This window comes from Myxococcus sp. CA056 (genome assembly GCF_013336715.1).
Taxonomy (GTDB): domain Bacteria; phylum Myxococcota; class Myxococcia; order Myxococcales; family Myxococcaceae; genus Myxococcus; species Myxococcus llanfairpwllgwyngyllgogerychwyrndrobwllllantysiliogogogochensis.
The window spans coordinates 1-57,671 of the sequence record NZ_JABUMT010000025.1; the positions used below are offsets into that span (position 1 = coordinate 1).

Annotated in this window: 50 protein-coding genes, 1 other RNA gene and 1 pseudogene (1 of these 52 running past the window's edge); 19 read left to right on the top strand and 33 right to left on the bottom strand. The window is 67.0% G+C overall.

Going from position 1 to position 57,671, the window contains the following annotated elements; genetic code table 11:
• Positions 1-395: 395 nt before the first annotated feature.
• From HUA76_RS43880 to HUA76_RS43910, 7 genes are all read right to left on the bottom strand, one after another.
• On the bottom strand, positions 396-3,572 hold the full coding sequence (locus tag HUA76_RS43880) for a hypothetical protein (protein ID WP_371823617.1): 3,177 nt from the start codon (positions 3,570-3,572) through the stop codon (positions 396-398).
• Positions 3,573-3,646: 74 nt separating this feature from the next.
• Positions 3,647-4,408, bottom strand: coding sequence for a hypothetical protein (locus HUA76_RS43885; protein ID WP_174464317.1), 762 nt, complete (start codon positions 4,406-4,408; stop codon positions 3,647-3,649).
• Between the two features lies 1 nt (position 4,409).
• On the bottom strand, positions 4,410-6,782 hold the full coding sequence (locus tag HUA76_RS43890) for a phage tail protein (RefSeq protein ID WP_174464318.1): 2,373 nt from the start codon (positions 6,780-6,782) through the stop codon (positions 4,410-4,412).
• A gap of 221 nt (positions 6,783-7,003) precedes the next feature.
• Entirely contained in the window at positions 7,004-7,357 is a 354-nt protein-coding gene (locus HUA76_RS43895; RefSeq protein WP_141644573.1) for a phage tail protein, read from the bottom strand.
• A 24-nt stretch (positions 7,358-7,381) separates the two neighbouring features.
• Positions 7,382-8,035 (bottom strand): hypothetical protein, encoded by a 654-nt coding sequence (locus HUA76_RS43900; RefSeq protein WP_174464319.1) that lies wholly within the window; start codon positions 8,033-8,035, stop codon positions 7,382-7,384.
• Entirely contained in the window at positions 8,035-8,421 is a 387-nt protein-coding gene (locus tag HUA76_RS43905; protein ID WP_371823618.1) for a phage tail tube protein, read from the bottom strand. The genes HUA76_RS43900 and HUA76_RS43905 overlap by 1 nt, the downstream gene beginning before the upstream one ends.
• Before the next feature lie 47 nt (positions 8,422-8,468).
• Entirely contained in the window at positions 8,469-8,885 is a 417-nt protein-coding gene (locus HUA76_RS43910; RefSeq protein WP_174464321.1) for a hypothetical protein, read from the bottom strand.
• 152 nt (positions 8,886-9,037) lie between these two features.
• Here HUA76_RS43910 and HUA76_RS43915 point away from each other — a divergent pair, with 152 nt between their 5' ends.
• On the top strand, positions 9,038-9,931 hold the full coding sequence (locus tag HUA76_RS43915) for a hypothetical protein (RefSeq protein WP_174464322.1): 894 nt from the start codon (positions 9,038-9,040) through the stop codon (positions 9,929-9,931).
• A gap of 21 nt (positions 9,932-9,952) precedes the next feature.
• Here the strand turns inward: HUA76_RS43915 and HUA76_RS43920 are convergent, their stop codons facing one another.
• From HUA76_RS43920 to HUA76_RS43960, 9 genes are all read right to left on the bottom strand, one after another.
• Positions 9,953-10,390, bottom strand: a complete 438-nt coding sequence (locus HUA76_RS43920; protein ID WP_174464323.1) for a minor capsid protein — start codon at positions 10,388-10,390, stop codon at positions 9,953-9,955.
• A complete protein-coding gene (locus HUA76_RS43925) occupies positions 10,390-10,713 on the bottom strand; it encodes a hypothetical protein (RefSeq protein ID WP_174464324.1) in 324 nt (107 codons plus the stop codon). Before HUA76_RS43925 ends, HUA76_RS43920 begins: the two co-directional genes overlap by 1 nt.
• On the bottom strand, positions 10,713-11,369 hold the full coding sequence (locus HUA76_RS43930; RefSeq protein WP_174464325.1) for a hypothetical protein: 657 nt from the start codon (positions 11,367-11,369) through the stop codon (positions 10,713-10,715). The genes HUA76_RS43925 and HUA76_RS43930 overlap by 1 nt, the downstream gene beginning before the upstream one ends.
• Positions 11,370-11,447: 78 nt before the next feature.
• Entirely contained in the window at positions 11,448-11,861 is a 414-nt protein-coding gene (locus HUA76_RS43935) for a hypothetical protein (RefSeq protein ID WP_174464326.1), read from the bottom strand.
• An 11-nt stretch (positions 11,862-11,872) separates the two neighbouring features.
• Complete coding sequence (locus HUA76_RS43940) at positions 11,873-12,964, bottom strand: phage major capsid protein (RefSeq protein WP_174464327.1); 1,092 nt, start codon at positions 12,962-12,964, stop codon at positions 11,873-11,875.
• Between the two features lie 4 nt (positions 12,965-12,968).
• Positions 12,969-13,742: an HK97 family phage prohead protease gene (locus HUA76_RS43945; protein WP_174464328.1), complete on the bottom strand. Its 774-nt coding sequence runs from the start codon at positions 13,740-13,742 to the stop codon at positions 12,969-12,971.
• Positions 13,743-13,777: 35 nt separating this feature from the next.
• The gene (locus HUA76_RS43950) at positions 13,778-15,124 is read right to left on the bottom strand and encodes a phage portal protein (protein ID WP_254614898.1); all 1,347 of its coding nucleotides are present in this window, start codon (positions 15,122-15,124) and stop codon (positions 13,778-13,780) included.
• 8 nt (positions 15,125-15,132) lie between these two features.
• Positions 15,133-16,545 (bottom strand): terminase large subunit domain-containing protein, encoded by a 1,413-nt coding sequence (locus tag HUA76_RS43955; protein ID WP_174464329.1) that lies wholly within the window; start codon positions 16,543-16,545, stop codon positions 15,133-15,135.
• On the bottom strand, positions 16,545-17,009 hold the full coding sequence (locus tag HUA76_RS43960) for an IS1 family transposase (protein ID WP_174464330.1): 465 nt from the start codon (positions 17,007-17,009) through the stop codon (positions 16,545-16,547). Before HUA76_RS43960 ends, HUA76_RS43955 begins: the two co-directional genes overlap by 1 nt.
• A gap of 330 nt (positions 17,010-17,339) precedes the next feature.
• On the opposite strand from HUA76_RS43960, the gene lptA reads away from it, so the two are divergent.
• Positions 17,340-17,864 carry a lipopolysaccharide transport periplasmic protein LptA gene (gene lptA, locus HUA76_RS43965; protein WP_174464331.1) on the top strand — a complete coding sequence of 175 codons (525 nt, stop codon included), beginning with the start codon at positions 17,340-17,342 and terminating at the stop codon, positions 17,862-17,864.
• A 53-nt stretch (positions 17,865-17,917) separates the two neighbouring features.
• Here the strand turns inward: lptA and HUA76_RS43970 are convergent, their stop codons facing one another.
• Positions 17,918-18,643, bottom strand: a complete 726-nt coding sequence (locus HUA76_RS43970; RefSeq protein WP_174464332.1) for a sigma-70 family RNA polymerase sigma factor — start codon at positions 18,641-18,643, stop codon at positions 17,918-17,920.
• A 528-nt stretch (positions 18,644-19,171) separates the two neighbouring features.
• Between HUA76_RS43970 and HUA76_RS43975 the strand changes: the two genes are divergently transcribed.
• From HUA76_RS43975 to HUA76_RS43990, 4 genes and pseudogenes are all read left to right on the top strand, one after another.
• Entirely contained in the window at positions 19,172-21,451 is a 2,280-nt protein-coding gene (locus tag HUA76_RS43975; protein WP_174464333.1) for a virulence-associated E family protein, read from the top strand.
• A gap of 337 nt (positions 21,452-21,788) precedes the next feature.
• A pseudogene (locus tag HUA76_RS43980) lies at positions 21,789-22,220 on the top strand (DUF2059 domain-containing protein); the annotation flags it as partial.
• A gap of 124 nt (positions 22,221-22,344) precedes the next feature.
• Complete coding sequence (locus HUA76_RS43985; RefSeq protein ID WP_371823620.1) at positions 22,345-23,598, top strand: PD-(D/E)XK nuclease family protein; 1,254 nt, start codon at positions 22,345-22,347, stop codon at positions 23,596-23,598.
• Positions 23,599-23,653: 55 nt separating this feature from the next.
• On the top strand, positions 23,654-25,570 hold the full coding sequence (locus HUA76_RS43990) for a helicase (protein WP_174464336.1): 1,917 nt from the start codon (positions 23,654-23,656) through the stop codon (positions 25,568-25,570).
• 113 nt (positions 25,571-25,683) lie between these two features.
• On the opposite strand, the gene HUA76_RS43995 is transcribed toward HUA76_RS43990, so the two are convergent.
• Positions 25,684-26,172 carry an OmpH family outer membrane protein gene (locus HUA76_RS43995; protein ID WP_371823619.1) on the bottom strand — a complete coding sequence of 163 codons (489 nt, stop codon included), beginning with the start codon at positions 26,170-26,172 and terminating at the stop codon, positions 25,684-25,686.
• 262 nt (positions 26,173-26,434) lie between these two features.
• Here HUA76_RS43995 and HUA76_RS44000 point away from each other — a divergent pair, with 262 nt between their 5' ends.
• The 5 genes from HUA76_RS44000 (at position 26,435) to HUA76_RS44020 (ending at position 31,108) form a co-directional block, all read left to right on the top strand.
• Positions 26,435-26,965, top strand: a complete 531-nt coding sequence (locus tag HUA76_RS44000; protein WP_174464338.1) for a hypothetical protein — start codon at positions 26,435-26,437, stop codon at positions 26,963-26,965.
• A 77-nt stretch (positions 26,966-27,042) separates the two neighbouring features.
• Positions 27,043-29,052, top strand: a complete 2,010-nt coding sequence (locus tag HUA76_RS44005; protein WP_174464339.1) for a DNA polymerase I — start codon at positions 27,043-27,045, stop codon at positions 29,050-29,052.
• Positions 29,053-29,286: 234 nt separating this feature from the next.
• On the top strand, positions 29,287-29,682 hold the full coding sequence (locus HUA76_RS44010; RefSeq protein ID WP_254614899.1) for a hypothetical protein: 396 nt from the start codon (positions 29,287-29,289) through the stop codon (positions 29,680-29,682).
• 5 nt (positions 29,683-29,687) lie between these two features.
• Positions 29,688-29,888, top strand: a complete 201-nt coding sequence (locus HUA76_RS44015) for a helix-turn-helix domain-containing protein (RefSeq protein ID WP_174464341.1) — start codon at positions 29,688-29,690, stop codon at positions 29,886-29,888.
• Positions 29,885-31,108, top strand: a complete 1,224-nt coding sequence (locus HUA76_RS44020; RefSeq protein ID WP_174464342.1) for a site-specific integrase — start codon at positions 29,885-29,887, stop codon at positions 31,106-31,108. Before HUA76_RS44015 ends, HUA76_RS44020 begins: the two co-directional genes overlap by 4 nt.
• Before the next feature lie 13 nt (positions 31,109-31,121).
• On the opposite strand, the gene ssrA is transcribed toward HUA76_RS44020, so the two are convergent.
• Positions 31,122-31,487, bottom strand: a transfer-messenger RNA (tmRNA) gene (gene ssrA / locus HUA76_RS44025).
• Positions 31,488-31,717: 230 nt separating this feature from the next.
• On the opposite strand from ssrA, the gene HUA76_RS44030 reads away from it, so the two are divergent.
• The 3 genes from HUA76_RS44030 to HUA76_RS44040 all read left to right on the top strand — a co-directional run bounded on the left by HUA76_RS44030 (position 31,718) and on the right by HUA76_RS44040 (position 36,766).
• The gene (locus tag HUA76_RS44030; protein ID WP_141644258.1) at positions 31,718-33,079 is read left to right on the top strand and encodes a pitrilysin family protein; all 1,362 of its coding nucleotides are present in this window, start codon (positions 31,718-31,720) and stop codon (positions 33,077-33,079) included.
• Positions 33,079-34,689: a pitrilysin family protein gene (locus HUA76_RS44035; RefSeq protein WP_174458103.1), complete on the top strand. Its 1,611-nt coding sequence runs from the start codon at positions 33,079-33,081 to the stop codon at positions 34,687-34,689. Before HUA76_RS44030 ends, HUA76_RS44035 begins: the two co-directional genes overlap by 1 nt.
• A gap of 76 nt (positions 34,690-34,765) precedes the next feature.
• On the top strand, positions 34,766-36,766 hold the full coding sequence (locus HUA76_RS44040) for an OmpA family protein (protein ID WP_254614900.1): 2,001 nt from the start codon (positions 34,766-34,768) through the stop codon (positions 36,764-36,766).
• Between the two features lie 450 nt (positions 36,767-37,216).
• Here the strand turns inward: HUA76_RS44040 and HUA76_RS44045 are convergent, their stop codons facing one another.
• Together HUA76_RS44045 and HUA76_RS44050 are read right to left on the bottom strand one after the other, a co-directional pair.
• Complete coding sequence (locus HUA76_RS44045) at positions 37,217-37,729, bottom strand: TlpA disulfide reductase family protein (protein ID WP_141644275.1); 513 nt, start codon at positions 37,727-37,729, stop codon at positions 37,217-37,219.
• 62 nt (positions 37,730-37,791) lie between these two features.
• Complete coding sequence (locus HUA76_RS44050; protein WP_174464344.1) at positions 37,792-38,868, bottom strand: CFI-box-CTERM domain-containing protein; 1,077 nt, start codon at positions 38,866-38,868, stop codon at positions 37,792-37,794.
• A gap of 95 nt (positions 38,869-38,963) precedes the next feature.
• Between HUA76_RS44050 and HUA76_RS44055 the strand changes: the two genes are divergently transcribed.
• From HUA76_RS44055 to HUA76_RS44075, 5 genes are all read left to right on the top strand, one after another.
• Positions 38,964-39,251 carry a hypothetical protein gene (locus tag HUA76_RS44055; RefSeq protein WP_174458105.1) on the top strand — a complete coding sequence of 96 codons (288 nt, stop codon included), beginning with the start codon at positions 38,964-38,966 and terminating at the stop codon, positions 39,249-39,251.
• Positions 39,252-39,337: 86 nt separating this feature from the next.
• On the top strand, positions 39,338-40,591 hold the full coding sequence (locus HUA76_RS44060; RefSeq protein ID WP_174464345.1) for a S1C family serine protease: 1,254 nt from the start codon (positions 39,338-39,340) through the stop codon (positions 40,589-40,591).
• A gap of 145 nt (positions 40,592-40,736) precedes the next feature.
• Positions 40,737-41,009 carry a vegetative protein gene (locus HUA76_RS44065; RefSeq protein ID WP_141644253.1) on the top strand — a complete coding sequence of 91 codons (273 nt, stop codon included), beginning with the start codon at positions 40,737-40,739 and terminating at the stop codon, positions 41,007-41,009.
• Between the two features lie 458 nt (positions 41,010-41,467).
• Positions 41,468-42,058 (top strand): hypothetical protein, encoded by a 591-nt coding sequence (locus tag HUA76_RS44070; protein ID WP_141644252.1) that lies wholly within the window; start codon positions 41,468-41,470, stop codon positions 42,056-42,058.
• Between the two features lie 77 nt (positions 42,059-42,135).
• Positions 42,136-43,095: a phosphoribosylaminoimidazolesuccinocarboxamide synthase gene (locus HUA76_RS44075; protein ID WP_174464346.1), complete on the top strand. Its 960-nt coding sequence runs from the start codon at positions 42,136-42,138 to the stop codon at positions 43,093-43,095.
• Between the two features lie 32 nt (positions 43,096-43,127).
• Here HUA76_RS44075 and purB read toward each other — a convergent pair whose 3' ends face one another.
• The 12 genes from purB to infB all read right to left on the bottom strand — a co-directional run.
• Positions 43,128-44,441 carry an adenylosuccinate lyase gene (gene purB / locus HUA76_RS44080; protein WP_141644250.1) on the bottom strand — a complete coding sequence of 438 codons (1,314 nt, stop codon included), beginning with the start codon at positions 44,439-44,441 and terminating at the stop codon, positions 43,128-43,130.
• Complete coding sequence (locus tag HUA76_RS44085) at positions 44,438-45,382, bottom strand: ABC transporter substrate-binding protein (RefSeq protein WP_174464347.1); 945 nt, start codon at positions 45,380-45,382, stop codon at positions 44,438-44,440. Before HUA76_RS44085 ends, purB begins: the two co-directional genes overlap by 4 nt.
• Entirely contained in the window at positions 45,379-47,940 is a 2,562-nt protein-coding gene (locus tag HUA76_RS44090; protein ID WP_174464348.1) for an SUMF1/EgtB/PvdO family nonheme iron enzyme, read from the bottom strand. Before HUA76_RS44090 ends, HUA76_RS44085 begins: the two co-directional genes overlap by 4 nt.
• A gap of 112 nt (positions 47,941-48,052) precedes the next feature.
• Complete coding sequence (gene dut / locus HUA76_RS44095) at positions 48,053-48,508, bottom strand: dUTP diphosphatase (protein WP_174464349.1); 456 nt, start codon at positions 48,506-48,508, stop codon at positions 48,053-48,055.
• A gap of 134 nt (positions 48,509-48,642) precedes the next feature.
• Positions 48,643-49,653, bottom strand: a complete 1,011-nt coding sequence (locus HUA76_RS44100; protein WP_174464350.1) for a M23 family metallopeptidase — start codon at positions 49,651-49,653, stop codon at positions 48,643-48,645.
• An 8-nt stretch (positions 49,654-49,661) separates the two neighbouring features.
• Positions 49,662-50,468 carry a hypothetical protein gene (locus tag HUA76_RS44105; RefSeq protein WP_141644246.1) on the bottom strand — a complete coding sequence of 269 codons (807 nt, stop codon included), beginning with the start codon at positions 50,466-50,468 and terminating at the stop codon, positions 49,662-49,664.
• Positions 50,469-50,631: 163 nt separating this feature from the next.
• A complete protein-coding gene (pnp, locus tag HUA76_RS44110) occupies positions 50,632-52,803 on the bottom strand; it encodes a polyribonucleotide nucleotidyltransferase (RefSeq protein WP_174458112.1) in 2,172 nt (723 codons plus the stop codon).
• 376 nt (positions 52,804-53,179) lie between these two features.
• Positions 53,180-53,449 carry a 30S ribosomal protein S15 gene (gene rpsO / locus HUA76_RS44115; protein WP_141644273.1) on the bottom strand — a complete coding sequence of 90 codons (270 nt, stop codon included), beginning with the start codon at positions 53,447-53,449 and terminating at the stop codon, positions 53,180-53,182.
• Between the two features lie 209 nt (positions 53,450-53,658).
• A complete protein-coding gene (truB, locus tag HUA76_RS44120; RefSeq protein ID WP_174464351.1) occupies positions 53,659-54,534 on the bottom strand; it encodes a tRNA pseudouridine(55) synthase TruB in 876 nt (291 codons plus the stop codon).
• A gap of 32 nt (positions 54,535-54,566) precedes the next feature.
• Positions 54,567-54,926: a 30S ribosome-binding factor RbfA gene (gene rbfA, locus HUA76_RS44125; protein ID WP_141644243.1), complete on the bottom strand. Its 360-nt coding sequence runs from the start codon at positions 54,924-54,926 to the stop codon at positions 54,567-54,569.
• On the bottom strand, positions 54,923-55,531 hold the full coding sequence (locus tag HUA76_RS44130; RefSeq protein WP_174458114.1) for a DUF503 domain-containing protein: 609 nt from the start codon (positions 55,529-55,531) through the stop codon (positions 54,923-54,925). Before HUA76_RS44130 ends, rbfA begins: the two co-directional genes overlap by 4 nt.
• Positions 55,532-55,639: 108 nt before the next feature.
• Positions 55,640-57,671, bottom strand: the 3' portion of a protein-coding gene (gene infB / locus HUA76_RS44135; RefSeq protein WP_371745746.1) for a translation initiation factor IF-2. Its footprint extends 884 nt past the window's final position; only the last 2,032 of its 2,916 coding nucleotides appear in the window; its start codon lies off the right edge, out of view; its stop codon occupies positions 55,640-55,642.

Sequence of the window (57,671 nt, forward strand, 5' to 3'; positions counted from 1 at the left end):
CATCATCCGCTTCACCATCTGCGCCTTGAATGCGTCTGTGTACGGCACTTCAACCGCCTGCACTCGCCCCCTTCGGGTGGTCAGCTCGGCAACTCAGCCGAGGCGACTTCTTCCCTGACACAGGGGGGAAGAACACATCGTCATCGTGGCGCCCGCCGAGCATGCGATTGCCGAGTGGGACATTGCCACAAGCAACGGGGCCACAATGATTGTACAGACACAAGAGCTAACGACCCACCACAGAATGGAGCGACTCCCACTCCAGGCTGACGGCAGGTATCCAACAGATCCGGAGTCAATGGCGAAGCTTGCGGAGACCATTGGGCGTGTGCGCAGGGGCTGGTAACGCCACTTCCTTGTTATTGAGCCAAGGCGGTCGCGTGCTTCCAGAATGGTCAGTCATAGTCCCTGGGCTTGAGGTTGTGCGCGAGCAACCCCTGCACAACGTAGGTCATGGCGAAGCGAACGGTAATCTGAATCACATCGCCGGCCACCGTGGGTTCGACCCTCGTCATGCGGCCCGGCGCGAAGCCGTCAATCGTCTCCCCGGGCCGCAGATCGTCCGTGCGAATCCAGCCGCGTTCCACCGTGCGCCAGCGATGGTTCGGCGTAACGACGAGCACCCGGCCATCCTCCATGACGAGTTTGCAGCGCGCGGCATGGTGCCGGCTGACGTGGGTGACCTCGAACACGCCCCCGTCCTTCCCGTCCTCATGCATCGTGAGCACCCGCATGCCGGGCTTGAGCATCTCGGCGGGCAGCTCCGTACCGTCACCGAGCAACACGTGCTCCCAGGGCGCGACACATGTCCCGTGCTCATTGCCACCGCCACCGCTTCCCCCAGAAGGCGCGGACGCAGGGCCCGACACACGGCGAACCATGTCCGTGTTGTAGGCGTTCGGAGGGAAGAACCACCGCTCGGCACTGAACCCGACCGCGTTGTGCAGGGACACCTTGAGATAGAGCAGCTTGTTAACGAGCGGGTCGTCGCGCAGGCGGTTGAACTTGTCGCCAAACATGAACGTGAAGCCCGCGCTCGTCGCGTTGGCTCCGTCACCATCCCAGGCCCCGTTTTGGTACTTGCGGTCAGCGATAGGGACTGTCGCGCTGTAGAGGAAGTTCGGAGGGTGGATGTCTCCGAATGCCCAATAGAAACCGACCTCCAAGAACCGAAGCGCGTCGAGGTTGTCGCTCGCAGACTGGGGTTGGAGCGTCGCGCGGTAGTGCGCCCAGGTGAAGAAGCCCGCTCCCCCTGTTGCCCCGGCAATGGCGTACCCCTCGACGACCTGGATGTTGAGCCGGTCGATGTTCGGCATGCCATCGTTGTTGCCCCGGTAGTAGATGCGGCTCCCCGTGTCCGCGAGAGCCTGAACGGAACGGAAGAACCCGTCGCTCAGGTAGTAGCGCCCCACCTGGACGTTGTTCGATGCGACCTTGAGCGTCGTCCCTACGTTGTCCAGCTTCGCGCCCGTCGTGGGGATGCCGTTGCCATCCTCCGCGTAGTTCGACGTCTTGAGCGTGTTCGCCGCGAGCAGGTCGAAGGTGACCATCTTCCGGAGCGAGACGGCATCGAAGTAGAGCCGCTTCCCCACATCGGCAGCCAAAACTTCCGCCTCCCAGAAGAGCTGAACCCCCGTGCAACCGGCCGGGCACGTCCCCGTCAGCGGCACGCGACGATAGGCGGTCCCCACGTGCCCCAGCGCCACCGCCGACGACTGCCCCGAGTAGGTGCCGCTCGCGTCCTCCCAAAGTAGATAGAGCGTGCCCATGCTCCCCACGGTGGCCGACGACGCCTTGACGTAGACCTCGGCGAAGAACTGGTCCCCGGGCGAGCACTTGAGCCGACCGCCCGGAGCTGCGGAACCGTAGCCGCCCGTCCAGCTCAGCCCCACCCAGGCCCCAGCGCTTGCCAGCTCCACTCGTCGAACCCAGCGCCCCGAGCGCGCGTTGACGGGGTCTTCGACGAGCTTGTCGCCCTCGGGCAGCTTGCCCACCGCGCGAAGGCCCGCGTCGTTGTACCCGTTGGGGATGAGGTTGTCGGTCGGCGGGTGCAGAAGGTGCTGGTAACTGACCGCGGCATCCCCCAGCGACGCACCGTCGAGCTTCTTCGGGGTGACTTCGAACTGAGGGGACGCATTGCCCCTGTTGCCGAACCTGTCCCGAGGAACGACGCGCACGTAGTAGGCCGTGCCCGGCATCAGGTCTGCCACACCGAAGGCCGTCGTGTCGAAGGTGCCGCGCAACGTAGAGCTGCTCGGCATGAAGCCGCTCGTCGTCGAGACGTGCAGCTCGTAGGAGTCCACCGGAGGACCGCTCAGGGCCGGCATGAGCGACAGGGAGAACCCGTTGACGATGGCCGACACCGCCACGTTGAGCGGGTCCAGGGGCGGTGACGTGTGAGCCGGCTCGCTCAACCCAGGACGCGTGTCCATCTCCAGCCACATGGAGACACCAAACGAGGGCTTCCCCCGCGTGGTGATGGTCGTCCGCGCATCACCTTCCGCAGTGAAGGCATGGCGGAACCCAGTGACAGCCAGGTTCTGGTCATCCGAGTAGTGCGCGCCGTTCGCACGGAACTGGTAAAGGTCTCCCAGCTCCACCGGCAGGAAGAAGTCGAGCTCTATCTCCTGGTCCGCGAGCGGCTCTTTCAAGTCGGACAGGGCCGCATCCGCCATCTTCCGCGCTTCGAGTTCCCGGTTGATGTTGCTCGACGCGTCTTCGGCAATCTGCATGAAGCGCACGCCATAGTCGGCTTGGCTTGCGGCATCCTGGGCGAAAACGCTCTTCCGCTTCGGCTGACCCGTGACATCCAGGTCCCCGGCATCGGAGTAGACGACCTCAATCTTGTTGCGAATCTCCGTCTTGTTGAGGGCGAGCTTCGCGACGTTGCGGTAGTCGCCGGGTCCGAAGGTCCAGGCCAACGCGGGGTTAGTTCTGTTCGGCTCGCTGAACGTCAGCACGAACGTTCCGCTCGCTTCTCGCCAGCGGTAGCGCACCTCCCACCCAATCTGCTGAGCCAGGTCGCGAAGCGCGTCGAGGGTGCTCGCCTTCTTCTGGGCGTACCTCCGAATCTTCCAGCCGGGGGAGATGGGCGTATGCAGCAGCACCCCCATTTCATTGTCGGTCAGGATGGCTTGCATGACGGTTTCCACGGCGACACCAGCAGCGGAGTCCCCATAGGGGCGCTCGACTTCAATGAACGCGTCCTGGAGCCGGCCCCCGAGGTCCCTCCCACGGAAGACGAGCTGCTCGTCGGCGAAGTCCACCTCGTCGATGTCCCCGTGGAACAGAACGCGCCACTCGCCTGCACTCGGCAGCATGCCCACGGGTGACACCGCCGCTTCGACGATGAACTCGCGCCCAGGCCGGATGAGCTGCCCGTTGCCCGCGTTCAGCTTTGAGTCGGCGCGGAGTGGCGACAGGCTGAACAGGTCGACCTGCCGCTTGAGCGTCACCGTCGCGGCCGAGACGGGCTGGTCAACGTCCTCGTCGACTTCGACGGCGTCGAGAAAATCGCGCCCTTCAAGGTGACTCAGATTCACCCACACACCCGCCCCGTCACGGACCTTCACCCGGACGTGAGACGCGTGCCCCGCCGGATTCGAGAGAACCGCGAGCCCCTGAGACGACATACCGCGCATGGCGATTAGACCTCTCTCAACGTGAATTCGAGTCGCTCACCGACGACGCGCGACCCGTTGTGACTGAACTCGACGAACTCTCCGTCCCGCACCTCGCCGAGCACCGTCGCGTCGGTGGGCAGAAAGGCCCCACTCGCCACGAGGAACGGAAGCGCGCTCCAGGCCCTCGCGGTGTGCCACGCAACGAGATAAGGAACCCACGCGTCGGGAACCTCGAAAGGCAATCCCACGACATCGTCGAAGCTCACCGCGTTGGTTACCCCCGTCAGCGTGAGCGTTCCCGACGCCACCGACAGGCCCCCGGCACTCTCTGACGGCGCTCCCTGCATCCACCTCTTGCCGTCACTCCGGTTGATGACCTGGCTCCATACCCCCGCCGCGCTGCTGTAGACGTGGTGCAAGGCCGTCCAGCGCGCCCCGAGTTGCATGGCCCACGAGGAGGAAGCCCCGACGGCAAGGTTCATCCCAGCGCCGAAGCGCGCCCCTTGGAAGAGCTGCCCTGCGACACTCGTCTGATTGAGGCCACGACTCGTGAAGGCGTCTCCCTCGAAGGCCGCCGTGTGTCCGTCACCCGCAATCAGGCCGCGCACGGCGAGCACCTCGTCGCGCGGCAAAGGGGGCGTCTTGAACTCCCACTCCTGGCGAACTGCGCGTCGTCCCAGGCGATAGGCCCCGTTGAAAGCGCGCGAGTCCGTGCCGATGTTCACCTGCCTTCGCCGGCCCTCCGTGACGGGCACCGGGATGCCGTTCAGTGCGAGGAAAGGCATCTCAGTACCTCCCATTCAGCCACTCGCCGTTGCCGCGGCGTCGGTGCGCCTCGCGCTTCATTTCGATGTAGACCTGTCGCGCGGTCTCCTCCGGGTCCTCTGCCCCCTGGACGACAATCTGCCCCACGCTGACGTTGCCGCCGCTCACCGGCACGACGGGGCTCGGAACGAGAGGCGACGACCCAGGAGTCGACGGCGCTCCTGCAATCGGGTCCTGCGCGTTGAAGCGCGCGAGTGCCACCTTGAAGCCCGTCGGCACGTTGGTAAGTGCCTCCGTCGCCCTGTTGGTCGCGGCGGCGTTCTCCCACGCGGCGACACCAGCAGCGGCATTTGCTGCGGCGGTGTCGTAGGTGGTGTCCTTCAGGGTTTCGAGCGCACCGTCGACCGCGTCCATCGGCACCTTCATGCTGTCCAGGCCCTGAGCCATCTTTCGGAACGCACCGCCGACGAGGGGAACCTTGCCAAGCGCTTTGAACACACTCGCGACGAACCCGATGATGGCGTTCCACACCGTGCCGATGCCCTTCACGACGTAGAGGATGCCCATCGCCACAATCCGGATGACGGCGAAGAGTCCCTTCATGATGGGCCCTGAAAGCAACGTCAGCGGCTCCAGGAGCGCGACAAGAATCTGACCAAACACGGTGATGATGGGGGCCAATCCCTTGAACAGCGTTCCGAGCACCTCGAAGATGGGCGTGATTGCCTGGACCGGCTTCGAGAACATCTCAAGCACCGGCACCAGCGCGTCCAGAAGCGGCGTCACCATGTTGAACACCGACGCTAGGAGCGGCAGCACGGGGGCCAGCACGCGACCGAGCACGTCTGCCACGTACTGGATGAAGTTCGTCACCATCTGGAGCAACGTGCCGAACGTCGTCGACTGGGAGAGCAGCTCCGCGACGACGGCAATCAGCCCGCCCCACACGCCACCGGCCGACATGCCCTGCTGGAAGCGGTCGACCAGTTCGTAGACGCGTCCGAATGCTTGGGTGAAGCGGCTCGTCAGGGCCCGCTTCGCTTCGTCGGCTGCACGGGCGAGCGCGTCGGCGAGTTCCTTCGCCTTGCGGCGCGCGACCTCGGCGATGATCGACGCCGTGTTGCCGACGTTCTTCAGGAACGCCTTCGCGTCGAACTTCCCAACCTCCACGCTCCCAACTTCAATCTCGGGTGCCTGGGTGGGCGTGCGCAGCTTGCCCTTCGGCCCGAGCATGTCGTCGAAGACACCGCCGAACTTCTCACGGAGGAACGCGGCGGCATCGCCACCCATCAGCTTCACGCCGTCGAAGGCGTAGCTCGCTCCGTAGGACACGCCTTCCCAGACGTTCGACATCCCATCGCGAAGGGTGCCGACGGTGCTGTCGACGAGCCCCTTCAACCCGCCGAGCACCGCGTCGCCCGTCAAGTCCGTCAGACCGTCCAAGGCATTCGCCACGCCGTCGAGGTTCAGGGCTCGCGCAAGAGGCGCCGCCAGTCGAGCCAGGTTGCGCACCACGAAGGCGAACGTGTCGAGCTGCCCGCGAGCCCACGCCCCCACGATTGCAGCCAGCCCCGCGAAGACCTCCTGGAAGAACTTCGCGACTCGCCCGGCAACATCCGTCACGGCACGCCACGTGGAAACGAAGGCGTCGCGCATGCCGGTGCTGCTGTCGTGCCATGCCTTGTAGAGCGTGCCTGCGAGCATCGCGACGCCAGCCACCGCGAGCGCAACGGCGGCAAGAGGGGCCGTCACCGTGAGGATACGAGCGGCGGAGTTGCGGAAAGCCGTCGCGAAGCTCGCGTCGACCTGCTCGGCCCCCTTCGCGACCTTCTTCAAGTTGCCTTCGACTGCTGGCGTCTCGCTCGTGAGGAACGCGGAGAACCGCACCAGCGACTTCCCAGCGCCATCCAGCGCGGGCACTACGAAGGCGAGGAAGCTCTCGGCGAACTGCTTCACCGCGCCCGCCACCTTACCCACCGCACCGCCTGCGAGCCCTGCCGCCGTTCCCCAGAAGAGGAAGCTTCCCATCGCGGACTTCACGGTGGGGTCGAGCCTCTGGAACCAGCCCAAGGCGCGCTCCAGGGCATCCGACAGACGCTCCAGATGCGGCAGAACCGCGTTGCCAATCTCCGCGCCGACGTTCTGGAAGACGAGCTTGATTCGGTCCATCCGCTCCGTGACGGACGAATCAAAGGCAGCCGCAGCCGCAAGCGCCCCATACAGGCCCGCGCTCACGATGGCGCCAATCTCCCCAATCTTGTTCCCGAGCTGCTCAATCTTGCCCGCGGCAGAAGCCACGTCGGCGACAATCTTCCGCATCGACTTGGTGAACTCACCGACGGCGGCCGTCACAACGACATAGACGTCACCGACTTTGAGACCACCGCCAGCCATGTTGATTCACCTCCGACGCAAACGTCGAACGGACTGCTGTCCTGATGGAGAAGCGCCTGGGGTGTTTGGCGAGGAAGAGCGGCGCTCCAATTCCTCGGCCTCTTTCCGGGCGTAGGCCACCAGCCCGACGACGTCTTCGTAAGCCATCGCCCGAACCACGTCGGGGGGCTGTTTCAGGAGTGACGCGACCCCGTAGAGCAGGTTCGCTTCGGGGTCGCTGTCTATTTTCCCCGCATCTTCTCTTCGCTGACGTTGAAGACGTCCGTGAGGTCCGTCGCGAAGTCCTCCAGCCACGACTCGTCGAGCAGTTCGTCAACGTCGCTGACGGAGAACATGGGACGTCCCGTCTCCGCGTCGTGAATCACGCAGACGGCGATTCGCGCCAGCATTCGCGCACCGGCACGGTCCCCCGTGGGCTCGTTCTTCTCCGTCATCTCGCCCGCGGCGCGTGCCTGCTCAATCAGACGCAGGCGGTCCCCCATCGTCGGTTTGATGATGTCGACCTTGACGCCATCAATCTCGACGGACTTCACGACGCGACGATTCTTCGCAAGCAGCTTGTGCTTGTTCGACATGCGGCTTTCCTTTCCAGCAGTGAGTCAGGGAGTGCCGTATCCCCAGGCGATGGCGGCGCCGCTTCCCGTTTGGAAGGCGTGGCCAACGAACTTCACGGTGCGCTCGTAGAGGGCTCCGGGCGTCAGCTTGTGCGACAGCTCGGGCACCTTCACCCAGGCGCGGAACACCTCGGAGCCCGTGCCCTTGCTGACCTCGACAAGCAGCGGAGCCCCGTCCTCGAAGCTCACGTCGAGCGCCGTCAGACCCACCAGCTCCCCGGAGAAGTCCCGAAGCGACACCGCGCGCCGCTTGTAGCCGTCCCCCATGACTTGCAGTTCGACGACGTCGTTCGTCACCGACAGGGAGAGAGCGCGCACGAGCGCCACCGGCTGGACTGGGAGCGAGGCGCCCGAGACGCGCACAAGTGCCGATGGCCCGGGGGCCGTGGTGAGGTAGACGAAGCCGAAGAGCGGGTCGACGACGGCTTCGGCGGGCACCCAGGCACCGGCATCGGTGTCACCGTCCGGGGAGACCTCGACGAACGCGAGCGTTCCGGGGTTGAGCCGTCGCAGGTCTGGGTCGGCGATGCGGTACTCAGTGCCCGTGAAGTCCTGCGCGGGTACGGCTTCGGCGTTGAGGAACTCTTCCGGCTCGCCCGCGATGGACAGGGAGCCAACGTGCGCGGGGATGACCGACATCAGACGGACACCGGGGCGCCATTGCCCAACAGCTTGCAGGAGAACTCGACGACACCGCCCGGCGTCAGCTTTTCGTCGAAGTTGGTGACGACCATGGGGATGCGCTTCCCCTTGGCTCCCGCAGCAGCGCTCGGGTCGAAGATGAACGTGACATGGACGGTGCTCCCAGTGTCGCGTGCGTCGCGCAGGACGGACTGGGGTGCATCGTCCTGCATGAAGTGGCCAGACAGGTCCGCGCTTGTGTCCTTGAGCGTCTGGACACGGGACTTGTAGCCGGAGCCCCCGAGGTAGTTCGTCTCGACGAAGTCGGCCGGTTCGCTCAGCGACGCGTCGGTGAGTCCGTCCACACGGTCAGCGGGCAGCGCGGCATTCGTGTCCGAGCGCACCGAAACGCTATCGATGTGAGCAGCAATAGGGGTGGCCATTCGAATGCCTACCGGCTCGGGAAGAGCCGCGAGAGGGTTGCAAGAATTTGGGCCGCTACGGCCTTGCGGAACTTCGCGCGCCCCTTGCGAGCGGGCTTGCGCAGGAAGTGGACGGGCTCCGCGAAGCGCTGCGCGCCCCAGTGGAAGCCCTCGTGAATCGCGCCAGCGGCTTCGTGCTCGTATCCAGCCGTCGCGCTGACGCTCGACTTCTCGCCATTCACCGCAGGGCCATCGACGAACCCCGACGTGCTCAGCGGGGGCTTTCCATCCGTGTCCCGCTTACCGACGGGGACGAGGGCGCGGCTCGCCTGGAGCACCGTTGACGCGTGCGCGTGGGCCAGCGGAGCCAGGTCGTCCAGCACGGGCCGTTCGACCTTGCGCAGCTTGTCGAGGAGTCTGAAATCCAGCGCGACTTTGAGTGCCATTGCCCCCTGTAAATGCGTGTGACTTCCGGGAGTGGTTCACCGCCAACGGTCCCTTCTTGGCCCGGGAGAGCCGCAAGTGCACTCGCAGTTTGCAACATCGGGGGCTGTCGGGACAAAGTAGCCTCACCGCCACAATGCAATGAGGAAGCTAAATGGTCATCCCGAGCATAGCTAAAACATCCGTCGCCATCGACACATCCGCATTGAGCGACATCGTCAAGAGCAACAGCCTCACCGACCAATTCACAAAAACCATCCTCAGTCGCCCCATGAATTTGCTTATCCCCAAGGTGGCGATCAGCGAGCTAGTAGCCCTCGAAACAGAAACCAACGCACTTCGGATGCTCCAGCGGCTCCAAAAACTCTGCCGCCACCTTGGAGAACGATTTTGCCCTTCCCTGGATCACCTCGACATCATCAAAGCCGAACTGCGCGGATGGCAAACCGGGCCGCCAGTTCATGAAAGAGGCTGGCGGTCACTCGCGAGAGCGACAAACTCAAGTCTCCTTGAGGCAGCACAGACCCTTCCCGAAGTCCACAAGCAACTCCGAGATGTAAAGACTCGACTCTTTGAGCTTGATCGAAGCGCGTACTTGACGAGACCCGTAGAAGTCACCCCTCACGAGGCGCGCCAATTAATTGTAGATGCAACTCCATCAGAATCCAACGAACCAGTCATCATCCTGGCCTCAGAACTCTCCGATGGGGGCCTCACACCAGAAAAGATTGTTTCCAACCCCCTTCGTTTCAAAGCAACTCATGCACTCTCCCATCTATCCAAGAGACTCTGGATCGCCAACAGCGTCGACAGAAAGCTCACCACCCCAGCCGAGGAAGCCGTAATCGGCATGTGGCGAACCAAGCGAGCGGGAAAGGGCGAGGGGACTTGGCACGACATTTCCATTGCAGGGGCCTCCGCCTACGCAGACATCTTCCTCACCAACGACCGAAATCAACTCAGCCGCTGCAAGTTCCTAAAGGAGCGTGGCCTCCTAACATTCGCACCCACAAATCTCCCGGCATTCCTGGGCAACACGTCAGGGTAACACCACAGCCATGACAACCACTCATCTCACGATCGAGGATCCTTGAGGACCTGAGTCGACGAAGGAAGCTTCCACGGTAAAAGTCCACCAGTGGCGGTCACTACCATCCGTGCCGATGTAGTTGGGGCTGCCCTCGTCGACTTCCATCAGCACGTAGGGCGCGGCATTCGCGAGGTGCAGCACATTGAGGGTCGCGAGCGCGAGCGACTGGCCCGCCCGGAAGCTCTCTCGGTCCGAGCGCACCCGAACCTGACAGGTGACGGTCCGGTACACCTTGCGCCCGCCGAGGTAGCCCTGCGGCGGGTCGCCTCCCGTCTGGAGCACGAAGCACGAGACGTCCGGCACCGTCGCGTCGTCGTCCTCGAGCGTGGGCCCCAGGAAGAGGTTGGTCCCGACGCGAAGGCCCAGCTCAGCCGCGGCGAGGATGCTTGCGACGTCTGCGGCGGTGTCGCGGGCCATCAGAGCCAGACCTTCCGGTAGCGCACGACGCCCCCACCGTCGACGTGCTCGTCAACGGCGGCGGGGCGACGGGCGTGGCTGAAGTCGGTGGTGTCCTCGCCCTGAAACCACAACCGGTGACGCAACGTGAGCGGCGCGGCGGTGTAGACGACGAAGGACGCGACGAACTCGGCGCCGCTGGCATCGCGAATCAGCTTGCGACTCGGCTGGATGCGCGCGGGCGCCTCATGGACGGGGCCCAGCAACGGAGTCCCCCACGCGTCGCGCCCGGTGACTTCGGCATAACGCACGAGCTGCCGGAAGTGCGCCTCGGGGCCGCTCATCAGCTCGCCCTCCACAGGATGTGCGGCGCGACGAGCAGCTCGGCGCGGGGACTCGCAAGGCGCTGGCCCGCGCTCCTCTCCCGGTAGCTCACAGACCAGTCCCCGAGGCTCTCACCGGACACGTCCGCATCTCTCCCCCGGCCCCGGTAGAGCGCGCAGGCTTCGAGGATGGCGGCTTCCTCAATTTCGACAGGCAGGGTGACAGGGCCCAGGGACGCGTCACCCGCTACCTGTCCCGGCGTCACGAAGCCCCCTGTGTACGTCACCGCCAGTGCCCCCGGGTGGCCCTGTCGGGTGTCGACGGTCAGCGTGACGAGCCCGCCCACGTGCGCCGTCTCGGGCCACACTCCGGAGAGTCGGTAGAGGAGTCCCCCTGCCGCGAGGTCCCCAGCGATGGTGTACGTCCCGGGGTCGAGCAGCTCACCGCCTTCCGTCACCCGGAGGACTTCCACGAGCGGCGGGCGGGCGAGCAGTACGTAGGGGCGTGCATAGCTCGCGGGGAACTCCGTCACCGTGGCCCGCTCGAAGGCCCGGCCACACAGGGCGGCAATGGCGCCACTTGCGGCACTGACGCAGCGCTCAACGTGTGGGTCGACAGGCACGGCCAGGTCGGCGGCCACGGTGGCGGCAAGGCAGAGGTCTGTCGGACGGGCCATGGAAGGGGCTCAGGAGGGCCTAGGAGAGACGAAGCCGGGGCCTGGAGGGGTGAGGGGCCCCGGCTTCGTCTCGTGGCGCTAGGTGGCGGGAATCTCGTCCGGGCCACACAGGACAATCAGGCTGGACGCGCCCAGCGTGGGAGCCGTACCGCCCGTGAGCGCGACGGTTTCGACGACACGCACAAAGCGCCGCGCGGTGGACAGGCGGACGTTCATGCGCGCAACCGCGTTGGGGGCCGTGAGCGGCTCGACTGCGGCACCCGGCAGGTCCGTCCACCCGTTCTGGCCGTCGGCGCTCTCCTGGAGCTTCGCGGCGAGCGTCAGGGCCGTCGGCGTTCCTGACGAAGCGCCCGTCGAGGCAACCAGCACGCAGGAGTCGAAGGCCAGCCGGTCGACAGCGGCACTGTTGCGAGTTCCCGCGCCGACGGCGGCGGGCACGGTGCCGGGGCGGATGCCAACGAGCACGCCCGCGTCAGTGGAATTGGCGTTCATGGTGGGGCCTCTCAGGTGGCGTAGGTGATGGAGCTGAACGCCTTCGGCTGGCGGACCTTGAAGTCAGCCTTCACGATGGCGCGAACAGTGGTCTCGTCGAACTCGGCCCGCGTGTCGTGCTCCGACAGAATCAGGTCTTCGTCGATGCCGTAGATGAACTGGCGCCAGTCGGCCGAGAAGGTGATTCGCGCCGAGGGGACGCGCGTTGTCATGACGAACGGGAAGCCGCGAATCGTGCCCTTGTCGAGCATCTCCTGACGGAACACCCAGACCCCGGAGTTCTGGAGCTGAAGCAGGGCGGTCGCCCGCGTCGGGTGAATGACCCAGGCCGCGTTGCCCATGCGGACATGCGCCGTCAGCGGCAGCTCCACCGCCTTGTCGATGTCGGCCAGATACGCGGCGGCAGTGGTGCCCGTCGACGCGAAGGCGTGCGCCGCGTCGAGCTGCGCGAAGAGCCCCTTCGGCGCCGCGCCCGTCCCATCGCCGTTGAAGCCCGCGTCGTCGAGCCCGTCCGCCACCGTCGCACGGATGTCCTCGCCCACGCCCGCATCACCAACGCCCGGTGTGCGCAGCAAGTCGTTGCTGATGTCGGCCAGCACCATGCCCTTGTGCGCCTTGAGCACGACCTTGCCGTACTTGGGCGCGCTCTTCGGCACCGTCTCGCCTTCGCCGACCCACCTGAATTCGGAAGTGCCCGTCTGGCGGCCCAGGTGCAACTCCCCCTTGAACGCCTGGGTCCGCACGCCCAGCTTGAGCAGCGCGGCTTCGGGCCGCAGAAATTCGATGACCTCGCCACTCTGCTGGATGGGCACCAGCACGCCGGCCGAGTCGAACTTGCTGAGCTGCACGGCCTTCTGCACATCGGCGTTGCCGAAGCGCTTCGCGGCATCGACCAGTTCGGCCGCGCCCGTGCGACGTCCCGCTGCGATGACGCTCTTTGCGAACGCCCCCAGGTTCTCAGGGCTCGAATAGACGCCACCCGGGAGCGGCCCCTTGCCCGACTCCATGCGGCCCGGCGCGCTTCGAGCAGCGGCGTCCATCAGCTCTCGCGCGACCTCGGGGCCCAGCGCCTTCACCATCTCCGCAACCTGCTCGCGAGTCATTCCTTCACACTCCTCGGATGTAGCCCTTGAATGCCTCGACGAAGCTCTTCGCCGCGTCGGAGGCGTTGAAACCCTTCGCCTTGTCGTCTTCCTCGTCGTCTGCCTTCGGCGGCTCGGCAGGCGGGGGCTCTTCCGTGTCGGGCTTGCTCTCGGGCGCGGGCTCGGGCTCCTCGTCGTCCGTCGACTTCGCTTCGGCGCGTGCGTCGAGCAGCTCAACGACGCGCGCGGCAATCCGCTCGACGACGTCTTCGCCTTCGTCCTCGAAGGACTTCGCGCGCACGGCCCGCGCGTTGCCTGGAATGGTCACCACCGAGACTTCGAGCAGCTCTTGCGCGTCGCAGTCGTAGCCGCCCCGCTCGTTCTGCCGGTACTGGCCCGGAAGCATGAGGTAGCGAACCGAGACGGCATTCAGGATGCCCTTGGAGACCTTGCGCTCGACCCGCTTCGCGAACTCGTCCTCGTCGTCGAACTCGACGTCGACCATCAGGGCGTCGCCCTCGACGTAGACGCGCCCCTTGCCGATGGGCAACTGCGGCTCGGCACCCGACGAAGCGGCTTCGGCTCCGTCGTCGTGGTTGAAGAGGACGACGCCGTTGGCGTTGTAGCCATCGACGCGCCAGCCCTTCACGTTGAGCCGGTCGGAGTAGCGGTCGAAGTCGCCGTCACTCGCCCTGAACTTGTAGACGCGTCGACCGCCGATGGACTCGACGGCACTCAACGTCGCCGCGTCCTTTTGGACGGCGCTCAACCGCAGGGTGCGTGTAATGGGGACAGGCATTCCCCATGTAAATGCGTGCGGATTCTACGAATGGCTCAGGTGCCCTTTTCGGCTTCCGCGTGGGCCTCCGCTGAGCTGCCCTCGACGGGTGTCGGCGTCTGGCCTGGCTCGTTGGGCTTCTGCCCCGGCAGCAGCTCGGCAAACCCCTGGCGCTCGGCGTGGGGCTTGAAGCCCGCTTCCGTGCGCCACTCGTCGAAGGTGAACGCGCTCGGAAGCGTGCTCATCACCCGTAGCCGGTGCTCACGGTCGGCGGGTACGGGCGAGTCGTAGGAGAGCAGCACGTCGTCACCGAAGCGCGGCGCCAAGTGCTTTTGCATCGACGCGAGGAAGACTTCCGCGCGCGGCTTGGTCGCCTGTTCCGCCAGATGCTCACGCGCGGCGTAGCTCGTCGCCTTGTTGCTGCTCGTCACGTCGCCGACAATCTCCGGGGGTACGCGGTAGACCATCCTCACGAAGTCCATCAAAAAGCGGCGCAATTCGACGAGCTGCATGTCGCGAAACGGCGTGTCGAGCCGAGCGAAGGTTGTCTTGCCGCTCGTAATCATCACCCGGCCAGCGTTGGCGGGCCCCCCGTACTCGCGCGCGAGGCTTTCTTTGAAGGCCCTCGCGGGCCCAGCCTGCCCCTCGTTGAACCCCTCAATGGCGATGACCGCGCCCGGCAGCATGTTGTTGAAGAAGGCATTCTTCGTGAAGCGCGCGGCGTGCTCGTCCGTGTCGACCTCGTCACCAAGGGCGTAGGCGATGCCGATGCCGCGGCCGAGCGGGTCTGCCGGGTTCAACCGCTTCACGAAAATCACGCTCGCAGCCGGAAGCGTGAACATGCGCCCACCGGCCGTCACCGTGTACGTCCGTTCCGACTTCGGCTTGCTCAGGTCCGGCAGGGAGAGCACGCAGTCGGGGGGCACCGGCCACAAGCCCACGGGGACGCCGGCCATCTCCTCGACGACGGCGAAGAACTCGCCCGTCAGGTCGTAGTGGAGGCAGAACAGCTTCGCGAAGTCCCGGCCCGTCATGTAGTCGTTCGGGTCCGCGAGCAGCCGCAACAGGGGATGGTCCGGCAGTTCCTCCGCACCAGCCCCATCGACGAGCGACTTCAACCGCTCGCGGCGCACGTCACCGCAAGCCCGCCGCAGCGACACGTCGACGAGCGCCTTCCTCGTGGTGGGGTCCTGCCGCGCGAAGGCCCGCCACGTCACATCCGCGAAGGCGTCGCCCACCGTATCGACGATGGTCCCCAGCCACGGCATCTCCGCATATGCGGCGAGCAGCGCGGGGACCTCACGACGCGGCGGGGCCGACGTCCACCGGCTCAGCTCCAGCCCCGTCCCCTTCCGCTTCGCACCACCGCCCAGCGCGGCGCGCATCCTGTCCAACAGCCCCATGGAGAACCTCACACCGCGAAGAACTGCTCGGCGAACACGAGGTCGTGGACGCCCCAACAGAAGGCGTCGGCGCGATCATCTCTTCGGCCGTTAACCCCGGTGAATTTGCTGAGCTGCTGTTCCAGCTTGGGGAATGTCCCGACGAACTCGACGCGGCCCGCTTCGGCCAGGGCGGACACAGGCTCGGCGCGCTTGCTCTTCGCGCTCGTTGCCCTCACCGGCTTCACGTTGATGCTCACGCCCATCTCGCCCGCGACGGTGCTGATAAGCGTCTCCACCATCTCCCCGCCCGTGTTCACCTCCACCACGAGCGCGTCACAGCCCCACTCCAGATAGGCGCGGATGGCCGTCGTCGCCCACTCGCGGGGGCTCGCCCGACGCGACAGGTCCGCGAGCACCGACACGCGTTTGAGCGGAACGTTGTCGGCCCCGAAGAGCGCGCTCGACTTGCACCCCTGGACGATGATTCCCGTTTCGTCCGAGCCGGTTTCGCTCGTGGGGCTGGGGTCGACGCTGACGATTCGCCTGTCCAACTGCTGGGCATACTCGTGCGGGTCCGCTTCGACGCGCTTCCACTTCGCCGAGCCGAAGATGGCCCCGGGCACATCGAAGAGCAGGCGCCCGAGCACCTCTTGCTGACCCCAACGCGTCCCCGCCAAGGCCCGCATGTTCGCGACCGCGGTGGGTGCCAGGTTGGCGGCATTGCTCAGCGACGAGCCCGTGCGCAGCACGACGCCCGGCTTCAACGCCTGGGTCTCCGTGTTCGCGAAGAGCAGCTCTTCAATCTTCTTCAGCGGCCTAGGTGTTCCGGTCAGCAGGAGCTGCGGCGGGTCCTCACGAGTGCCGATGCGCAGCACCAGGGGGAGCTGGTCGACCGCCGCCATGTCGTGTTTCCACGAAGCGGGCTCGTCACCCCAACCCCACCCGGCATTCGGGCCGCGCAGTCGGTCGGGCTTATCCGCCGAGTAGCAGATGGCATAGACGCCGTTCGGCCACGTCACCCGCCGCTTCGAGGGCTCATACTTCGGCGTGAACCACGGGGGCGACAGGGCCAGGATGCCGGACGAACCGCGAATCATCGTGTCGCGCACGTCTGCCGCCGTCGGGCCAATCAGCGCCCCGACGCTCTTAGCCTGCCACGCCTTTTTGATGACCCACCGCGCGCCGCACCACGTCTTCCCGAAGCCGCGCCCGGCCATCACGAAGCACGTCGAGAACTTGTCCGGAGGGGTCTGCTCGCGACGCGCCCAGAAGTCGAGGTCGTAGACGAGCAGCTCCACTTCCTTGTCCTCGAGCCCGCCGAACAGCTTCGCGAGCTGCGCGCGGGAGCCAGCCGTCTGGACCATCCTCGACGCGGGCGACTCGTGGGGCGCGAGCCCTTCGGCGAACTTCCCCCAGGCCCCTGTGAGCACGCTACGCATCACTCGCCCCCCTCGTTGCTGGGCTGCGCGGGCGTGGCGGCTTCGATGGGCGCTGGCGGCTCGTCGGGGAGGAACTTCCCCAGCCGATCAATCAGCAGCTCGCGCAACGCGGCGGTGTCGGCGGACTGGTCCTCGGGGCTCTTCGCCTCGACGTTGTCACGCCGGCCGTACAGCTCCGGGAACCGACGGCTCAGGAGCCACTGGACGTGCTTGGGGTTCGTCGTGGCGGCGGCCTGGAGCGTCTCCGTCGCGCTCTGCATGAACTCGGCTTCGGCCCGGTTCACCGCGACGAAGAACTCGCGATAGAGCCCGCGTGCCTCGCTCGCGCCACGGTGGAACCAACGGGAGAGGGTCTGCTCGTCGACGCCCACGAGGCCCGAAGCCGCTCGACGAAAGAGGCCCGACCTCAAGTAGTCGCAGATCTGCTTCTGAATCTCAGGGGTGAGTTTGGTTGGACGAGCCACACCATGTAAATGCGTGCGGTTTCGCGAACTTTTTCAGGGGTGCGCCCAACAAAACGCATCAGCCTGAGCGGTTTTTCTCAAAATTTTCTGAAAGTGGGTGCGCTCCGAGCAAGCCAGAATTCGGCCCGCGAAAGGAAATCCGACCCAGGGGCATAGCCCAGGAACAGTTTCACACACGGAGAACATGAATAAACCGACAGAGACTCTCTTGGTTGCAGATCGCCCAATGCATGGAGTGGTGCAGGCCATTAGAGTCGGCGGCGCCGTGAGCATGATTGCTGGCGATGAACGACGGCAGGGTGATCCTGCTGTCCAACGTAAGAGGACAATATGATGCACGCTAAAATCCTCCCCTATTTACTCGGCCTGTGCGTAGCACTGGGAAGCGCGAGCGCCTGGGCCCTCCCGAACGACCGCGACCAGCCCATCCGCATCCAAGCCGACAACGCACATCTCGACGACAAGCTGGGTGTTGCCACCTACACCGGCGACGTGATCATCACCCAGGGGTCGACGATATTCAAAGGCAACACCGTGACAATCACCCGCACCGCCTCCGGTGACATCGACGTGCTCACTTCGGTAGGCAACCTTGCATATTTCGAGCAGCAGCAAAGCCCTGCCAAGCCAGACAAAGTGAAAGGCTGGGCAGTGACTATCCAGTACCAAGCGCGGAAGAGCATGGTGATCCTCACCGACCGCGCCAAGGTGGAGAACGAAGGCAACAGCACTGAAGGCGAGAAGGTCGTCTACAACACCATGACCCAGGTTGCGACCGGCGGGCGTGGTGGCAACGTGACCGCACCGCGTCAGCGCATCGACATGGTGATTCACCCGAAGAAGAAGTCTGAGTAAGTACCTCTAACGAAGAGGCCACGCTGAACACGGTCGCCGTCGAGCAGCAACCATCAACGCCGCCCCACTCGCTCCCGGTCGGCAATCAGCTCGCGCAGCGCCACCAGGGCCCGCACCAGCATCCTGTCGACACGGCTCTTTGGCGCACCCCATGCTTCGGCCACGGAGCGCACCGATTGCGCGGGGCGGTTGATGCCGAAGACACGGGACACCAACTCTCGCGGCTCGGGGGCCAGTCGCCGCACGGCCTCGAAGACGAGGGCTCGTCGCTCAGCCGCCAGCAGCAGCGCTTCGGGAGTCTCTTCGTCGGCATCCCGGCCCGACCTCTCGCCGAGTGCGGATTCCAGCGCATCGACCAACGGGTTGCAGCCCTGAGTACCGTCCGAAAAATGAGACGGTATGTCTATGCACTGGACTCGACTGGCGTTGCTTCCAGTCACAGACGTTGAACGCACGGTGCGGCCCTTGTGAGCCCCGTCGCTCAGGTGAACATCGCTGGCGTGCATGCGCGCGTACTGCTCGCAGGCGGTTCGAGCACGGAAGTACGCGACCTCTCCGAAGGACTGCCGGCCCCTCGTCGGGTCGAACTTGTCGACGGTGCGAAGCACGGCCATCACGGCGACCTGTTCGAGATCTTCAGGGGCCAGCGTGCCCGCGAACGACAGGCACTTCCCGACGGCGCGGCGGATGACTGGACGCACGGACACGAGCAGCTCGGCCAGCAGGAGTCGCTCAAGCGCGGCGTCCCCATCTTCGCGGGCCTGCATGATGCGCGACACGAGGACAGTCTGCTGTGCTGCCTCCGTGGCGTACCCGTAGCGTGCAAGGGCCCTCCCAACGCTGGCCCTGAAACATTTGGGCGCGTGAAACATCCCCGCGCGGGAAGCACGCTTCATGCCGACCCCACCCGATTCACACACAGTCTCAGACACGGTGTTTCAATGCTCTCGCGGTTGGGCTGCGCGTCGACGCCCCATCGGCACGCAGTCGTTCCCCCTGTAAATGCGTGCGACTTCCGCGAGTGGCCCAGCGAGCACGCGCCCAGCAGTGCGTCAACTACGACAGGGGCAAAGGGGGTACGCGTATATATCCCTAGAACATGCTCACCTCATGCGTGTTCACATCCCCGCTCCTCTTACTCCTACATGTTCTTTGGCTTAGGGAGTTATACAGAGGGGTTCTGCCGGCTTGATGCTTGCCAGCGCGAAGAAAAATTCGCCGCGTGAGCCACCGCAAAAATCCGCACTCATTTACGCAGGGTGACCACTTCACCTTCAGTCGCCTCTGCCGCCCGCCACGGCGCCCCCGTGCGAGTCGCGCTCTATGAAAACGCCCAGGACAACACCCCCAAGGGAGTCGACCTGTCCTGGCCCGAGCTGTCAGCAAAGCTCGTCGTCCATCGTCGCAGTCAGTGCCCCACGTCGCCCTGCGTCCGTGGCTGCCCAGCGAAGAACGGCCCCGCCTGGAGCCCTGTCGACATCGTCGAGCGTCGGCGAAGTGAGAACGTGCGCGCTGTCACCGTGGCGGTGTTCGACCTGGACCACCTCAACGCGCAACAGCTCTCGTTCCTCGACTCCGTTGAGCGAAACGGGTTGGCTTACGCCCTCCACTCGACCCACAGCAACCGCCCGCCCGATGACTACTGCCTGCGGCTCGCCATGCCGCTGTCACGGCCCGTGCTCCCGCGCGAGTGGCCCTCCGTGCGCGAGGCCGCAATCCGCATGCTCGGACTTCCCGCCGACCCGGCAACGAAGGACCTGGCTCGCATCTACTTCCTGCCCGACGCGCCCATGAGTGCCGAGCCATTCGCTCTCAGTGGCGAAGGGGCGGCCCTCGACGTCGACGCGCTGCTCGAAATGTCCCGGTCGGGGCTGCCCGCGCATGCCAATTTGTCCGCGCCCGTCGGGGCTCCCGCCGACCTTTACGAGCTGCGGGCCCTCCTGCGACGCATCCGCAAGCCCGAGCACCTCGTCATCGTGCGCCGAGTCCTTGCAGGTGAGCCCCTGGCCCCCGTTGGCGGGCAAGACACGGCCCTGAACGCCCTCATGTCGTGCGCGGCATTCGTCCTGCCGCTGAGCACGCCCGAATCGGCCATCGTCGAACTGTTCCGCGCGTCCTTCGCGGCCACGGACTGGAAAGAGGGGACGGAGCACCTGTGCGAGCAGGCCGTGTTGAAGCTGCGGCGTCACCGCGACCGTCGCCGAGCACGGGACGCCGGCCAACTCGCGGAGAACGACGCCATTTGGAAGTCCCTCGGCGGCAAGGCCCCGGAGCCCACCGCCCAGGACGCGCCCGGCATGGAGGAAGACGCTCCTAGCCTCGACAACTGGATGAGCAAGCTTGCGCTCGACCCAGGCAAGGACGGCACGAACAAGATTCGCAACAGCGAGGCGAACGTCTTCGCGGTTCTGCTCAACTCCCCCGAGTGGCGTGGCGTGCTCCGCTTCAACGAAAGCACCAAGCAGCTTGAGATTGAAGGCGGGCCGCTCGGGACCAATCCTGACCTGGAGACGCTGGACGTCCTCGTGGCCAACTGGATTCAGCAGAGTTCCTACGGCCAGCTCGGCTTGCGTCCCAAGGCGCTGACCGTCTCGCAGCAGATTCTCGCCGTGGCGAAGCGCAACAGCTACGACCCCGTCGCCGAGTACCTCGGGGGACTGGTCTGGGACGGCACGCCGCGGCTCGACGACATGCTCACCACGTACTTCGGTGCGAGGGGCGAGCCCGGTTACCTGCGGGCCGTCGGGTCGAAGTTCGCCATCTCCGCCGTCGTCCGCGCCCTCCAGCCCGGGAGCAAGGTCGACACCGTCATGATTCTTGAGGGCCCCCAGGGTCTTCGGAAGTCGACCGCGTTCCGCATCCTCGGAGGGCGCTACTTCACCGACGCGTACATCGACGTGACGAACAAGGACAGTGCGATGCTGGCCTCTCAGTATTGGCTCATCGAACTGGCCGAGCTGACCACCTTCCGGAAGTCGGAAGACCAAGCCCTCAAGGCGTTCCTCACCAGGACGGAAGACACCTACCGGCCGCCCTACGGACGCACCAACGTGAAGTCCCCGCGTCGCTGCGTGTTCGTGGGGACGACCAACGAGGACGACTACCTGCGGGACCCGACGGGCCATCGGCGCTTCTGGCCGGTGAAGTGCAGCCACATCGACACGGAGGCCCTCACGCGCGACCGTGACCAAATCTGGGCCGAAGCCGTCGTGCGCTTCCGGCAGGGTGAGTCGTGGTGGCTCACGTCCGAGGAAGCAGCGGGCGCCGAGCAACAGGCCGCCCTGCGTGCCGAGAACTCCGGAGACAGCCGCAAGGAAGTCATTCTGAAGTGGATCCTGGAGATGCCCGCCGACAAGCGCCCCAACGACGTCACGATTCTTCACGTCGGAGTCGAAGCGTTTTCCCTTCACCCCGCCCAGGTCGACCCGCGCATCTCCAGGGAGATCGGCGCGGCCCTCAAGGCGTTGCACTTCACCCGAGGCCAGCGCCGGATGGGGGACGGGACACGGCCTCTCGTCTACTACCTACCGGACGAACTGAAGAACGCTCCTGCCGAAAGGCGCGGGGAGCGGCATGGGGCTCCCTAGGGGCTGTCCATAGGTAGTTCGACAAATGGGCACCGAGGCAACACAGTCGGGGACTACAGTGACTGCACCTGAGTCCTGCACGCATTGAGCAGGCTCGGCCCCCGGTGTGTTTCAGGGTGAGCTGTAGACTCGCCCCTTGAGCCTCCAAAGAGGAGGGGTACTTCCGAAGCTCATGGCCTATCGCGAACAAGTTGCTCTGCCCAACGTACCGGCCGCCCGCTGGCGCTGGGTGGGGCGACTATTGAGCAGACTAGTACCCAAAGGGCCAATGACTGCCCAGGCGCAGGATGCCCTACTTTGGAGGTAGCCGTATCCCTCGCATGAAGGAACTGAAATGACCGCTAGCCACAACGCCGCTGCCGAGAAATTCCTAACCCTGGCCAATGCCGACAAGCAGGGCACACAGGTGTACATGCAGGTCCATCAGATGTTCACCCAGCGCTTCGAGCAGGCCAAGGCGCCGCGGTCGAAAAACCCGGTCCTCGACAGCTACCGGGCCAAGGCTAACGCCGCCCTGGACAACGCCATTGGCTGGAAGAAAATCAAGCCGAAGATGGTCGACCTGTACACGGCGACCTTCACCGAGGACGAGCTGAGTGAGTTGATCAAGTTCTACGAGTCGCCGCTGGGCAAAAAAGTTCTGAGAGAGATGCCCAAAGTCACTCAGCAGTCGGCCCAGCTTACTCAACAGAGCCTCGAACCCGCCGTCCCGGTGGTTAATAAGCTGCTCGAAAATATGGCCAAGGAACTCGGCCCGAACGCCGATTAGGGGCTGTCTTTTGTTGGCGTGAGCCACACCCGGAATCCGCACGCATTTACGTGGGGTGACGCTCACCAATGAAGGCTCCCACCGCGCCCACTCAGTCATTGCCGGAGTCATCCAGCGCTTGAGCGTGTCCCAGCTCAAGAAACACAAGCTGTGCCCCCGTGCTTGGTACTTCGCCAAGGTGTTGCGGTTGCCCGAGCCGACCACGGGGGCACAGCAGGTCGGCACCGAAGGACACGCCCAGCTTGAGCACTACCTGTCGACGGGCGAAGACGTGCTCGGCGCGTTCGCGAAGGCGGGTGCCCATCTCCTGCCGACTCCCGGCCCCGACCTGCTCGTCGAACAGCCTCTCGACGGTGCCCCGCCACTGACGGCGGGTGGCATCCCCTTCACCGGCTTCATCGACCTTGTAGACGCGCGACAGCTCGCCTCCGACGGCGTCCTGCGAATCACCGACCACAAGTTCACGAGCAACGTCGTGAGAAACGCCGCGACGCCCGAGCAACTCGCCGATGCCAACACGGAACCCGGCCTGCAAATGGTCGGCTATGCCGCGTGGGCACTCAGCCAGGTCGAGCGATTCCCGGGCCTGCGCGAGCTGGAGCTGGAGCACCTCTACTACCAGACCCGAGGCCAACGCCTTGCCGTGTCCGTCGTCGCCTCCGTGCCTGTCGGGCACGTCGCGCGCGAGTGGCGGACCAAGGTCGAGCCCCAGGTCGAAGCGATGAAGGCGCACGCGCAAGCCGCCCGAGCTGCCGACGTGCCCGCGAACTACGGCCCCGCCTGCACGAAGTACGGCGGGTGTCCGTTCATGGCGAAGTGCCTCACAGGAGAGAACAAGACGATGTCCCTGCGTGACAAGCTGCTCAGCAAGCCTTCCGAATCCGTCCCCACCACCGTTGCCGCGGTTGACCTGCCCGCCGTCCTGCCGCCCGACGCGCCCCATCCCACGCCCGTCCAGGTGGCCCCCGAGGTCGCCGAGCAGCCCGCGCCGAAGCGCCGAGGGCGCCCGCGCAAGGCTTCCGAGGCCGAGCAGCTCTCCCTCACACCTCCGACGTCCAAGAGCGACCTGCGCGTTCTCTTCGTCGACTGTGTGCCGACCAAGCATGACGGGCCGCGTCCCGAGTCCCTCACGGGCTACGTCGACGACATGCACCGCAAGGTCGCCGAAGCGGGCGGCGTCGACGACGTGCGCTTCGCGGGCTCCGATTCGTCGCTCGGCTTCGGGAAGTGGCGAGGGGCGCTCGCGATGGCCGCGCGTGCCGAGCTGCCCCCTCCAGGCATCTACACCGCGCTCGGGGTCGCCCAGTCGGAGCTGATGCAGGTCATCGTCGAAGCCCTCGAACCGTCCTTCGACGTGGTCGTTCGCGGCATCCGCTGACAACACTTCACCGGCCCCGTCGGCTTCGGCTGGCGGGGCACTTGCCCTTCCCAGCATGAAACTACTCCACCGGCTGAACCCGGGCGCGGCGACTCTTGCCGAGCGCCCCGTTACCGCTGCGCCCGCTGCCCTCGCGAAGCTCACGGGGGACCGCGCCACCATCGCGAAGGGGCAGCCCGTTGGCTGGTCCCCAGACCTTGCGCGTGTGCTCAGCCTGAAGCGCAAGAACCCGGCGTTCACTCACCGCGCTTTGTCACTTGTGATGATGGAGGGCACTTTACGCGCGCCTTCGGGAACACGCTGCATCTGTGAGTCACTTCGGAAGCGCTGCCCTACGTCGCTCCTCCCCGTGCAGCGATTGGCGCTCAGCGAAGCCGCGCGCACGGGTGGCGGGCTCTTTCCCATCGGCGTGGGGCACGGGAAGACGCTGATTGATCTCCTGCTGCCGCTCGTGATGCCTGAGTGCAAGGTTGCCGTGTTGCTCCTGCCCTCGAACCTCCGCGCGCAGCTCATCGACGTTGACTGGCACTACTACGGCGGGCATTGGCGCTTGCCCAACCTCGCGGGTGGCAGGTGGTTCCGACCTGGCTTGCCCGTCCTCCACGTCATCACTTACGAGAAGTTCTCGACCCAGGAAGGCACGGACCTCCTGACGCGCATCCGGCCGGACCTCATCGTCTGCGACGAGGCCCACAAGCTGAAGGACCGCAAGAGCGCGCGCACCGGCCGCTTCCTTCGCTACCTGGAACAGCACCCCGACACGCGTCTCGTGGCCCAGTCGGGCACGCTGGCGACGAGAACGGTCAAGGACTACGCCCACCTCGCGGAGTACGCCCTACGCAACGGCAGCCCGCTTCCGCTCAAGCAGCACGTCGTCGAGGAGTGGGCATCGGCACTGGACCCGGGGCATGTCGTCGCGCCTCCTGGGGAGCTGCTCAAGCTCGTCGACCCGTCGCACCCACTCGCCCCGCTCGAAGGTGAGAACGAAGCCGAGCGCGAGCGCCGTCGGGTGCGCGATGCCTATCGGCGCTGGCGCAACGCGACCCCGGGTGTCGTGGCGACCGACGAAAGCGCCGTCGGCATGTCGCTGGTCATCCGCACACGCGACCCGGGCAAGGTGCCCGACGAACTGCTCGCCCACATTCAAACGGCGCTCGGCGGGCAACGCCCCGACGGCGAAGAGTTCGTCGACGAGCTGCAACGGGTCGTCTGCGCGCGGCAGCTCGCCAGCGGCTTCTTCCACCGTTGGCGTTACCCGGCCATTCAGGGAGTGCCGCAGGACCCCGAGCTGATTCTTCGTTGGTTCTCACGCCGGCAGGAGTTCAACCGGGAGCTGCGCGAACGCCTCAAGCGCCCCGCCGAGCACCTGGACTCCCCGGGGCTTCTCGTGCGTGCCGCGATTCGCGCCCACCAGTCCCCGCCCTATGACGGAGACCTGCCGACGTGGAGCGCGGTGTCCTGGCCCACCTGGGGCGAGATTCATAAGCGCGTCGTCCACGTCACGGAGGCCGTGTGGCTGTCCGACTTCATTGTGAATGACGCGGCGGAGTGGGCGCTACGCAAGGGACAGCCGGGAATCGTGTGGGTGGAGTTCCCGGAACTGGGTGAGCGCATCGCGAAGGCGGCGGGCGTGCCCTTCTACGGCGGTGGCCCGGAAGCGTCGGCGACCATCATCCGGGAGAGTGGGAAGCGCTCCATCGTCGCGTCACTCCGCGCGCACGGCACCGGGAAGAACCTGACGATGTTCTCGCGAATGCTGTTCGTGAGCCCGCCAGCAGATGGGGCCGCGTGGGAACAGGCCATCGGCCGGTGCCACCGACAAGGGCAGCTCGCCGACGAAGTCGAGGTGGAGCTGTACCAGCACACCGACGAACTTGTCGGGGCCTTCCAGAAGGCCCGCGACTTCGCTCGGTTCATCGAGCAGACTGAAGGCACGCAGCAGAAGCTGTGTTTCGCGGCTTTGGCTGAGTAGCATTCCAACAAACTCAGCAACCGATGACGGAACGAGCGAAGGCGGACAGCAGGCATCGTCTTCGGGTTCCTCTTCCGCGGATGCTGAGTCACGCTCTTCCTCTGCCTCTATCTTCACATTCTAGGGAGGCTCTTAAGTCGCTCCAGCACTTGCTCGCTAATGTCATAAACAGATTCGCGAGAGGCGTCCGGAGTAGCGAATGCCTTGGCGTCAAAAACAAGATCATATCCGGCTTCTCTTGCAATTTCATCCACGACACCTTGAACGACTTTCATTGTTACCTTAAAGATCTCGGACTTGCGGCGGGCAAGATTCGTCTCGTATTCTTTAGCCTCCGCCAGGAGTTCGATGCGCTTTTGTTCGATTTTTATCTTGGCCATTCCTTGTTCGTCAGCTTTGGCCAGACGTCCTGCTTCGGCGTCATAATCTTCCTTCAGCTTGTTCAACCTCATTGCGGAAGGCCTAAGTTCGTTCTTCAGTTGCATGGAGGCGAACTCAAGCTGGGGTGATTCCATAAGAATCCTGTTTGCGTCTACGACTGCAACCTTCTTAGCTGTTTGGATGTCGACTGAAGCCGTCATGACCAAAACTCTCTCTTGCATCAATGATGCACATATGTGTGGACATTAGGCGGATGGGCTCCTGACCCCTATTCACTTCGCGTTTCCAGGTCGCCCACAGCCTTATTCTCGTCTCCAGGTTAGGCTAGGGTGTCTACCGGCAGAGGCGCTAGTGGGTCCGGCCTGAGGTGTTATGTCGCGGGCAGAGCCTGGGGTCCTGGGCCATTGTCAAAATCCGCACGCATTTACGTGGGGTCAGCGCATTTCGCCGCTGACGCAACCCAAGCCGAAGGGCCCACGTAACATGAACAACGCACTGACGAAGATCGCCACCGCGCAGGCTGCGGCGGGTGGCCGCTATCCGCGCTTCGGGCGCTACCTGCTCGAAGTGGAAGTCATCCGGACGAAGGAAGGCTTCAAGGGTGACTCGGCCATTGCCGAGCTGAAGGTCCGGGAGTCCGACCCCTTGCCGGGTGGCGAGTCGCCGAACCGGCCCGGTGAGTCGGTCGACTACGTCGAGAACCTCTCGGACCAGAAGAAGGGCGGTGGCGGGCGCTTCAAGTCCTTCCTGATGGCGCTCGTGGGTGGCGAGGAGTACGAGTTCGCCAACCCGGCCGCGCTGAAGAAGTTCTTCGACGAGCGGCAGGCGGGCACCCACCTCCTGATTCGGTGCGAGGTCTACCCGAAGCAGCTCCCCGCGAAGGATGGTCTGCCCGGCAAGGTGCTCAGTGGCTACCGCTGGACGCACGTCGAGCTGAACGACAAGCAGCTCGCCCAGGTCGAGCAGTCGCGCAAAGCCAGCAAGCTGCCCGCGCTCGCCGACGCCCTCTACTGACCTGACGTCCGGCGGCGCTCCTCCCGTCGGCGGATGGCCCACGACACGGGCCGCTCTCCCTTTCCACAAGGCATTCCGTGAACCTCTGGTCGTTCGACACGGAGACGCGGCTGATTCAGCCCGGCTTGCTTGCGCCCCCTCTCGTCTGCGGCAGCATCGCGACGCGCGAACTCGGTAGCGAACGGCTGCTGGACAAGGAACAGGCCCGACAGTTCTTCCGCAAGGCCATCACCGCCCCCGACACCGATATCGTCGGCGCGAATCTCCCCTACGACCTCGGAGTGATGGCGGCGGATGACCCGCGCCTTGTTGCTCCCATCTTCGCGGCGCTCGATGCCGGACGACTGCATTGCGTCCAGGTTCGTGAAGCCCTCATCGACATTGCCCGGGGCATGTACGGCGTCGACCCGTCCACTGGCCGGAAGCTCGACGATGACGAGGGCGCCCGCTATCCGCTCGCGCTCCTCGTCCAGCGTCACCTGGGGCTCGACATCAGCGAGGAGAAGAAGAATCCGAAGGCATGGCGCCTGCGCTACGGAGAACTCGACGGCGTCCCTGTTGAGCGCTGGCCCCAGGAGGCAGTGGAGTACCCGAAGCGCGACGCTCGCTACACGGTCGACGTCTACTTGCGGCAGGAGGCCATCGCCCGGGAGGCTCCCAACGGCGGCAACCTGCATGCCGAAGCCGACCAGATGCGCGCCGCGTTCGCGCTCCACCTTGCCTCAATCTGGGGCCTGCGGACGAACGGCGCATCGGTGGCCCAGCTCCGTGAGCGCGTCGAGCGAGAGTGGAGCGAGAACCGGGCCAAGTTCCAGGCGGCAGGCATCTACCGCGACGATGGGACGAAGGACTCGAAGCGCCTCGCCTCGCTCGTAACTGCCGCCTATGACGGGCAACCTCCCGTCACAGCGCCCAGCGACCGATTTCCCGACGGCCAGGTTGCGACGGACCGCGACACGCTGCTCGGCTCGGGTGACGTGCTCCTCGAAGACCTGGGCAAGAGCGGGCGCGTCGACAAGTACAAGTCGACCTACCTGGGCGTCGTCGAGGCCGGCACAGAGGCCCCCATCAACCCGCGCTTCAACGTGCTGGTGTCCACGACGCGCGTCTCCAGCGACTATCAGCAGCTCCCCCAGAAGGGCGGCATTCGCGAGGTCCACGAGGCCCGGCCCGGGTTCGTCTACTGCTCGGTCGACTACGGCGGGCTTGAGCTTCGCACCATGGCTCAGCGTGCCATCTGGGAACTCGGCTTCTCGAAGATGGCGGACGCCCTGAACAGTGGGCTCGACGTCCACACCCTTGCCGCGGCCGAGTTCCTCCGGGCGAACTACGACGAGCTGCTCGCGAAGGTGAAAGCGAAGGACCCCGTCGCGGTCGCCTTCCGCCAGCTCGCGAAGATTCTCAACTTCGGCAAGGGCGGCGGGATGACGGGTGGCTCGCTCGTCTACAACGCGCGCGCGAAGGACCGGGTTTCGTTCTGCCTGCTTGCGAAGCGCGCGGACGTCTGCGGTGTCGAGCGCGTCGTCGTGCACGTCCAGCGCAAGCCGAAGATGGTCTGCCGGGCGTGCGTCGAGGTCGCGAAGGAGCTGGACACGAAGTGGCTCAACGCGTGGCCCGAGCAGCGCGAGCTACAGCACCGGGCGAAGTCGCGCACCTACGGGGGCGGGTTCGCCGACGTGATGATTCCGGGCGCCAACATCCTGCGTGGGGCATGCGGCTACACCCAGATTCTCAACACGCCCTTTCAGGGCCTCGGGGCCGTCGGGTGCAAGCGCGCGATGTGGCGCGTCAGTCGCGAGATGTACGTCGAACGCAGCTCGCCTCTCTACGGCTCGCGACTCGTCCTGATGGTGCACGACGAGCTGATTAGCGAGCTGCGCGCCGACGACCCGCAGCGGTTGCACGACGCAGCCGAGCGCAAGGCGGAACTCATGCGACAGGCGATGAAGGAAACAACCCCCGACCTGGCACCGGCAATCGAAGCCGAGCCCGCCCTATCCCGCATCATGTCGAAGGACGTCGCCACCGTGCGCGACAGCTCCGGAAGGCTGCTCGTCTGGGAGGCACCCGCGAAGCGCGCAGCCTGAACCACGCCCGGAATCCGCACCCATTTAGGGAGCACACGCGCTCTCTGGATGGTGCAACGGATGACCTCAGTTTCCCCTGCGCGACAGCTCCTCGTGGCGCTCGACCCCGGGCTTCGCGAATGCGGTGTCGCGCTCTTTGACTTGGAGTCGGGCGAGCTGCTCGCAGCGGGCATGCCCACGAATGCCGAGCGGAAGGCCCGAGGGCTTCCGGCATGGGCTCGTATGGCCGAAGGGGTGGCCACGTTCGTTTCGTCGCACCTGGAGCCGCTCAGGGCCGCAGGTAGGGCCGTCTCCATCACCGTCGCGAGTGAGTGCCCCCAGGTCTACACGGCCGGCAAGAGCAAGGGCGACCCGAACGACCTCATCGAACTTGCCGGTGTCGTCGGCCGAGTCGCGGGTGCCCTGGGGGCCACCTCGGAACAGAGCTACCTGCCTCGCGAGTGGAAGGGAACGCTCGACGGCGACGTGATGGTCGAGCGCATCAAAGCGCGCCTTGGCGAGCGCCCGCATGAACACCTTCGCGTCCAGCTCCCTCGCGCCCAGGACAAGCACCACAACGTTTGGGACGCGGTTGGCATCGGCCTTCACGTCGTCGGCCGACTCGCGCCCCGGAAGGTCTTCCCCAGGTGAGCACCATGCATCCTCCCGAGTTCCTCACCGTCGACGAGGCCGCAGCTCTCCTCCGCGTGAACCGAAAAACGCTCTACGAGTCGATTCGGTTGGGGCAGGTGCCGGGGGTCGTTCGCATCGGGAAAGCCCTCCGCATCCGCCGCGCCGCACTGGTAGAGTCCGGCCCGGGTAAGGGCCGCGATTCTGCGCTTGGGAGTCGACGATGAGCGTCAGATTGCGGAAGTGGACGACGAAGGAAGGGAAGTCAGAGGAGGCGTGGCAAGTGGACTTCGTGTTTCAGCACGCAGACGGACGGAAACAGCGAGTCGTGAAGTTCTCGCCCGTTCAGACCCGTCGGGGTGCCGAGGCATACGAACGCGACTTGCGGAGCGCACTCCTCAACGGGACCTTCGGAAAGGAGAGCAAGCAAGAGGAGGGGAGCGCGCCTACGCTGGCAAATTTCGCGCCGCGATTCCTCACCTACAGCGAGAACAACAACAAGGCTTCAACGGCAGACACCCAGCAACGACACCTGGAGAACCACATCATTCCGTTCTTCGGGGAGATGGCACTGGATGACATCGGCCCGGCGCAAATCGAGGACTTCAAAGCCGCAATGAAGAAGAAGCCCTCGGCTACTCGTGCGCGCAAGGCAGCCCCCACAAAGGCAGCCATTCGCAAGCGCAAGGACACTGCACCCAAGACGCTGGGCAAGAAATTCATCAACAACGTCTTGTCGTCGCTCAGCAAGCTCCTAGCTGTCGCGGAGGAGCAAGAGGTCATCGCGAAGGCTCCCCACGTGAAGCTGTTCGTGAAGGTGCCCAAGCCTGATTTCGACTTCCTGAGCTTTGAGGAAGCCGAGCAGCTCGTTGCAGCCGCTGAACCGGAGTGGCGTCCCGTGCTCCTCGTCGCCCTCAAGGCGGGGCTGCGGCAGGGGGAGCTGATGGGGCTCCAATGGAACGACCTGGACCTGACCCGGAGCCTGTTGAACGTCAACCGGACGATTTGGAACGGCGTGGAGGACTTGCCGAAAAGCGGGCGCGAGCGAACGGTCGATTTGCCCGCGTCCGTGGTGGATGCCCTCAAGGCACACCGGCACCTTCGGGGTCGCTTCGTCTTCTGCCAAGAGGACGGACAGCCACTGACGGCAGGGCTGATGAAGGCTCCGCTTCGTCGTGCGCTCCGGGCGGCGGGCATTACCCGCGAGCAGGGGCAAATCGGCTGGCACGACCTGCGGCACACCTACGGGAGCCACCTTGCGATGAGGGCGGTTCCGCTGAAGGTGATTCAGGAGCTGATGGGGCACGCGACCATCGAAATGACGATGCGCTACGCCCACCTGAGCCCCGACACTCGGAGAGAGGCGGTCTCTGTGCTCGACCGCCCCTCTGTTCCCGAATGCGACATACGTGCAACACGGGCAGTTGAAGCGTCTAACTGCCCGTAACTACAAGGCTAAACTGTGGAGGCGGAGGGAATCGAACCCTCGTCCGAAAGCCTTCGGTCCTTCGACCCTACGTGCGTAGTCCGCGATTTGCTACGTCCTCAAGACTCCCACGGACGGGATTCCTGAAGCCGGTCCTGGAAAGGTCTCGCCACCTCGGGCCCAGGCACCCTTGGCAGCCAGCCCGCATTATGACGGTCGATCCCAACCCCACGGGCCGAGAGCTGGGGGACCGCGCACTAACAGCTGTTTTTAGGCAGCCAGCGCGAGCTCAACGTTGTCGTTGGCTTTTGTGTCTTTGCCGGGTTGGATTTACGAGCTACCTGACAAGCTCGGCACGCGTCTCGAACTTCTATGCCCCCGTCGAAACCGGGTCGCCCCCGGGGTGTTGACTGACTGCCTGCTGCTCTTGCGGCCACCGCTTCGACCGCGTCTTCCTCACATTAACCGCTGACGGCGCCCCGTCAATCCTCCTGAGCGTCCACCACCTCACCTTCTCGCACGAAGGCGGACACTCAGCCTGGAAGTCGCTTCCCCTCCAGCTTCACCGTCGTAGGGTCGCCTCCCCGCTCGGACAGCCCTCGCGCTCCCCAGCGGCCACGAGGACCCCGAATGAGACGACTGCTTCCCCTCCTCCTGCTCGTGCTGGGCACCGCGCTCCCCGCGCTGGCGCAGAAGAGCGCCGCCACCCAGTCCTTCCCCTACACCCTCCAGACGGACAAGCTGCCCAACGGCCTCACCGTCGTGCGCGTGCCCTACCCGTCCCAGGGAATCGTCGCGTACGTCACCGTCGTGCGCGTCGGCTCGCGCAACGAGGTCGAGGCCGGCAAGACGGGCTTCGCCCACTTCTTCGAGCACATGATGTTCAAGGGGACGAAGCGTCACCCCGAAGGCGAGCGCGAGCGCATCCTCGGCACGTTCGGCTTCGACGACAACGCCTTCACCACCGACGACATCACCCTGTACTACTCGTACGGACCGACGGCGGGCCTGCCCCAGCTCATCGACATCGAGGCGGACCGCTTCCGCAACCTCGAGTACTCCGAGCCATCCTTCCGCACCGAGGCGCTCGCGGTGCTCGGCGAGTACCACAAGAACGCCGCGGCCCCGTACCTCAAGATGGAGGAGACGCTCAACGCCGCCGCCTTCACGAAGCACACGTACCGTCACACCACGCTCGGCTTCTACGACGACATCAAGGCCATGCCGGAGGCCTACCAGTACAGCCGCGACTTCTTCGAGCGCTGGTACACCCCCGACAACGCCATGCTCTTCATCGTCGGCGACTTCGATGACGCGCAGGTGATGAAGCTCGTGCGCGAGCACTACGGCCCGTGGAACCGCAAGACGTCCACCATCACCGTCCCCACCGAGCCCGCGCAGACGCAGCCGCGCACCGCCCACGTCGACTGGCCGCAGCCCACCCAGCCGCGCCAGGTGCTCGCGTGGCACACGCCCGCAGCGTCCGCCAACACCGCTGACTCCGCCCTGCAGACGGTGCTCGTGGCATACCTCGTCGGCCCCACCAGCCCCGCCTACAAGCAGCTCGTCCTCGAGAAGCAGCTCGTCGAGGCCATTGGCAGCGACTACTCCGAGCACCGCGACCCGCACCTCTTCACCCTCACTGCCACCCTCAAGGACGAGAAGGACCGTGAGCGCGTGCGCCTGGCCCTGCTCCAGGAGGTCAGCAGGCTCGCCGCCGGCAAGGTCGACGCCGCCCGCGTCAAGGCCATCCAGGACAACGCGCGCTATGGCGCCCTGATGGCCCTCCAGACGCCGCGCGAGGTGGGCATCCAGCTCGGCTGGTACGCCGGCATCCTCGGCACTCCGGATGGATTCCAGCGCCAGCTCGCCAATCTGGCCAAGGTGACGCCCGCGCAGCTGTCCGACTTCACCAAGCGCTACCTCAAGGCCACCAACCTCACCCAGCTCAGCCTCACGCCCAAGGTCGATGCCGCCGGAGGGACGAAGTGATGAACGCCAAGGCCCTGCTGTCCCTCACCGCCCTCTTGTCCCTCGCCGGCTGCGCCTCCACGCCGAAGCCCGCGCCCGAGACGACCCCTCCCGCCACGACGGAGACTCCGGCCACACCTTCCACCGCCGAGAAGACCCCGGCGGCCCCGAAGGAAGTGCCCGTCGTCCCCTTGAAGCAGCCCAAGCCGCTGGAGCTGGTGGTCCTCGCTCGCCCGGACACGCCCATCATCACCTTCCGGCTCGTCTTCCACACGGGCTCCATCGATGACCCGAAGGGCAAGGAAGGCCTCACCGCGCTCACCGCCTCGCTGATGGCCGAGGGCGGCACGCGGAAGCTCACCTCCGCGCAGTTGCTCGAGGCGCTCTTCCCCATGGCCGCCGAGTTGGAGGCCTCCACGGACAAGGAGTTCACCACCTTCTCCGGACGCGTCCACAAGGACTTCCTGCCGCGCTACCTCGACATCTTCACCGACGTGCTGCTCGCGCCCCGCCTGGACACCTCCGAGTTGGAGCGCCTGCGCGCCAACGCCGTCAGCGACGTGGAGAACGGCCTGCGCAGCGCCAATGACGAGGGGCTCGGCAAGGTCGCGCTCGATGCGCTCATCTACAAGGACCACCCCTACGCGCACTACACCGGCGGCACCGTGCAGGGCCTCAAGTCCATCACCCTGGACGACGTGAAGGCCCACGCCCAGCGCGTCTTCACGCAGGACCGGCTCGTCGTCGGCCTCGCCGGCGCGGTGGACGACGCGCTGAAGCAGTCGCTGCTGTCGCGCCTGGGCACCCTGCCCGCCACGGGCGCGCCTCGCGTGACGCTGCCCACCCTGCCCACCACGGCGGGCCGCGCCGTCATCATCCAGAAGCAGACACTCTCCACCGCCGTCAGCATGGGCTACGTCAACCCGGTGCGCCGAGGCGACCCCGACTTCTTCCCGCTGGCCTTCGCGCTCACGCACCTGGGCGAGCACCGTCAGTCCATCGGCCTGCTCTTCAACGAGCTGCGCGAGAAGCGCGGCCTCAACTACGGCGACTATGCCTACGCCGAGCACTTCATCGAGGACCCGGGCACCACCTACAACCGCACCAACATCGCGCGCACCCAGCAGGACCTCACGCTGTGGATTCGCCCGGTGGAACCCGGCAACGCGATGTTCGCCACGCGCGGCGCGGTGTACTTCATGGACCAGCTCGTCAAGGAGCCCATCCCGCAGGAGCGCTTCGACTTGATGCGTGGCTTCCTCCAGGGCTACTCGCGCCTCTGGGAGCAGACGGACCCGCGCCGGCTGGGCTACGCCATCGACTCGCTGTTCTACGGCACGCCTGACTTCCTGGAGCAGTACCGCCAGGCGCTCACGAAGATGACGCCCCAGTCCGTGCAGGAGGTGCTGCGCCGCCGGCTCCACCCCACGGGCCTCAACTTCGCCTTCGTCACCCAGGACGCGGAGAAGCTCGCCGACGCCCTGCGCACCGGACAGCCCTCACCCATCACCTACGCGTCCGACAAGTCCCAGGAGCTGCTGGCGCTGGACAAGGTCATCGTCCCCTACAAGCTCCCCGTGAGCCCGGACGCCATCACCGTCATTCCCGCGCAGTCCTTCATGGAGAAGTAGCGCAGGGCTGTATTTTGCCCCGAGGGGTGGGTCATTTGTTTCCGCCCCTCGGGACCGGATGGTATGAGCTGCCATCATGCGAGGCACCAGCTCCGGCCACTCTCCACGGTGGCGGCCCCTGAGCGGCTCCGCCGTCCGATTCGTCCTGATGGGCCTGCTCCTGGCCTCGGCGGCGGTCCACGCGGAACACGACCCCTTCTCCCGAGGCTTCGACGCCGTTCCCGTCAAGCCCACGCCCGCGCAGAACAGCGGCATCGCGCTGGAGGGCACGAGCAACAGCGAGCCCGTCGGCAGCTTCCGCGGCGCGCTGCTGTTCGACTTCAACTGGCGCATCCTCGCCCTGAAGCTGGGTGACGAGAAGCTGGGCGACCTGCTGCCATACCGGCTCGACGCCCACCTGCTCTTCGCCTACCAGCTCCATGAGCGATTGGAGCTGGGCATCGACCTGCCCTTCACGCTCCTCCAGGGCGACAACTTCAATCTCTTGAGAGATGCGCTGGACGCGCCGGACTTCCCGGGCGCCGCCGGGGTGAGCCGCACGACGCTGGGCGACATCCGACTGGTGCCGCGCATCCATCTGCTGGACCGCGAGAAGTTCCCCGTGGGCCTTTCGCTCATCGCGGAGGTCCGCGCGCCGACGGGTGACGCGGACAGCTTCACGGGTGAGCGGGGCTTCGTCTTCGCGCCGCGCCTCGCGGCGGAGCAGCGCTTCGACGTGCTCCCCATCCCCATCCGCGTGGTGGGCAACGCGGGTGTGAAGCTGCGCAAGCATGCGCAGTACCTGAACCTGTTGGTGGACGACGAGCTGACGCTCGGCGCCGGCATCATCGGAGAGCTGCCCAACATGGGCCGCTTCACGGACGTGCAGGCCACGGCGGAGATGCACCTGGGCACGCCGCTGGTGCGCCCCTTCAACTTCGACCAGTCCGACTCGCTGAAGACGCCGTGGGAGCTGCTCGTCGGTGCCCGCGCGAAAATCTGGGGCAACTGGGGACTGGAGCTGAACGTAGGCCGGGGCCTCAACCTCACCACCGGCTACGGGCGCGAGGCCCTGCGCGTCATGTTCGGGCTGCGCTACGACGAGCGCTTCCAGGACTCCGATGGCGACAACGTGCCCGACGTGAGGGACCGCTGCCCCAACGAGGCCGAGGACAAGGACGGCTTCCAGGACAGCGACGGCTGCCCCGACCCGGACAATGACGGCGACGGCGTGGTGGACGGCGAGGACAGCTGCCCCGACGTGAAGGGCCTCAAGGAGCGCAAGGGTTGCCCCGAGGTGGACACCGACGGCGACGGCATCACCGACGAGTTCGACAAGTGCCCGGACAAGCCCGGCCCCAAGGACTACGACGGCTGCCCGGACACGGACGGCGACGAAGTGCCCGACAACGAGGATGACTGCCCTGAGCAGTTCGGCCCGCCGGAGAACAACGGCTGCCCGTTCGACTCGCCTCCGTACGTCTTCGTCGAGTCGGACCGCATCCGCATCAAGGGCAACGTGCTCTTCGAGACGGGCTCCGCCGTCATCCAGAAGCGCTCCTATCCGCTGCTGGACGAGGTGGCGACGGTGCTCCGGAAGAACCCCACCCTGGGGCCGGTGCTCATCGAAGGCCACACGGACAACCGGGGCTCGCGGCAGCTCAACATGGGCCTGTCCGACAAGCGTGCGCGCTCGGTGCTCGAGTACCTCGTGTCCAAGAGCATCGACCGCAAGCGACTGAGCTCGGAGGGCTTCGGCTTCGACAGGCCCATCGCCACCAACGACACCGCGCTGGGTCGCGCGAAGAACCGCCGCGTCGACTTCAAGCTCGTGCGCTCCGAAGTGGAGACCGAGGGTCGGGAGACCGTCGTCCCGGCGGGACAGCAGCCTCCCGCTGGCAAGCAGGCCCCGGTGACTCCGGGCGCGGCTCCCGCCGGCAAACCCACGGGCGCGACGACACCCGCGCCGGGAGCGGCCCCCACGGCGAAGCCTCCGGCGACGGACGGCAAGCCGGCGACGACTCCGGGCTCACCTGCTCCCGCGGCGAAGCCCGCTGCTACGGACACCAAGCCGCCGCCACAGACACCCGGGAAGTAGTCGGGTCACCGTCGAGAACCGAGGCGCCCATGTCCAACGAGGACATCGGCGCCTTTCTCATGCGCATCGTCGGGCCATGAAGCGGGATGAGGCGCCCTTGTCCAACGAGGACATCGGCGCCCTGCTCATGCACGTCGTCGGGCCATGAAGTGGGGCGACGCACTCTTGTCCCACGAGGACATCGGCGCCCTGCGCATGCACGTCGTCGGGCCATGAAGTGGGGCGACGCGCCCTTGTCCCATGAGGACATCGGCGCCCTTCTCATGCGCATCGTCGGGCCATGAAGTGGGATGAGGCGCCCATGTCCAACGAGGACATCGGCGCCCTTCTCATGCGCGTCGTCGAGCAATGAAGTGGGACGACGCGCCCTTGTCCCACGAGGGCATCGGCGCCTTTCTCATGGGTGCGGTCCGGCCACGACGCGGCGGCGTGTCCCGTCGCGAGTCGCTGCTACTGTTGCTTGAGCGCCCGCTCGATGCGACGGCGCAGGGCGTCCTCGGACAGGGCGCCGCGCTGCGCGTCCGTCACCTTGCCCTCGCGGTCCAGGAAGTAGAGCGTCGGCAGCGCGCTGACCTGGAAGGCCCGCGCCATGTCGTCGCCGGCGTACACGACGTAGGGCTTCAAGTCGGGCAGGTGGCGCCGCATGAAGTTGTCCACCAGCTGGGGCGCCATGTCCCCGTCATCCCGACTGGCCGCCAGGAAGACGAGTCCCTGGGACTCGTACTCCTTCGCCAGCTTCACCAGCGCGGGCATCTCCTCTCGACACGGAGGGCACCACGTCGCCCAGAAGTCCAGCATCACCACCTGGCCGCGGAGGTCCTCCAACTTCAGCACGCCGCCCTCGTGACGCTGCAGCTCGAACGAGGGGGTCGCCGCGCCATCCGGAACCAACTGCGAGCGCCGGGCCTCCAGCACGCCCAGGTACACCACGCCCGCCAACCCGAGCCCGGCAATCAGGCCCATGAACAGCTTCGTCCCGCCGCTCGGCGGCCTCGCTGGCGGCGGCGCGCCGATTCCTTCCTGCGTCACGAGAATCCACTCCTGGTCAGGCGGTCATGCACCTGACTCAACACCCAGCGCACTCCGCTTCGGGCCACCGGTCTCCGCGACACCCACCGCGCCACGTCCGGACCCCAGCGATAGTAGCCCCGGATGAACCCGCGCCCGAGCGCGCTCTTCCGCAGAACGTCATCGCGGTACGCACGGAAGGCCACCAGCTCCGGCGCTCCCTCGCCAAACGCCACCGTCGCCACGAAGCACGAGGACGCGGGGCTCACCCACATGAGCCGCTGGTTGGTGAGGTTCACCACGACCTTCAGCTCCCGCGCCTCCGTGTAGAGGAACGCGAGCAAATCCCTGCGCGCGGCGGGGAACTCCTGCCCGCCTGCTTCCTCGAACTCGATGCGCGAGGAGTTGGTGGTGCCCACCTCGTCCACCGTGAAGAAGTAGCGCTTCGAGCTGCGGCGGACCTCCACCTCCAACCCTCGCAGCTCGCCGAAATACGCCAGGAACGGCGTGCCGCACACCGGGCACACGAAGCGGTTGTACGCGTGGCTCGTCAGGAAGGCGTAGTCCCCCACCCGCTTGCAGCCGGTGTTGGGACACACGAGCTTCACGCTCGCCTGCGGCGCGGGCCGAGGGTCATACCGCGAGCCTCCCCCCGACTTGTCGAACACCGGCGGAGGACGCGGAGGCGCCGTCACCAGGTGCCGAGTGGGATGCGCGGCCCGCTCCAATTCCAGCGCGCGCCGCCAGGCAATCTCGGCCGCCTCCAACCGCCCGCCCGCCGTGTGACAGAGCGCCTCGCCATGCGCGAGCAACGCGGCCACCAGCTTCTCCAGCGCGGGCGCCATCGACGGGTCTCTGCCCGCCGCCAGCGCCTCCGCCAACACCTTCTCCATCTCCGGCAGCAACGCCTGCGCCGCCTTGCGTGAAGGGTCCTCGGCGCGGCGGTACACCGGCGGCTCGGGAATCCGGCTGAACAACGAGGACGCAGCGGCTCGGACGCGTTCCACCACCGCGTCTCCACGCCCCACGTCCAGCTGTGCCGCCCTTTCACGGGCGGCCTGAAAGAGCTCTTCGGGCTGCAAGCCGGCGGACATTAAGTGCCGCGAGTCGCCCTGTCAGCGCGGATCACATACACGCGGTCGGAAACTGGCCACCCGTCCCCACCCCATGTAAGAAGACGTAGGAGGCTGTGAGCATGGGAGCTTTGAAGTTCATCGTCTGGACGGTCTGCGCGGTGGGGCTCGGCATCTTCCTGTCGACGGGAGAGGTGGACGGCCGCACGCCCTTGCAACACATGGAGCGGGCCTGGAAGCGCACCGTCAAGCCGGACACCGTGGACCGGATGAAGGACGGGCTGGAGGACGCCTACGAGGACGCGAAGGGCGCTGTCTCCCGCACGACGCCCGCCGCCCCGCGCGAGCGCATCAGCGCGGAGGACCGGGCAGCGGTCAACCGCATCATCGCGCAGAAGAAGTAGCCTGGCCGACAGGTCCGCTTCCGCGACAGGTCTCCCCTCCCTAGGTTGCGTGGGTGGTGGACGGTCGGTCGGGGCGGAGGCGGGGCATGGGCAGGGCGCCTTTCATCAAGAGTGTCGTCATCCTCACCGCGCTGGTGTGCGCGCTGGCGACCCCAGTGCAGGCCGCCGGGCGCGGGCGCGGACGTCTGTGGCTCGAAGCCCAGAACCGTTCGCTGGACAACCAGCGGGCCACGCTGAGTGACGTGGCTCGCAAGGCGATGCCGTCGGTGGTCTCCATCACCACCCGACAACTGACGGACGAAGCGTCGGTGTCGGGCGAGGAGCCCCAGAAGGGCATTGGCTCCGGCTTCATCATCCACGCCGACGGCTACATCCTCACCAGCGCTCACGTGGTGGAGGGAGCGTCAGAGGTCGTCATCTCGGTGATGCACCCGCGCGGCTACGTCGAGGAGTACGTCGCGCAGGTGGTGGGCGAGGACTCCCGCACCGACTGCGCGCTGCTGAAAATCGAGGCCCCGCGAAAGCTGCCCGTGCTGCGGCTTGCGTCCGCGTCGCACGTGCGCTCGGCGGATTGGATTGTCGTCATCGGCAACCCGTTCGGCCTCTCCCACTCCGTGACGGTGGGCGTGGTCAGCTTCATGGGCCGCACGGACGTGACGCCCAACGGGCGCGACGGCGACTTCGACTACATGCAGATGGACGCCTCCATCAACCCGGGCAACTCCGGAGGCCCCGTGCTCGACTTGCACGGCGACGTGGTGGCGGTGGCCAACGCCGTCAACGTGGCGGGCCAGGGCATCGGCTTCGCCATCCCCATCGACATCGCCAAGACGGTGATTCCGCAGCTGCGGGCCCACGGGCGAGTGCGCCGGGGCTGGCTGGGCATCAGCGTGCAGGACTACTCGCCCGAGGTCGCCGAGGCCTTCAACCTGGGCCAGGGCCAGGGCGTGGTGGTGACGGAGGTGGTGGAGGGCGGTCCGGGCGAGCGCGCGGGCCTGCTCCACGGCGACGTCATCATCGGGCTCGACACGCGGCGCGTGCGGCGGGCTCACACCCTGCGCTGGCAGGTGGCCGCCCGGGGCGTGGGCCATGACGTGCGGCTGCGCATCCACCGGCTGGGCAAGCCGATGCGGCTCAAGGTCCGCCTGGAGGAGATGCCGAGCGAGCAGCCCCCCGCACCCACCCTGGCCTCCCGACGGCAGGGGCGGCGGCCCACCCGGGCGCAGTCCGTACTGGACGACCTGCTGTCGCCCGTTCCCCGAGCAAAGACGCTCCCTCCCACGGCCCCGGAAGTCGAGCCGAACGCCCCGGGTTCCGAGGACGGCGCTCCGGCGCCTTGACACCCGCGCGGACACCGGTCTTCCGGCGTCTCCTTGCGTTCGGGTGGCATGGGCGCTAGACAGTGCGCCTTTTTCGTACCCGGCGGATGGTCCACGTGCTCGTGGCGCCGAGGTACCCGCATCGTTTCGCAGGAGAGGTTCCACAATGGCCGAGGCCACCCCGACGACCCAGAAGAAGCTCACCCACTGGCCCCGCACCGCCAAGGGCAGTGGCAAGAAGGCTTGCACCGTGGAGGGCTGCAAGCGCCCCTACCGCGCCAAGAGCTACTGCTTCTTCCACTTCAAGCAGTGGCGCCAGGGCGACCTGCCCCACTCGCGCTACCGCACCTGCTCCAAGGACGGTTGCCGCATCAAGACGTTCAAGGCCGGCCTGTGCGAGAAGCACCACGGCGAGACGTACAAGAAGGACGCGGCTTAAGTCCCGCCGTCGTACTCGCAGCGGCGCCGGGGTCTTCTCTTCCCTGACTGAATCCTCAGGGAGAGGTGCCCCGCGCCACCGCGCGACCCACCGCTTGAAGGCCGTGAGCCACCGCTCCGCCTCGCCTCGGGTCCGCGCTCGCCCGCATCACCGTCCGCTCCAGCCCGTGGAGTCAGGTGCGAGATGGGGTGCCAGCCACGTACACGCAGCCCTCGGGCCGAGCCTTCCGTCACGGCCATGCCCGCCAACACCGCGTCACCCTTCACGTCGAGCCGCTCCGCACCGCGAGCCGAGCACGTGGCCGGGTCCAAAAGGACCAGAGGGCCATGACGCGGACCTCCGCATCCAGGGTGTCTGTGAGTGCGTCAGGTGCGGGACAGAGGCGAGATGCTCCTCAGGACGCATGCCTCCGAGTTTCACTGGTTGATCCTGAAGCAGATCGGTATATTCCCGCCCGTATGCGTCGCTGGCTCCCTGGGTTGCTCCTCTCGCTCGTCTCCGTGCTCACCGCTTGTGGCGGTGCGGGCACGCCCGTGCGCGCGACCATGAGTGCCCGTCAGGCGCTGTCGCATCCGCCAGAGTTCCTGGAGTTCGAGTCCCCCGCGACGCGCCTCGAGATGTTCCGCGAGGTGGCCCGTCAGTCGGACCTGGAGGCCGGGCAGGCGGCGCAAGCGCTGGTGCTCTTCCCCATCAGCCAGCACGGTGAGTTGCTCGCCGCGCCAGGCTTCGATTCGCGCATGGACCTGTTCCAGGCGCCGGACGCGGGCAAGGGCATCGAGCTGGTGTTGGAAGCCCGTGCGGCCGAGCGTTGGCCGGAAGACCGGCGGGAGAGCCTGCAGGGACTGTCCGAGCGAGAAGCCGCGGAGCTGGTGGCCCGCACGCTGCTCGCGCACTGGGGCATCCATCCGGAGAGCGCGGTCCAGGTGGACCGGGCGTCCGGGGCGCCTTATGCGGTCGCCTACGTGGACGGCATCCTGCGCGTCAACCCGGCGTTCCTCTACCTGGCGGCGGCCTACGGTCCTGCTTCCATGCCGGCCACGCTCCAGTAGAGTCCCGCGCCTCAGCAACAGGCCCACCCTTCTCTCGCCGTGCCCCACTTTCCAGAGGGGCGGGCCGCGAGGCGCCAGTGAATACCTCCGCTCTTCACGCTCAGCTCCCCCACACGCTCCAGCAGACGAATCTGCCGGCGCTCGGCCAGCACTACCGCGGCAAGGTCCGCGACACGTACCGGAGCGGCGACACGCTCGTCCTGGTGACGACGGACCGGCTCTCCGCGTTCGACCACGTGCTGACCACCATCCCCTTCAAGGGCGAGGTGCTCAACCGGCTCGCGGCCTTCTGGTTCGAGCGCACGAAGCACATCTGCCCCAACCACGTGCTCGACGTGCCGGACGCCAACGTCACCGTGGCGCGCGCCTGCCAGCCCTTCACGGTGGAAGTCGTCATCCGCGGCTACCTCACCGGCAGCCTGTGGCGCGACTACGAGAAGGGCACGCACACCGCCTACGGCCTGCCCTTCCCCACCGGCATGCGCAAGGACGCGGCCTTCCCCGAGCCCATCATCACCCCGTCCACCAAGGCGGAGTACGGGCTGCACGACGAGCCCATCTCGGAGAAGGAAATCCTCGCGCGAGGCCTGGCCAGCGCTCGCGACTGGGCACGCATCACCGAGGCGGCGCGCGGACTGTTCGCGGAAGGGCAGAAGTGGGCGCGCACGCGCGGCCTCATCCTCGTCGATACCAAGTACGAGTTCGGCAAGGTGGGCGACGACCTCTACGTCATCGACGAGATGCACACCCCGGACTCCAGCCGCTACTGGGTGGCGGACGAGTACGAGGCCCGCTTCGCCAAGGGCGAGGACCAGCGCATGCTGGACAAGGAGAACATCCGCCAGTGGCTCATCCGCGAGCGGAACTTCTCCGGTCAGGGCACGCCTCCGCCCATCCCCGATGACGTCCGAGTGGAGCTGGCCACCAAGTACGTGGCGGCCTTCGAGCAGATTACGGGGACGACGCTCGCGCTCGAACCGGGCGACGTGCACGCGCGAATCGAACGGAACCTGCGCCAGAAGGGCTACCTGAAGTAGCCCTCCCAGCGAGCCTGTGGGACGGCCGTGAGCTACTCGCTCCGGCCGAAGACGCGGCGGAAGACGTCGTCCATGTGCCGCGTGTGGTAGCCCGGGGAGAAGCAGTCGTTGATCTCCTCGGGCGTCATCATCTTGCGCAGGTCCTCGTCCGCGAGCAGCGCCTGCCGGAAGTCCACGCCCTCCTCGTAGAGCTTCATCGCGTTGCGCTGGACGATGACGTAGGCGGCCTGCCGGTCCATGCCCTTGCGCGCCAGCTCCAGCAGGAGCCGCTGCGAGTTCACCACGCCGCCGAGCAGCTCCAGGTTCTTCTTCATCTGCTCCGGGTAGACGCGCAGGTCCTCCATCAGCCGGGCGAAGCGCACCAGCATGAAGTCCGCGAGGATGGTGGCGTCCGGGCCGATGACGCGCTCCACGGAGGAGTGGGAGATGTCCCGCTCGTGCCACAGCGCCACGTCCTCCATGGCGCTCACCGCGTAGCCGCGCAACAGGCGCGCCAGTCCCGTGAGGTTCTCCGACAGGATGGGGTTGCGCTTGTGTGGCATCGCGCTGGAGCCCTTCTGTCCAGCGGTGAAGGGCTCCTCCGCCTCGCGCACCTCGGTGCGCTGCAGGTGGCGAATCTCCACCGCGAACTTCTCGATGCTGGAGCCCAACAGCGCCAGCGCCGTGAAGTACTCGGCGTGCCTGTCACGCTGCACCACCTGGCTGGAGGCGGGCGCGGCCTTGAGGCCCAGCTTCTTGCAGACGTGCTCCTCCACGGCCGGAGGCAGGTGCGCGAACGTGCCCACCGCGCCGGAAATCTTGCCCGTGGCGATGGTCTCCCGTGCGTGCAGCAGGCGCGTGCGGGCGCGGCGAAGCTCGTCGTACCAGATGGCCAGCTTGTGGCCGAACGTCACCGGCTCCGCGTGGATGCCATGGCTGCGGCCCATCTGGAGCGTGTGCTTGTGCTCGAAGGCGCGCTTCTCCACCGCCGCCATCACCCGCTCCATGTCCTGGAGGATGAGGTCCACGGCGTCGCGCAGCGTCATCGCCAGGGACGTGTCCAGCACGTCCGAGGACGTCATTCCCAGGTGCAGCCAGCGGGCGCTGGGGCCCACCCGCTCCTCCATGAAGGTGAGGAAGGCGATGACGTCGTGCTTGGTGGTGCGCTCGATTTCGTCGATGCGCGCGGCATCCGCGGGCGTGAAGTCTCCGGCTTTCTGGAGGCAGTCCTCCAGCGCCTCACGCGGGGCCAGCCCCGCCTCCACCATGCCCTCCAGCGCGGCGAGTTCCACATCGCGCCACCGGCGCAAGCGGGCCACGTCGTTCCAGAGGTTGGACATCTCCTGTCGGCTGTATCGCGGAATCACTCGTAGACCTTCACGGCAAAGTCCTTCCGCGCCGCGAACCGGAGCAACTCCAGCACGGACTCGGAGGACGGACCCAACTTCCGGGCGGTGGTGAGATTGATGGACAGGTCCAACCCCTCTGGCTGCGCCACCGCCAGCGCCCCCGGGTCAATCTTCTCGTGGATGATGCGATTGGCCAGCCGCCCCGCTTGCAGGCCAATGGCCATGGGGCTGGGGGACAGCGCGAGGGACGCGCCCTCCTTCACCTGGCTGGGCGTGAGCGCCACGAGCGGCAGCCGCTTCGCCTGTGCGAAGGCGATGAGTTGCTGCACGACGGCGGCGTTGCCCACCGTCTTGTCCGCCACCATCAGCAGCGCATCCACGCGGCCCGCCGCGCCCTCCAGCACCTTCTCCACCTTCCCCGGTGAGTCCACCTCCAGCGGGAGGATGGACAGGCTCCGGGACGCGGCGGACGTCTGCGCCTGCGTCACGGTGCTGGCGGAGAAGCGGGGGTCATGCACCATGCCCACGCGCCGGGCCTTGGGCGCCACCGCGAGCAGTGCCTCCAGCTCCGGCCCCAGGTCACTGGTGAGCGAGATGCCGGTGACGTTGGGGCCTTCCAGTCCGTACTTCTCGAAGTACGGCACCATGGCGAAGAGGACGGGGATGTCCTCGCCCAGGGAGCGGCGCGCGGCGTTGGCGGCCAGCGGCCCCAGGGCCAGCACCAACGCGGGCTTCTGGGCCGCCAGCTTCTTGAAGATGCGCGCGGCGGCGCCGGGACTCTCGTCCAGCGTCATCTCCTGCACCTCCGCGCGCGCCTCCGCGGCGAAGCCAGCGATGACGGAGGCATAGGGCGCCAGGTTGGCGGACTTCACCGCCACCACGCGGGGACGGGCGGCCCCTTGAGCCCCCGCTACCACCGGCACCAGCAGGAGCAGGAGCGCGAGGGTCCGCCCGTTCATGGCTTCACGCTCGCGCAGCACCGGAAGCCAACCGAGAGGGCGGTCTTCTCCGGAGCGATGAAGGCGCGCGCGCTGCACCTCGAGGCGAGTTGCGAGTCGTTGAACGAGCCGCCCTTCTGCACGACACCCCGGTTGGGGACGCGGGTGCTCGTCCACTCCGCCACGTTCCCGGAGAGGTCCGCCACGCCATAACCCCGTGACACGCATTGCGTGAACGTCCCGGAGGGGGCGACCGTGGGAGGCGTTTCCTGGAGCGAGACCTTCGTATTGCACGCGCCTTGAACGTAATCGTCGCCGTATGCGTAGCGCGCGTTGCCCGGTCCCTTGCATGCCTTCTCCCACTCCTCTTCCGTGCAGAGCCGCTTCTCCGCGGCCTCACACAGCCCGCGCGCCTGTTCCCAGGTCACCTCCACCCGAGGACTCCCTCCCCGCTTGTTCGAGTTCGAGTACTCGAACTCGTCCATGCAGAAGGAGCCCACCTGGATGCTTTCCTCGAAAGGCTCCTCCACCTGCCCCTGGTCGTCGTCCCGCGCCTTTCCCCGGCGGAAGAACCCACCACTCACCAACCGCATGCCATCAGGACACCCTCCCGCCAGCGCGACGAGGGGAGGAGCGTTGGCTTCCGGTGCCGCCTGGCGGGCGGACGGCCCTCCCATGGGCACCACCGGCGCTGTCCGCTGGGCCGAGCGCAGGTAGCGCAGCAACAGGTAACCGCCACCGGCCCCCAGCGCGAGCCCGCCCACGGTCAACACCACCATCCAGATGAACGCCGAGCGACGGCGGGAGGCCGAGGACTTCGACGGACGCGTGGCCCGGTGGGTGGGCGCGATGCGAGGCGCCGATCGCGCCGCCGAGGTCATGGGCGAGTCCAACGTGCGAGCGCCCGACATGGAAGGATGGAAGTCGAGCGAGCGAGGCCCCGTGCGTGCCCCCGACACCGCGGGCGACTCCAGTGTGCGCGCCGTGCGGATGGCCGGCACCGGCACCGCGGGCGCCGCATCCAATGTCCGCGACATGGGCCGAGGCCCGGAGGCCGAAGGCGAGGACTCCAACGCGCGCGCCGAGCGGGCACCGGAAACAGCAGGGGCCGACTCCTGCCCCGCGTCCGACTCCTGGGCCCGAGGCGCCGCGCGCGGCTGAGCAGCCGGCATCGGTCCGGAGGCACGCGGTGCGGGCCCACCCGCACGAGCGGGCTCGGGGGGCAGGCGCCCACCGTGAGCGGGCTCGGAGGCTCCCCTGGAGGAACGCCCCCCCTGCGACGATTCCGAGGCAGCCCGTCCCTTCGCCGACGCTTCGGAAGCCGAGCGCCCACCTTGAGGGGAATCCATGGCGGCCCGCGCGGCGGACGCGGTGATGAACGGCAGCGCCTGCTCCGTGAGGTGCTGGGATGCGCCGGGGTTCGCGCCGATAATGGCGGCCAGCGTCGCCGCGTCGAGCGGCTGCGTGGCGTCGGGCGGAGGCGGCTCCTCCTCGACGGGCACGGAAGGCTTCGGCGCCGAGGTCACGATGCCCGTGGGCACCGGCATCATGTCCGTGGGCACCGGAGGCGGCGGACGCGCGGACATCCGCACCGCGGCGGCCTGCGCCGAGCCCGCGGGAGGCGGCACGCCGCGCACGTGCGTGGCGACCGCCGCGGGGGCGCGCGCGAGGATGCTGGCGAACTCCGCGTGCAGCTCACCCGCCGTCTTCGGACGGGCCAGCGGGTTGATGTTGAGCGCGCGCCGGTAGAGCGCCTCGAAGGACGTGGGCAGGTCCGGGTGCAGCGACGTCAACCCGGGCACCACGCCCTCGACGGGCACGAGGCCCGCGACCATCTCCCCCATCACCACGCCCAGCGAGTACACGTCCATGCGCGTGTCCAGCTCACCGCCCGCCACGTACTCGGGAGCGACGTAGATATCCGCGCGATGCCCCTTCTGCGCCTGGACGAAGGGAAGCTGCGGCACGGCGAGGCCGAGCCCGTAGTCCGTCACCTTCAGCAGGTCCGGAAGGACGATGACGTTCTCCGGCTTGAGGTCGGAGTGGGGGCCGAAGCGATGGGCCGCGTCCAGCGCCGCCGCCATCTGCGCCAGCAGAGGCTCCACGTCCTTCAGCGAGAAGAGCTGCCTGCGCGAGGCGCGCTGCTCCATCATCCGCCGCAGCGTCATCCCCTCCAGCAACTGCATGGTGAAGAAGGGCCGCTCACCGTCGAGCCCCTCTTCGTAGACGCGCAGCAGGTTCGGGTGGTTGAGCTTCTTGCCCACCCGCATGGAGAACGAGAACTGGGTGCGCTCCTCGGGCTGCTGGACGAGTCGCGGGTGGACCGTCTTCAGCGCGACCTCGACGTCGATCTCCTCGTCCTGTGCGCGGAAGACGAAGCCCATGGGGCCGGAGCCCACCACCTCCTGGATGGCGTAGCGGCCTGCGACGACGTCCCCTGGCTTGTAGGGGGCGCCCTCCAGGCCGCGCTTGCGGACGACACCGGCCGATTGTCGCGCGGCCGCGTCGTACTTCATCCCGCAGGTGGGACAGGTGTCGGTCGTCTCGGGGACGTGGCTGCCGCAGCGGTAGCAGAGCAAAGCAGTCGGACTCCAGGGGCCGGTCGAAGGAGGACCGCGAGCGGGGGTGCGGTCCGGCCTCATATTCTGCACGCTCCCCTGTCATCAAGGAACGATGCCGTCGGCTCTCGCGCTACCGGCCGGTGGAACCGAAGCCGTTCCCCCCCCGCGACGTCGCGTCGAGGACCTCCACTTCTTCCAGCGTGGCGGACGACACCGGCGCCACCACCAGTTGGGCCACCCGGTCGCCCCGACGCAGGGTGAAGGGCTCGTTGGAGAGATTCACCAGGATGACCTGCACCTCCCCCCGGTAGTCCGCATCCACCGTCCCAGGTGAGTTGAGCAGCGTGATTCCGTGGCGCAGCGCCAGGCCGGAGCGAGGTCGTACCTGCCCCTCGTAGCCTGGGGGGAGCCCCAGCGCGAGGCCCGTGGGAACCGCCATCCGCGCCAGCGGCGCGAGCACCCGCTCCCCCTCGATGTCCGCTCTCAAATCCAGCCCGGCGGCGAGCTCCGTCTCGTAGCGGGGAAGCGGCAAGGGCTCCGGATGGGCACGCACGCGGCGCACCTGCACGGTGAGGGACGAGGCCATGGCGCCGATGTACCACACCCCTGCACCGTCTCCAGTTCCCGCTCCAACGTCACGGGTTGTCCACGAAAGCGACGACAGCCCAGCAAGCCCCCAGACTCGGCACGCTCCCGGACTTCGAGCCCTGGCTGGAATCCTCAGCGTGAGGAATCGCCGGACACTGCGCGGACGGAGGCGCGGAACTTGAGGGGGTCCATGGGCCGGGAGGCGAGTTCCAGCTGGTAGTGGAGGTGGGGCCCCGTGGAGCGCCCGGTGTTGCCGGAGCGGGCGATGAGCTGTCCGCGCTCCACCCGCTCGCCCACCCGGACCAGCAGCTCCGAGTTGTGGCAGTACGCCGTCGTCACGCCACGGCCATGGTCCAGGACCAGGACGCGGCCATTCACCGCGTCCTCGCTCGCGCGCCGCACCACGCCCTCCGCCACGGCCGACACCGCCGTCCCGGTGGGCACGCTGAGGTCCACGCCCGTGTGCATCCGCCGCATTCCCAGCACGGGGTGGTGCCGCTCGCCGAAGGGGCTCGTCACCCGGGCGCTCTCCGACACGGGCCACGCGAGCCCGAAGGCGGTGGACAACGCCAGCGCCTGCGCCGCGCCCACCGAGGCCGTCTCGAAACCCGGAGGAAGCTGCCGGTTCAGTGACTCCAGCGTCGGCGCGCCACCTTCCGCCACCACGCGCTCCTGGGCATAACGCGCGGGGATGCGGCCGACGAAGAGGGCCGTGAGGCGCGCCTCCTCGCGGGGGAAGTCCGCCTCGAGCGCCGCGTGGACCCTGCGCGCGGCGACGGGCCCTTCCACCGGGTCCAACAGCCGGTCCATGGGAATCCCCAGTTCCTGGGCCAGCGCGGCGAAGGGCTCCCGCGCTCGCGCGTCCAGGCCCTTCACTGCCAGGTGCGTGCCCCAGGCCAGCGACTCCGCATCCGTCAGCGGACGCACCAGGGACACCTCGGGCGCCAGCATGGGCGCGGCCAGCGAGGTGCCCGTCATGCCGTCGTAGTACGCCAGCAGGGGCCGCGCGGTGCTCTTCGAGGAGAAGGCCCAGGCGGAGGCCTTGCGCACCAGCGCGCCCGCGGGCGTGTGGTGGTACGCCGTCCACACGCACAGCACCGCCATGCAGAAGTCCAGCAGCCCCCTGGCGCGGCTCGGGAACATGGCGGTCCTCAGCGCAGGAAGGAAACGAGTGGAGTGGCGTCCAGCACGGCGGCCAGTGCCAGCGGCACCACCACCGCGCAACCCAGGAGGCCTCGGGTGAAGGCCCGTCGGCCGCGCTCCTGTGCGCAGGCCGCGTCCGCGTGTTGGAGGTTGCGCAGCACCGCGCGCCACCCGAGCGTGGCCAACACGCCCACCAGCGCCCCCACCGCCAGGCCCCTCGCGCCCCAGTCAGCGACCTGGTCCCCCATCAGCTCGCGCCAGGACAGGTACACCGTGCCTTGCATCAGCTTCGCCACCGTGCACGCGCCCGCCACCACCACCGCCGCGGTGGCCAGGGGGCGCAGCCAGCGCATGGGCGTGGGCTGGCGCAAACAGCGCTGCCACAGCGCGCGCCACGAAGGCTTTGCTTCCTGCCCCTCCAGCGCCGCGCGCCACGACTCCGCGGGCTTCACGGCGGCCGCCGTCGCCTCGCGGTAGCCCAGGGCAGGCAGCGCCAGCACCAGGTCCGCGGCCAGCTCCCACGTCAGGGCCAGGATGCGAGCGATGCGCGTGCGCAGCTCCAGCGACACCCACTCCACCATGGGGGCCGTCACGTCGTAGCGGCCCACCAGTCCGTCGAAGGCCGCGTCCACGCGGTCCACCACCGCCACCAGCCGGTCATCCAGCGTGTCCGCCGCCGCGTGCACGCCCACCGCCACCAGGGCCAGCAACCCCAGGGGCATGAAGGCCCACCGGAAGGCGCCCAGCAGGCGCGAGACGTCGGTGACGAAGCCAGTGGAAGTCGAGGGTCCGGCGGGCGGCGGGCGGGGCGGCAACGGGGCCTCCAGAAGGCGGGGCTCGCACCTCCAACGCACGGCCCCCAGCTCCAGGTCTAAGCCAGCGCCCGCCAAAACGAAAACGCCCCCTGCCGCGCGGAGGCGGAAGGGGGCGTTGGAGCTACTCCGGACCTCGTGAGGAGACCCGGGAGCGAGGCGTCAATCAGGCCTTCGCGTCGGGCTGGGTGGCCTCGGGGGCCGGCTGCGCGGCGACAGCGTCAGCGGCACCCTGCTGCTGGGTCGCCGCGCGCTCCGCCATCGCCTCCTTGCGCGACAGGCGAATCTTGCCCGTCTTGTCGATGCTGACGACCTTCACCAGCACCTCGTCGCCCTCCCTCAGCACGTCGGAGACGCTCTTGACGCGCTTGTCGGACAGCTCGGAGATGTGGATGAGGCCGTCGGTGCCCGGGAACAGCTCCACGAAGGCGCCGAACTCGGCGATCTTCCGCACGGTGCCCGTGTAGATCTTCCCGATTTCCGCCTCGCGGGTCAGCGCCTGAATCATCGCGATGGCGGCCTTCACGGCCTCGCCGTTCGCGCTGGCGATGTCCACCCGGCCGGAGTCCTCGATGTTAATCGCCGCGCCCGTGCGAGCGATGATGTCCTTGATGACCTTGCCGCCCGGCCCGATGACGTTCTTGATGAACTCGGGACGAATCTGGATGGTGGTGATGCGGGGCGCGTACTGGCTGATTTCCTTGCGGGGCTGCGCCAGCGTCTTGAGCATCTCGCCCAGGATGTGGATGCGGCCCTGACGCGCCTGCTCCAGCGCGCGGCTCATGATCTCCGTGGTGAGGCCGGTGATCTTGATGTCCATCTGGATGGACGTGATGCCCTTGCTGGTGCCGCACACCTTGAAGTCCATGTCGCCCAGGTGGTCCTCGTCACCGAGGATGTCCGACAGGATGGCGATCTTGTCGCCCTCCTTCACCAGACCCATGGCGATGCCGGCCACCGGCGAGGTGATGGGGACACCCGCGTCCATCAGCGCCAGCGTGCCACCGCACACGGAGGCCATGGACGAGGAGCCGTTGGACTCGAGGATGTCCGACACGAGGCGAACCGTGTACGGGAAGGACTCGCTCTTGGGCACCATGTTGCGCAGCGCGCGCTCCGCCAGCGCGCCGTGGCCGATTTCACGACGGCCCGGGCCGCGCAGCGGCTTCGTCTCATTCACGCTGAACGGGGGGAAGTTGTAGTGCAGCATGAAGCGCTTGAAGGACATGCCACCCAGCATCTCCAGCCGCTGCTCGTCATCGCTGGTGCCCAGCGTGGCCACCACGAGCGCCTGCGTCTCGCCACGGGTGAAGACCGCGCTGCCGTGGGTGCGCGGCAGCACGCCCACTTCGTTCGTAATCGTGCGGACCACGTCGTGACCGCGGTCGCCGATGCGGCCACCGTTGACCGTCATCTCGCGCATGTGCTCGTACTTGAGGTCTTCCACCACCTGCTTGGCGTGCTTCTCCACCAGCGGGGAGTAGGCCTCGGCGAGCTGCTCCTTGAGCTTCGCGATGGTCTCCTTCTTCGTCTTGGAGAGCGACTCGTAGCGGGCGCCCTTCTCCTTGATGGCGTAGCCGGCCTTGATGCCGTTCATCGCCAGCTCACGCACCTTGGAGCGCAGGCCCTCGTCCACGGTGGCCGGCTTGTCGAACGAGCGAACCGTCTTGTTCAGCTCGCGGCGCAGCTCGTCCTGCAGGTCCAGCGCGGGCTGGGCGGCCTGGAAGCCGAAGTCCAGCGCGGCGACCATGTCCGCCTCGGTCACCTCTTCCGCGCCGCCTTCCACCATGACGATGGCCTTGCGGCTGACCGCCATGACCAGGTCCAGGTCGCTCTGCTCACGCTGCTTCGCGGTGGGGTTGGCCACCAGCTGACCGCCCACGCGGCCCACGCGGATGCCGGCGAGGGGACCGTCGAACGGGATGTCCGACACCCACAGCGCCGCGGAGGCGCCGGTGATGCCGTGCACGTCGCCCTCGTTCTCCGGGTCCGCGGAGATGACGCTGGCGATGACCTGCGTCTCGTACGCGTAGCCTTCCGGGAACAGCGGACGCAGGGAGCGGTCCACCACGCGGGAGGCCAGCGTCTCCTTCTCCGTCAGCCGGCCCTCGCGCTTGAAGTAGCTGCCGGGGATGCGGCCCGCCGAGTACAGCTTCTCCTGGTACTCCACCGTCAACGGCAGGAAGTCGATGTCCTTCTTCTCCCGCGCGCTCACCGCCGTCACGAGCAGCATGGTGTCGCCATAGCGAACCACCACGGAGCCATCCGCCTGCTTGGCCAGACGACCCACTTCGATGCTCAGCTCGCTCTCGCCAATCTTGACGCTCTTCTTCAGCATGTCCTTGCCTCGGTATTCTTCGGGCGAGGACCCCACCGCACGCACCTGGCCCGCAAGGGACCTGGCACCCCGGGAGGGCCCTCGGGGTGTATGAGCGGTCGCCAAGGCCCGAAACAGGCACATGACAGGCAACCGCCAGCCTGTACTGCGGAAGGGCGCTTGCGGAGCGCCGGAGGGATGTCTCGGAACTTTTGATCCCTGATCGCACCGGCCGACAACCGTGTCAGCCGGTCCGAACGGAAACCAAAACCTCCGTCGGCACCACTCCCTCGCCCGCCACCACCCACCGCTTCTCAACTGCTTCTCTGCTGCCACTTCAACGTCTGAAACGCGCGGGGCGCTGGTTGAACCAGCGCCCCGGGTCCTGCCGAGATGCCTACTTGCGGATGCCGAGGCTCTCGATGAGCTTCTTGTAGCGGGTGACGTCCTTCGACTTCAGGTAGTCCAGAAGCCGGCGACGCTGACCGACCAGCTTCAGCAGACCGCGGCGGGAGTGGTGGTCCTTCTTGTGCGTCTTGAAGTGCTCGGTGAGCTGGTTGATGCGCTCGGACAGCAGCGCCACCTGCACTTCAGGGGACCCGGTGTCCGTCTCGTGGGTCCTGAACTTCGTCACCAGCTCCGACTTGCGCTCCTGATGCAGCGACATGTGATTCTCGTCTTTCGTACCCCGCTCCGGAGTGATTCCACTTGAGTCGCCCAGGTCCGCGGAGGGGTACAGACCGGGTCTCATGCTCCACTTCTAACGAGCGGGGGGCTTATAAGCTTCACCCTACCCAGGGTCAACCTTGGCCGCCTGCCCGTGCGCCTCACGGGGGGTGGAGCGTGTGAAGACGCACAGCCAGGGGGCAGCCGGGCCTAGACGAGCACTCGCAGGTACCGCAGCCGTCCGCCCACGCCCTCCGCCACCGCCAGCAGCGCGCCGTCGGGGCCCGTCACGCGCAGCCTCCCTGGGCGCAGCGAGGAGGGAGAAACCTCCACCGGCACGCCGTGCGACACGCGCTTGGCGTCGTCGGCCCCTACCCGCACCTCGGGCAGGTCGACCAGGGCCTCGGCGATGGGCACCAGCCGTGAGGCCAGCGTCCCGTCCTTCAGCAGGGCAGGCACGTCCGCCAGCGGCAGCGAGCGAGCCAGGGGGAACGGCCCGCTGGCCGTGCGCCGCAGCGCATCCAGGTGTGCCCCGCAGCCGAGCACCCGTCCCAGGTCGAAGGCCAGGGTGCGCACGAAGAAGCCCTTGGAGCAGCGCACGGACAGATGGAGCCGGTCCGCGGAGAAGTCCCGCAGCACCAGTTCGTACACCGTCACGTGGCGGGCGGCGCGCTCCACTTCCTCACCCGCGCGGGCCAGCTCGTACAGGCGCTTGCCGGCCACCTTCACCGCCGAATACATGGGCGGGACCTGGTCGAAGCTCCCCCGGAAGCGCGACAGCGCGGCCTCCAGGAGTGCGGGCGTCAACACGGGCACCGGCGCGCGCGCCGTCACCTGCCCCTGCGCGTCCTGGGTGTCCGTCTCCGCCCCCAGGCGCACCGTGGCGTCGTAGGCCTTGTCGCCCTCGGTGATGAAGCCAGCCACCTTGGTGGCCTCTCCCAGACACAGGGGCAACACTCCGGTGGCCATGGGGTCCAACGTCCCCGTGTGGCCCACCTTCTTGATCTTCAACAGCGAGCGCACCTGTCGCACCACGTCGAAGGACGTGGGGCCAGAGGGCTTATCGATGACGAGGACGCCGTCCATGTCGCGCCAATATTGTGGGCCCGGGGCTGGAACTACCAGCCTTCCTTGCTCCGGACCTCGCGAAGCAGACGGTCGATCTTGTCCCCCTCGCCCACGGACTCGTCGAACGAGAAGAAGATCTCCGGCGACACGCGCAGGTTGACGGCCGACGTGACGTGGCGGCGCACGAAGCCCTTGGCCGCCTCCAGCCCCTTCTGCGTGTCCGAGCGCTCCTCGGCCGTGCCAATCATCGAATAGAAGACACGGGCCACACGCAGGTCCGGGGAGACCTTCACCCCGGTAATCGTGATGTAGCCGATGCGCGGATCTCTCAGCTCGCCCCGGGTCAGCAGGTCGCCGATGGCCACCTGGATTTCCTGCCCCACTCGCTCGGGTCGGGAATGCGTCGTCATTTCTTCTCCCAGTCTCGCGGGTTGCGCAGGGAGCGGGCTCGAACCCGCGCCTCGTCCAGCGTCATCCGTCCACCGCCCGACGGTGACGGGCGACCCGTACCGGGGTCGCCGTCGTTGTCGCCGTCATGACGGCGCTCCCACTCACCCAACCCCTCGGCCTCCGCCAGGGAGGCCCGCTCGCCCCGCAGGAAGCGAGCGATCGCCGCCTCCGACTGGGCCGCCGCCGCTTCCGGCGACAGCGGTGCTTCGTCTTCGTCGTCCAGAGCGGACCGCGGGGCCCTGGAATCCGCGGTGTTGCCCGCGGCGAAGAGCTGATCTCCAAAGGCGAGGATTTCCGTCTCCCGCGCCATCAGCGGGGCCACGTACATCTCCTCGATGAAGTGGATGACCTTCTCCAACTGCTCGTCCACGTGGCGGCGGTCATTGCCCACCACCGAGAGGGCAAGCGAGGCCTTCTGCCAGAGGTCCTGGTCGTCCACCTCGGCCACGGCCACGTTGAAGCGGGCCTTCACCCGGTCCGTCACCCGGCGCAACACCTGTCGCTTGGACTTCAGCGAGCCGCTGTCCGGAATCTGGAGGGTCAGACGTGCGACACCTACGAACATGCCAATCCCCCGACCCCGGGGGACCTGGCGACTGCGCGAGGCCCCCAGGGCGAAACCTCCCCGGGAAGGTGGGGCCTTCCCGGGGGCGAGAGGACACGCGGCGGAAGACTAGGTGAGGCTCTGCCGGGTCTCTTCGATCTCGTAGGCCTCGATGATGTCGCCGGCCTTGAGGTCGTTGAAGTTCTCGATGCCGATACCGCACTCGAAGCCCTGAGCGACCTCCTTGACGTCGTCCTTGAAGCGCCGCAGCGACGCCATCTTCCCGGCGAACAGCTGCTTGTTCTCGCGGATGAGGCGAACGATGGCGCCTCGCTTCATCACACCATCCAACACCGCCGCGCCGGCGATGGTGCCCAGGCGAGGAACGTTGAAGGTGTTGCGGACCTCCGCGCGGCCCAGCTTCTTCTCCGTGCGGATGGGCTCCAGCAAGCCCTCCATCTCCAAGCGCACCCCGTCGATGAGCTCGTAGATGATGGTGTAGCTCTGCAGGTTGACTTCCTGAGCCTTGGCCGCGGCCTCCGCACCCGACTCCGGGTGGACGTTGAAGCCGAGCACCACGCCCTTGGAGGCGGCCGCCCGCATCACGTCGCCCTCGGTGATGGCGCCCACTCCGGAGTGGACGACCTCCACCTTGACCTTGTGGGTGGAGAGCTTCTGGACGGCCTGCTTGACGGCCTCGGCCGAGCCCTGCACGTCCGCCTTGATGACGACGCGCAGCTCCTTGGGACCGCCGCCCGCCTTCGTCTTGGCGAACAACTGCTCCAGGGACTCACGGCTGACCTTGCCGAGCTCGGTCTGCCGCTCCTTCATGTTGCGGTGCTCGGCGATCTGCTTGGCCGCCTTCTCGTCCGCCACCACGTTGATGGCGTCGCCCGCGGTGGGAACACCGGACAGGCCGATGACCTCCGCGCAGTAGCCCGGCTTGACTTCCTTCACCATCTCGCCGCGGCTGTTGTTCATCGCGCGGACTCGGCCGTAGTGCGAGCCGGTGACGACGGCGTCGCCCAGCTTGAGCGTGCCTTCCTGCACCAGCACCGTGGCGACCGGGCCACGGCCGCGGTCCAGCTTGGCCTCGATGATGGCGCCGACCGACGGGCGGTTCGGGTTGGACGTGAGCTCGAGGACCTCGGCCTGCAGCGCCAGGTTCTCCAGCAGCAGGTCCAGGTTCTGCTTCGTCTTGGCCGAGACGGGAACCATGATGGTGTCGCCGCCCCACTCTTCCGGGACGAGCTCGTGGGCGGCCAGGTCCTTCTTCACGCGGTCCGGGTTGGCGCCGGGCACGTCCATCTTGTTGATGGCGACGACGATGGGGACTTCCGCCGCCTTCGCGTGCTTGATGGCCTCCACCGTCTGCGGCATCACGCCGTCGTCGGCGGCCACCACCAGCACCACGATGTCCGTCACGTTGGCGCCGCGGGCGCGCATGGACGTGAAGGCCTCGTGACCCGGCGTATCCAGGAAGGTGACGTCACCCCGCGCGGTGGTGATGCTGTACGCGCCGATGTGCTGGGTGATGCCGCCCGCCTCGCCCGACGCCACGTTGGCGCTGCGGATGGCGTCCAGCAAGCTCGTCTTGCCGTGGTCGACGTGGCCCATGATGGTGACGACCGGCGGACGCGGACGCTCGTCCTCGGGACGGGCCTCCACCTCGGGCAGGTAGTCTTCCACCTCGAAGCCCACGCGCTCGATCTTCCAGCCGTAGTCGCTGGCGATGGTCTCCGCCGTGTCGGCGTCCACCAGCTGGTTGGCCGTGGCCATCTTCCCCTGCGCCATCAGCTTCTTGATGAGCTCCGCGCTGCGGATACCCATGCGCTGGCCCAGGTCGGACACCGAAATGCCCTCCTGCAGCTTGATGACCTTCTTCTCCTCGGCCATCTGGGTGATCTGCGTCTTGGCGCCCTTCTTCGTGGGCTTCTTCTTCTTGCCACGGATGGGGATGGTGACGCGGCCCCAGACCATGTCCGTCAGTTCCTGCTTGGACACGCTGGTCGTATCGCCACTGGTGCGCTTGCGCTGGCCACGCTCCTTGTTCTTGGAGACGTCCACCAGTTCGCGGCCCCGGCCCAGATGGTCCGGAACCACCTTGTACTCACGGCGCTCGGGGATGCCCGCGCGGCCCGGAGCCATGGGGTACTGCTTC

Excerpts from the sequence above, each read along its gene's own strand:
- HUA76_RS43930 (WP_174464325.1), bottom strand. The coding sequence starts at position 11,369 with ATGGCCCGTCCGACAGACCTCTGCCTTGCCGCCACCGTGGCCGCCGAC.
- HUA76_RS44100 (WP_174464350.1), bottom strand. The coding sequence starts at position 49,653 with ATGTTCCCGAGCCGCGCCAGGGGGCTGCTGGACTTCTGCATGGCGGTG.
- HUA76_RS44060 (WP_174464345.1), top strand. The coding sequence starts at position 39,338 with ATGGGCAGGGCGCCTTTCATCAAGAGTGTCGTCATCCTCACCGCGCTG.
- HUA76_RS43900 (WP_174464319.1), bottom strand. The coding sequence starts at position 8,035 with ATGTCGGTCATCCCCGCGCACGTTGGCTCCCTGTCCATCGCGGGCGAG.
- HUA76_RS44015 (WP_174464341.1), top strand. The coding sequence starts at position 29,688 with ATGCATCCTCCCGAGTTCCTCACCGTCGACGAGGCCGCAGCTCTCCTC.
- HUA76_RS43955 (WP_174464329.1), bottom strand. The coding sequence starts at position 16,545 with ATGCGTAGCGTGCTCACAGGGGCCTGGGGGAAGTTCGCCGAAGGGCTC.
- rpsO (WP_141644273.1), bottom strand. The coding sequence starts at position 53,449 with ATGTCGCTGCATCAGGAGCGCAAGTCGGAGCTGGTGACGAAGTTCAGG.
- rbfA (WP_141644243.1), bottom strand. The coding sequence starts at position 54,926 with ATGACGACGCATTCCCGACCCGAGCGAGTGGGGCAGGAAATCCAGGTG.
- HUA76_RS43990 (WP_174464336.1), top strand. The coding sequence starts at position 23,654 with ATGAAACTACTCCACCGGCTGAACCCGGGCGCGGCGACTCTTGCCGAG.
- HUA76_RS44030 (WP_141644258.1), top strand. The coding sequence starts at position 31,718 with ATGAGACGACTGCTTCCCCTCCTCCTGCTCGTGCTGGGCACCGCGCTC.
- HUA76_RS43910 (WP_174464321.1), bottom strand. The coding sequence starts at position 8,885 with ATGGCACTCAAAGTCGCGCTGGATTTCAGACTCCTCGACAAGCTGCGC.
- HUA76_RS43925 (WP_174464324.1), bottom strand. The coding sequence starts at position 10,713 with ATGAGCGGCCCCGAGGCGCACTTCCGGCAGCTCGTGCGTTATGCCGAA.
- HUA76_RS44040 (WP_254614900.1), top strand. The coding sequence starts at position 34,766 with ATGCGAGGCACCAGCTCCGGCCACTCTCCACGGTGGCGGCCCCTGAGC.
- HUA76_RS44000 (WP_174464338.1), top strand. The coding sequence starts at position 26,435 with ATGAACAACGCACTGACGAAGATCGCCACCGCGCAGGCTGCGGCGGGT.
- HUA76_RS43890 (WP_174464318.1), bottom strand. The coding sequence starts at position 6,782 with ATGGCTGGCGGTGGTCTCAAAGTCGGTGACGTCTATGTCGTTGTGACG.
- HUA76_RS43895 (WP_141644573.1), bottom strand. The coding sequence starts at position 7,357 with ATGTCGAACAAGCACAAGCTGCTTGCGAAGAATCGTCGCGTCGTGAAG.
- HUA76_RS43945 (WP_174464328.1), bottom strand. The coding sequence starts at position 13,742 with ATGCCTGTCCCCATTACACGCACCCTGCGGTTGAGCGCCGTCCAAAAG.
- HUA76_RS43935 (WP_174464326.1), bottom strand. The coding sequence starts at position 11,861 with ATGAACGCCAATTCCACTGACGCGGGCGTGCTCGTTGGCATCCGCCCC.
- truB (WP_174464351.1), bottom strand. The coding sequence starts at position 54,534 with ATGGACGGCGTCCTCGTCATCGATAAGCCCTCTGGCCCCACGTCCTTC.
- HUA76_RS43940 (WP_174464327.1), bottom strand. The coding sequence starts at position 12,964 with ATGACTCGCGAGCAGGTTGCGGAGATGGTGAAGGCGCTGGGCCCCGAG.
- dut (WP_174464349.1), bottom strand. The coding sequence starts at position 48,508 with ATGGCCTCGTCCCTCACCGTGCAGGTGCGCCGCGTGCGTGCCCATCCG.
- HUA76_RS44020 (WP_174464342.1), top strand. The coding sequence starts at position 29,885 with ATGAGCGTCAGATTGCGGAAGTGGACGACGAAGGAAGGGAAGTCAGAG.
- HUA76_RS43915 (WP_174464322.1), top strand. The coding sequence starts at position 9,038 with ATGGTCATCCCGAGCATAGCTAAAACATCCGTCGCCATCGACACATCC.
- HUA76_RS44065 (WP_141644253.1), top strand. The coding sequence starts at position 40,737 with ATGGCCGAGGCCACCCCGACGACCCAGAAGAAGCTCACCCACTGGCCC.
- pnp (WP_174458112.1), bottom strand. The coding sequence starts at position 52,803 with ATGCTGAAGAAGAGCGTCAAGATTGGCGAGAGCGAGCTGAGCATCGAA.
- HUA76_RS43995 (WP_371823619.1), bottom strand. The coding sequence starts at position 26,172 with ATGCAAGAGAGAGTTTTGGTCATGACGGCTTCAGTCGACATCCAAACA.
- HUA76_RS44050 (WP_174464344.1), bottom strand. The coding sequence starts at position 38,868 with ATGTCCGCCGGCTTGCAGCCCGAAGAGCTCTTTCAGGCCGCCCGTGAA.
- HUA76_RS44130 (WP_174458114.1), bottom strand. The coding sequence starts at position 55,531 with ATGTTCGTAGGTGTCGCACGTCTGACCCTCCAGATTCCGGACAGCGGC.
- HUA76_RS44085 (WP_174464347.1), bottom strand. The coding sequence starts at position 45,382 with ATGAACGGGCGGACCCTCGCGCTCCTGCTCCTGCTGGTGCCGGTGGTA.
- HUA76_RS43885 (WP_174464317.1), bottom strand. The coding sequence starts at position 4,408 with ATGCCTTTCCTCGCACTGAACGGCATCCCGGTGCCCGTCACGGAGGGC.
- HUA76_RS44035 (WP_174458103.1), top strand. The coding sequence starts at position 33,079 with ATGAACGCCAAGGCCCTGCTGTCCCTCACCGCCCTCTTGTCCCTCGCC.
- HUA76_RS44070 (WP_141644252.1), top strand. The coding sequence starts at position 41,468 with ATGCGTCGCTGGCTCCCTGGGTTGCTCCTCTCGCTCGTCTCCGTGCTC.
- HUA76_RS44045 (WP_141644275.1), bottom strand. The coding sequence starts at position 37,729 with ATGGGCCTGATTGCCGGGCTCGGGTTGGCGGGCGTGGTGTACCTGGGC.
- lptA (WP_174464331.1), top strand. The coding sequence starts at position 17,340 with ATGATGCACGCTAAAATCCTCCCCTATTTACTCGGCCTGTGCGTAGCA.
- HUA76_RS43920 (WP_174464323.1), bottom strand. The coding sequence starts at position 10,390 with ATGGCCCGCGACACCGCCGCAGACGTCGCAAGCATCCTCGCCGCGGCT.
- HUA76_RS43950 (WP_254614898.1), bottom strand. The coding sequence starts at position 15,124 with ATGGGGCTGTTGGACAGGATGCGCGCCGCGCTGGGCGGTGGTGCGAAG.